The organism is Roseateles sp. GW821-FHT02E12, assembly GCF_059421665.1.
The window spans coordinates 109,426-166,381 of sequence record NZ_JBWKVK010000001.1 but is presented as its reverse complement, the minus strand read 5'-3'; the positions used below and the strand labels follow the sequence as shown (position 1 = coordinate 166,381).

Below are 56,956 nucleotides of genomic sequence, written 5' to 3'. Positions count from 1 at the left end.
AGCGCTACATCGAGGTGGAAAGCCGGCTGCGGCGTGTGCTCGCGGTGGTCAAGGTGCGCGACAGCAAGCACTCGGACCAGCTGCGCGAGTACCGCATCGACGACAGCGGCATCGTCATAGGCACGACGCTTGCTGGGCAGGAAGGCCTGCTGGGCGGTCGCCCGGCAACCCGGCGCCGGGCCCTCACTGCCGACGAGGCCTAGCCGCTCCGCCGTTCGGCTCACGTCAAGGCACCAGCAGGAAGCGTATGGAACCCAGGCCCGGACCTCCCCGACCTATGCCGACTTCGCTTGAAGCCGACGTGGCCACGCTGGAGAGCAAGACCGTCACGGCGCGGGCCGAGCTGGCCGGCGTGCTCGCCGACCTCGCCCAGGCGCAGGCGCAGCTCGGCGGCCATCAGATGCACCAGCTGCTGGAAGCGAACGAGCAGCTGATGATCGACGCGATGCGCTCGCGCGGCATGGCCGAGTCGGCCGCGCAGTTGGTGAGCGAGCTGACGCGGTCGACCGAACTCGACGGGCTGACCGGGCTGCCGAACCGGCTGCTGCTGGTCGACCGCTTCACGCAGGCGCTGACGCACGCCAAGCGCCATGACACCCGGCTCGCCCTGCTGTTCCTGGACCTCGACCGGTTCAAGCAGATCAACGACACGCTCGGGCACAAGGTCGGTGACGACGTGTTGCGCGCGGTCGGGCAGTGCCTGAACACAGCGGTCCGGGAGATCGACACGGTATGCCGCCTGGGCGGTGACGAGTTCGTGCTGCTGCTGACCGAGATCACCGGCGCCGCAGACCCCGGCGTGGTGGCCGAGAAGCTGTTGGCCTCGCTGTCCCAGCTCACGCAAGTGGGTGGCGTGGCGGTACGGGTGTCCGCCAGCATCGGCATCAGCGTGTTTCCCGACGACGCGACCGACGTCGAGCATCTGGTCGACTGCGCCGACCAGGCGATGTACCGCAGCAAGCGCGCGGGCGGCGGGTGTTACCACTTCTTCTCGATGCAGGAATCGCCAACCACCGCGTCCGCGTCGAGAACTTCGAAGAACGGGGCCCAGCTGCTGGAAGCCAACCAGAACCTGGTGCTGTCCGCGATGACCGCTTCGGCGGTGGCCGCACAGAAGGAACTGCTGCTGACGGAGTTGCAGCATGCGGCCAGGAACAAGGACGAGTTCCTCAGCGTGCTCGGCCATGAGCTGCGCAACCCGCTGGCACCGCTGGTGACCACGCTGGACGTGATGCGCCTGCGCGGAGGCGGCCACGAGACGATCGAACACGCCACGATGCGCCGCCACCTGGGCCATCTGGTGCGCCTTGTGGATGACCTGCAGGACGTTGCCAAGATCGCGTCCGGCAAGGTCACGCTGCGCCTGGAACGGATCCAGATCGGGGGCGTCGCCGCGGAAGCCATCGCGATGGCCAGGCCCCTTCTCGAGCTGCGCCGCCAGCAGTTCGTGTTCAACGAATCACCGCAGCCCTTGACCTGCCTGGGCGACACGGTGCGCCTGGAGCAATGCATCGCCAACCTGCTGATCAATGCGGCCAAGTACACGCCGCCGGGCGGCACGATTTCGCTGACGACGTGGCAGGACGGCGAGCGGGCCGTCATCACCGTCAAGGACGATGGCCGCGGCATCTCCGCCGAGGCGCTGCCGCATGTGTTCAACCTGTTCTTCCAGGAGCGCGGCGACGGGCAGCTGCGTGACGCCGGGCTTGGCGTCGGGTTGGCCCTGGTGCGCAGCCTGGTGGGTCTGCATTCGGGCAGCGTCAGCGCGCGCAGCGACGGTGTTGGCCAGGGCAGCGAGTTCGTGATCCGGCTGCCCCTGGTGGCGGCCGCCAAGGCCGAGCTGCCGCAGGCCGATCCGGCGGGCACGCCGGGCTCCACACCCACCGTCCACCGCCGCATCCTCATCGTCGACGACAACTACGACGCCGCCGATTCCCTGGGCATGCTGCTGCGCATGTACGGCCACGAGGTGTGGGTGGCCACGCATCCGGTCGCCGCGCTGCAGATGGTGGCGACCGTCGCCCCCGACCTGGCGCTGCTCGACATCGGGCTGCCCGGCATGGACGGCTACGAACTGGCGCGCCGCATCCGCCAGCAGCAGCCCGAGCTGCAGATGGCCATCGTGGCCCTGAGCGGCTATGGCCGCGCGGTGGATCAGGCGAACAGCAGCAGCGCCGGCTTCAACGCCCACCTGACCAAGCCGGTGCATATCGAGGAGCTGGAGCAGGTGCTTCGGTCGGTTCACTTCTCGCCACGCGACGAGATGCCCGTCGCCTGACACGGGACGTAAGCAGGGCGCCGTCCTACAGGCCCGCGTCTCGCACGGTCGCATGGTGGGAGCAGTCGCAACTGCTGGAGTGCGCCATGCCTCGCGGAGACAAGTCGTCCTACACGGACAAGCAGAAACGTCAGGCCGAGCACATCGAGGAAAGCTACGAGAAGCGCGGTGTGCCCAAGGATGAAGCCGAAGCTCGCGCCTGGGCGACGGTGAACAAGGAAAGCGGCGGCGGCAAGCAGTCGGGCTCGGGCCGCAAGCCTGCCGCGAGCCGCACGGCGGCGGAGCGTTCAGCCTCCGCGAAGAAGGGCGCCGAGACGCGCAAGCGCAACGCCGCGGCGCGCGCCCGCACGCAACACTGAGGGTGTGCTGCGTCAGCCGGTGATGATCGGCCGCAGCGTGTCGATCTCGCTGACGATGAAGTCGAAGAACGCGGCGACGCGCGGTGTTTGACGCAGCTCCGCGGTCGTCAGCAGGCGCCAGATGCGCGTCAGCTCCGGCACGGGCTCGATGACCCGCACCAGGTCGGGCTCGGCGTCACCCAGGGCGACGGGCAAGGGCGCCACGCCAACGCCCGCCTTCGCCGAATAGACCAGGCCCAGCACGCTGTTGCTGCGCGCGACGAGCACGGCGTCGGGCGCCACCTGGCGCAACCAGCCCGCGATGCGGTGCTTGGCCATCGTCTCGTCGAAGCCGACGAGTGCATGCCCCGGCAGGTCTTCCACCCGCTGCGGGCGGCCGTGGCGCTCGATGTAGGCGGTGCTGGCATACACGGCCCAGACCGAATCGCCGATCTTGCGGCCGACCAGGGCGCCGTCGCCGCCGTCCCCGGTATCGCCGGAGCGCAGCGCCACGTCGGCCTCGCCTTTGGCCAGGTCGATGTACTTGTCGCTCATGACGAAGTGCACCTGCAGCGCCGGGTAGCGCTCGTTGAACCGTTCCAGCAGCTTCGATTGGGTGATGCGGTAGACGATGGGCTCCGGGCAGGTCACGCGGATGACGCCTGACACCTCGGCGGTGGCGGTGAGCAGTTGCTGCTTTAACTGCGTCACCGCGTCCTCGACACGCTCGGCATGGGGCAGCAGCGCCTGGCCGAACTCAGTCAGCCGGTAGCCGCTGGGCTGGCGCTGCACCAAGGGCAGGCCGAAGCGCTGCTCCAGCAGCGTCAGCCGCCGCTGCACGGTCGACTGGTCTACCCCGAGCGCGCGGCCGGCTGCCAATGTGCTGCCGTGGCGGGCCACGGCCAGCAGGTGCTTCAGGTCGTCCCAGTCGAAGTCCTGGGGGGTATGCGCCATTGCGGCTCCCGTTCTGCATGTTTGGGGCTTACGCCGGAGCGTGTCCGGCCGTAGCCTGAGGGCATGACTGCATCCGGGACCGCTTTCAAGGCCGCTGTGCGCATCCACTGGGACGCCGCTGCCGCAGGCTGGGATCAGCATACGCCGGCCCTCCACGCATGGCTGCGTCAGGCGACCGATGCCATGATCGCCATGGCTGATGTACGGCGCGGCTCGCATGTGCTGGACGTGGCCGCGGGCGCGGGCGGCCAGACGCTCGGCCTCGCCGAGCGCGTCGGCCCGGCGGGAGCGGTCATGGCGGTCGATCTGTCGCCCGCCCTCGTGGCCTTGGGCGAGCAGCGGGCGCAGCGCGCCGGCTTCGAGCAGGTCCGCTGGCTGGTCGGTGACGGCGAAGGCCTGCCTGTCGAGCCGGCATCCTTCGACGCGGTGGTGTGCCGCCTGGGGTTGATGCTCTTTCCCGAGCCCTTGCAGGGCCTGCGCGAAATGCACCGCGCGCTGCGCCCCGGCGGGCGCGTGTGCACCGTCGTGTTCTCGGGGCCGCAGCGCAACCCGTGCGTGGCTGCGCTGATGACGACGGCGCTTCGACATGCCGGCTTGCCGGCCCGTGATCCTGGCACGCCCGGCAACCTGTTCAGCCTGTCTCGCCCCGGCCACCTCGACACGCTGTTTCATGAGGCCGGGTTTCGCGACGTCGCCACGACGGCGATGGATGCCGTCTTCCACATGCCGACGGTGGACGACTACCTGGCCTTCATCCGAAGTTCTGCCAGTCCGGTGCTGCAGATCCTCGACGGCCTTGGCGAGGCCGCCGCACAGGCCGCGTGGGACGACATCCGCCTGCAGTTGCAGGCATTCAGCACGTCGACCGGCTGGGCGGGCCCGAACGAGCTGCTGCTGACGGCAGCACGCAAGCCCGAAGCGGCCTCCTGACCGCCTCCGCCGACGCAACCACGTTCGCCTCTTCAACGCTTCTCAAGGAAATCTCATGCAAAAGCTCAAGTCCCTGCTTCCCTTGTTGGGTGCCGCGCTGTTCGCCGCTGCGCTGGTACCGGGCGCCGCGCGCGCGGCGCCCGGGCTTGACACTTACGTGCTCACGGCGGGCGGCAACTCGGCTTTCGGTGCCGGTGCCGGCCCCTTCAGCTGCTCCACCTTCGCCCCTGACAGCCGAGCGGCGATCTTCGGCAGAACACTGGAATCGGGGCTGCCGACCGATGGCTCCATCTGCGGCGTGGGCAGCCAGGCGCGTACCGCCACCGCCACAAGCGGCACGGTGAGCGTGGCGGCTCCGCTGGCCGTGAGCTTCGGCGCGCCGGGCGATCCGCGCACCTTCACCGGCAATGCCCAGGCACGCGCCGGTTATGGCGACCTGGGTGTGCGGGCGACGTCGAGCTACACCGGCACCTCTGACAGCGGCACCGTCGCGGGATCACAAGCGGGTGCCCGGCAGATCGAGACCTTGACGATCAACGGTGGCAGCGGCAATGGCACCTACCGGCCCACCTTCACCTTCGACGGCTCGCTGTTCAATGTCGGCCGTACGGAGAGTGAGGTCGAGTTCGGCTACTCGATCGGCTCCGGCCCAACGTTTCTGGCCTTTCGCATCATGAATGCGAGCAGCGGCCTGACGCTTTACGCCAATGGCGGTTACCAGGCGGCATTGCCCGGCATGGCGGTCACCGGCGACGCGACCAACGGTTTCACCGTGGCCGGAGTGACGACGTTCGCGTTCAACATCCCCATCGTCTTCGGCGTCGCGCAGGACGTCACCTTCAGCCTTTGGGCGGCGACCATCCCCCGCTCCAACGCCGGCCTGCTGACGGCCAGCGGCAGCGACGTGAGCTTCTTCACGAGCGCCAAGTTGACGGGGATCGAGGTGTTCGACAGCGGCGGGCAGGCGGTGCCCGGCTTCACGATCACGTCGGGCTCCGGCACCTTGTACGGCCCCGGTGGCGTGACAGCCGTGCCTGAACCGAGCGCGGCGCTGCTGCTGTGCGCAGGCTTGCTGTGGCTGGGCAGCCGGCGCCGCCGCTAGATCGGGCTCAGCGCCCCAGGCAGCGCAGGCTGGCGTCCACGACCGCCTGCGCCGTCAGGCCGAAGTGCGCCGCCAGCGCCGCTGCAGGCGCCGACTCACCGAAGCTGTCGATGCCGACGACAGCACCCTCCAGCCCGACGTATTGCCGCCACCCTGCCGTCACGCCCGCCTCGACCGCCACGCGCGGCACGCTCGGCGGCAGCACCTCGCGCTTCCATGCGGCCGGCTGCTGCTCGAAGACAAAGCAGGACGGCATGGACACCACGCGCGCATTGATGCCACGCGCGGCCAAGGTCTTTTGCGCCTCCACGGCCAGCGCCAGCTCCGAGCCGGTGCCGATCAGCACGAGCTGCAGCGGCGCGTCTGCCGCCTCGCGCACCAGCACATAGCCGCCCAGTTCGATGGCGGCCAGCGTGTCGGCGTCGCGCGGCTGGTGGGCCAGGTTCTGACGCGACAGGATCAGGCAGGTAGGGGTGTGCAGATGACGCACGGCGGTCTGCCAGGCCACCATCGTCTCGACCGCATCGCCCGGCCGCCAGACGTCGAGGTTGGGCACGAGGCGCAGTGTGGCGATCTGCTCGACCGGCTGGTGGGTCGGGCCGTCCTCGCCCAGGCCGATGGAGTCGTGCGTGAAGACGTAGATCGGGTTGGTGCGCATCAGCGCGGCCATGCGGATGGCGTTGCGGGCGTACTCCGAGAACATCAGGAAGGTGCCGGCAAACGGCCGCAAGCCACCGTGCAGCGTGATGCCGGTCTGGATGGACACCATCGCAAACTCACGCACACCGTAGTGCAGGTAGTTGCCGCCGTCGGTGGCCTTCTTCACCGCGCGGCAGCCGGGCCATTGCGTCAGGTTGGACGGTGCCAGGTCGGCCGAGCCGCCGAGCAGTTCGGGCAGCAGGCCGGCCAGCGCCGTCAGGCTGTTCTGCGAGGCCTTGCGCGAGGCCAGCGTGTCGCCGCGCTGGGCCGTGGCGGCCACCAGTGCGTCGCAGCGGTTGTCGAAGCCGACGGGCAGTTCACCGCGCAGCCGGCGTTCCAGCTCGGTGGCGCGCGCAGGGTCGGCGGCTCGGTAGGTGTCGAGCTGGGACTGCCAGCGTGATTGCAGGGCGGCGCCGCGCTCGCGGGCGTCCAGCGCCCGGCGTGCGCCCTCGGGCACGACGAAGGGCGCATGCGGCCAGTCCAGCGCGACGCGCACGGCCTGCACCTCGGCGGCACCGAGCGGCGCCCCGTGCACGTCGTGGCCGCCGGCCTTGTTGGGCGAGCCGCGGCCGATCTGCGTGCGGGCGCAGATCAGCGTCGGCTTGTCGGTGCTGACTTGGGCCGCAGCCAAGGCTGCGTCGATGGCGGCGGGATCGTGGCCGTCCACGCCGCGAATCACGTTCCAGCCATACGCCTCGAAGCGCTGGGGCGTGTCGTCGTTGAACCAGCCTGCCACGTCGCCGTCGATGGAGATGCCGTTGTCGTCGTAGATGACGACGAGCTTGCCCAGGCCCCAGGTGCCGGCCAGCGAGCAGGCCTCGTGCGAGATGCCTTCCATCAGGCAGCCATCGCCACAGAAAACCCAGGTGCGGTGATCGATCAGCGCGTGCTCGGGTGTATTGAACTCGGCCGCCAGCAGTTGCTCGGCCAGCGCCATGCCGACGGCATTGGCGATGCCCTGGCCGAGCGGACCAGTCGTCGTCTCGACGCCCGGCGTGAGCCCCACCTCGGGGTGGCCGGGCGTCTTGCTGTGCAGCTGGCGGAAGTTGCGTAGCTCCTCGATGGGCAGGTCATAGCCGCTGAGGTGCAGCAGCCCGTAGAGCAGCATGGAGCCGTGGCCGTTGGACAGCACGAAGCGGTCGCGGTTGGGCCACTGCGGGTCGGCCGGGTTGTGGCGCAGGTGGCGGCTCCACAGCGTGGCGGCGATGTCCGCCATGCCCATGGGCATGCCGGGGTGGCCGGAGTTGGCCTGCTGCACGGCGTCGACGGCGAGCATGCGCAGGGCATTGGCGGCGAGGGTGAGGTCGAGGGTCATGCTTGGGTCACGCCTGGTGGGTGCGGATGAGTTGTTCGAGCGTCTCGGTGTCGGCAATGAACTGCGCGATGCCTTCGGCCAGCTTGTCGCGGGCCATGGCGTCGGCCGCCAGGGCGGCGTGGAACTCGGCTTCGGTCAGCGGTGCCGGCGCGGCGTCAACGCGCCCCTCGGGCGAGAGGCGACGTTCAACGGGCGTCGTCGCCTGGGCCAGCTCGGCCAGCAGCGCCGGGCTGATGGTCATCAGGTCGCAGCCGGCCAGCGCCACGATCTGGCCGCTGTTGCGAAAGCTCGCGGCCATCACTTCGGTGCGGATGCCGTGGCGCTTGTAGTAGCGGTAGATCTCTTCCACCGAACGCACGCCTGGGTCGTTGGGGCCGGCCATGGCGGCCTCATCCCAACTGCCGCCGGCGGTCTTCTTGAACCAGTCGTAGATGCGGCCGACGAAGGGCGAGATCAGCTGCACGCCGGCGTCGGCACAGGCCTGGGCCTGTGCCAGGCAAAACAGCAGCGTGAGATTGGTGTGAATGCCTTGCGCCTCCAGCTGGCGCGCCGCCTGGATGCCTTCCCATGTCGAGGCCAGCTTGATCAGCACACGGGCGCGCGGCACGCCGGCGGCGGCATAGAGCGCGATGAGGCGCTGGGCTGTGGCGATGGACGCCGCGGTGTCATGCGAAAGGCGTGGGTCGATCTCGGTGGAGACGCGGCCGGGCACGAGCTTGAGGATCTCGACGCCGAAGGCGACGAGCAGATGCTCGGTCACGGCCGATGCCGAGGCGCCGGGGTGGGCAGCCACGGCCTGCTCCAGCAGCGGCCGGTAGCGCGGCGACTGCACGGCCTTCAGCACGAGGGAAGGGTTGGTCGTCGCGTCCTGCGGGCGGAAGGCGCCCAGCTGGTCGAAGTCACCGGTGTCGGCGACGACAGTGGTGTGTTGGCGGAGCTGGTCGAGGCTGTTCATGATGGGCAAAGCGCGGCCCTGCCGCGGTCAAGCAGCACAGGCCAGGTGGGTGGAGGAAAGGGTTAGCTGAACTCGCTGCGCAGCGCGTCGTAGAGGCGCATGAAGCGTTCATGGCGCGGCCGCAGTTCGGCGGCCAGCGCGGCGTCGGGTTCGGCAACGCGGGCGATTTCGGGCGTGCGGCAGACTTCGTCGATGTTGCCGCCGCAGGCCAGCCAGGCCAGCCGGGCAGCGCCCAAGGCGCCGCCGGCCTCGGCGCCGACGCCATTGACGAGGCGGATGTTCAACAGCGACGCGAGCAGCTTGGCCCACCACTCGCTACGCGCACCGCCGCCTACCAGCCACAGCGATTCGGCTTTGCCGCCACCGGCTTGCAGCGCCTGCCAGCCATCCAGCAGGCCGAAGCCAACGCCTTCGAGCACGGCATAGCCGAGGGCCGCAGCGTCATGCTCGTGCGTGAGGCCGAAGAACACGCCTTGCGCATTGGCGTTGTTGTGCGGCGTGCGTTCGCCGCTCAGGTAGGGCAGGAAGATCGGCGCCTGGGCGCGCTGGGTCGGCGTGAGCTGGGCCACCTTGTCGATCAGTTCGGCCTCGCCCGGCTCGCCCAGCAGCTGTGTGACCCAGCGCAGCGCACTCGCCGCGCTGAGCATGACGCTCATCTGGTGCCAGGTGTCGGGCAGTGCATGGCAGAAGGCATGCACGGCCCGCGCCGGGTTGGGGCTGAAGGCCGGGTTGCACAGGAAGATGACGCCCGAGGTGCCGAGCGACAGAAAGCCCTGGCCCGGCTTGACGACACCCATGCCGACGGCGCTGGCCGCGTTGTCGCCACCACCTCCCGCGATGGGGATCCCGGCCTTCAGGCCCCAGCGTTCGGCCAGCTCATGCTTCAGGCCGGCACTCGGGTCGCTGCCTTCGACCAGTCGCGGCATGTGGCTTTCGTTCAGCCCCGTCAGCGCCAGCGCCTCGGGCGACCAGCGGCGCTTGGCCACGTCCAGCCACAGCGTGCCGGCGGCGTCGCTCATCTCGCCGACGTAGGAGCCGCTCAAGCCCAGGCGCAGCCAGTCCTTGGGCAGCAACACCTTGGCCACGCGGGCAAACAGCTCGGGCTCGTGCTGGCGCATCCAGGCCAGCTTGGGCGCCGTGAAGCCCGGCATCGCCAGGTTGCCGGTGATGGCCGGCAGCTCGGGGCAGGCGGCCATCATCTCGGCGCACTGGGCAGCGCTGCGACCGTCGTTCCACAGGATGGCCGGCCGCAAGACGCGGTCGGCTTCATCCAGCGTGACGGCGCCATGCATCTGGCCAGACAGGCCGATGCCGCGCACGCGGGCCAAGGCCGCGGCGTGGCTCTGGCCGAGCTTGGCCATGCCGTCATCGAGCGCGGCCCACCAGGCGGCGGGGTCTTGCTCACTCCACAGCGGCTGAGGCCGCTGCACGGTCAGCGCCACGCCGGTGGTCGCGACGATGTGGTGCTGCTCGTCGAGCACCAGCAGCTTCAGCTCGGAGGTGCCGAGGTCGATGCCGAGGAACATGGATCAGACGAAGTTGTTGACGACGTTTTCCAGGCGCTCCTGGCGGCCCGAGCGGGCTTGCGGCGAGATGCCTTGTGCGTGCACGACGGCCGCCAGATCGTCGAGGCTGGCGCCCGCATGGATCTTCTGGCCCAGCTCGCCGTTCCAGCCGGCATAGCGCTCGCTGACGGCCTTTTCCAGCTGACCGCTCTGGTAGAGCTTGGCTGCGCTCAGGAAGGCGCGGGCCATGGTGTCCATGCCACCGATGTGGCCCTCGAGCTGGTCGGTCGGGTCGATGGACTGGCGGCGCACCTTGGCGTCGAAGTTGGTGCCGCCGGTCGTGAAGCCGCCCGCGCGGATGATCTCCAGCATGGCCGGCACCAGGGCCGCGTGGTTGTTGGGGAACTGGTCGGTGTCCCAGCCCAGTTGCTCGTCGCCGCGGTTGGCGTCGATGGAGCCGAAGATGCCCAGCGCACAGGCGGTGGCGACTTCATGCTCGAAGCTGTGGCCGGCCAGCGTGGCGTGGTTCACCTCGAGGTTGACCTTGACCTCGTTCTCCAGGCCATAGGTCTTCAGGAAGCCGTAGACCGTGGCGCTGTCGTAGTCGTACTGGTGCTTGGTGGGCTCCTGCGGCTTGGGCTCGATGAGGATGGCGCCCTTGAAGCCGATCTTGTGCTTGTGCTCGACCACCGCCGACAGGAAGCGGCCGTACTGGGCCAGCTCGCGCTTGAGGTCGGTGTTCAGCAGGGTTTCATAGCCTTCACGGCCGCCCCACAGCACGTAGTTCTGGCCGCCCAGGCGATTCGTCCACTCCAGCACGTGCTTCACTTGAGCTGCGGCGTAGGCGAAGACTTCCGGGTCGGGGTTGGTGGCCGCTCCACTCATGAAGCGCGGGTTGGAGAACAGGTTGGCCGTGCCCCAGAGCAGGCCGATCTTGTTGTCCTGCATCTTCTTGGCGGCCGCTTCGAGCAGGCCGTCGAGGATGCGATTGGACTCGGCGAGGCTGGCGCCTTCCGGGGCCACGTCGCGGTCATGGAAGCACCAGTAGGGCAGGCCGAGCTTGCTGAACAGATCAAAGGCGGCGTCCAGCTTCAGCTGCGCGGCCTTGACGGGGTCGGCTTCGCTGAACCAGTTCCGCTGGTGGGCGGTGGCGCCCAGGCCGAAGATGTCCTCGCCCTTCCAGCAGAAGTTGTGCCAGTAGCAGACGGCCGGGCGCAGGTGCTCGGCCAGGGTCTTGCCCATCACGACGCGCTTGGCGTCGTACCAGCGGTAGGCCAGCGGGTTGGTGGAGGTGGGGCCTTCGTATTGAACGACGGGGAGATCGGAATAGGCGGTGCTCATGGCGGGGTCCTTACTGCGGGATCAAGGGAAGGGGTGGTGAAAGAGGTCAGGCGGTGGCCGGTACGGCGCTCGTCGAGGCGCTGTCGCCTTCGCGGCCGGCGCTCGCCTTGCTGCGGCGCTGGGCGAGTTCGTCGGACATGCGCAGCGTGGTCTGCTTGTCCAGCTTGTTGCCCAGCAGGCACAGCGTGCAGGCGGCGAACAGCCCGCCGACGACGAAGCTGGAGGCGACGCGGTAGCCCTCGATGGCATTGGCCGCCGCGGGCAGTTGGGTGTCGTAGCCGAAGAAGCCGGCCAGCAGCCACAGGAAGCTGGCCGAGCCCAAGGCCAGGCCGGCCTTCAGCGAGAAGCCGATGGTGGCGAACACCATGCCGGTGAAGCGGCGGCCGGTCTGCCATTCGGAGTAGTCGGCTGCGTCGGCATACATGGACCACATGACGGCGACGGTGGGCGCGTAGACCACGGCGCTGAACATGTGCAGGCCCAGCATGCCCCAGACGGCGTCAGGCGGCAGCAGGTACATGGCGCAGGCCGTCAGCGTGCACAGGCCGAAGCAGACGACGCCGATGGCGCGGCGGCCGTAGCGAGCCGACAGGCCCATGGACGCCATGATGAAGACGATGGTTGTCGCCGTGCCGGCCATGTTGATGATGCTGTTGAACACATCGGCCACGTTGGAGTGGGCGAGTTGGTCGCGCGTGCCGTGCACGATGTAGCCCAGGCTGTCGGCCAGGCTGCCGGTGCCGGCCGCGTCGGCCGTCGTCAGGCCCAGGGCCGCGAGGAAGTCGAACATCGCGGCCTTGTCGGCGAAGTGGTGGTAGTAGTTGTAGTGGGCACCACCGCGCAGGGACAGCATGCCGAACTGGAAGACGGTGTAGGCCACCAGCGAGATCCAGGGGCCGTTCTTCAGCAGGTCGGCGAAGTCCTGCTTGGGCGAGGAATGGGTCTCGACGATGGGCTTGATGCGCTCCTGGGTCGTGAAGAAGGTGATCAGGAACAGCACCAGGCAGCAGGCGGCCCAGATCGTCATCGTGACCTGCCAGCCGTGGGCGCGGTCGGCGCCTTGGGCGAACTTGGCCACCAGCGGTAGCGTGAGGCCGCCCACCGCGAACTGCGCGACGTTGACCGACACGAAGCGGAAGGAGTTGAGCTTGGTGCGCTCGTGCAGGTCGCCGGTCATGACGCCGCTCATGGCCGAGTAGGGCATGTTGTTCATGCTGTACAGCGTCATCAGCAACGTGTTGGTGATGCCGGCATACGCGATGACCATGCCGGTGCTCCAGCCCCAGGCGGGGTCCGGCGACGTGTAGGCCAGCACCATGACGACGGCCCAGGGCACCGACGTCCACAGCACCCACGGGCGGAACTTGCCCCAGCGGGTGTTGGTGCGGTCGGCCAGCACGCCCATGATGGGGTCGAAGATGGCGTCCCACAGCCGCGGCCACAGCAGGATGGCGGCCGCCGTGCTGGCGCTCAGGCCGAACACGTCCGTGTAGAAGTTCAGCTGGAACAGGATCATGGACATGAAGACCAGGTTCGCAGCGGCGTCGCCGCAGCTGTACCCAGCTTTCTCCATGAATGACAGGGGCTGATGGGTGATGGCCATGTGTTGTCTCGTGTCGTTTTGGTGTGAGCGCGATCTCAGGGCCGCGCTTCGTAGCTGAAGTAGTCGAAGTCCGCGGCAAGCCGCTGGCCCGACAAGTCCTGGCAGGCGATGCCGATGAAGTTGCCGGTGAAGCCGAAGCTGCGCGCAAAGCCGTTGACGAACTGGGTCGCGAACTCGTCGCTGAGCATGGCGGCATCCAGCGCCGGGCCGAAGTCTTGCCAGGCACCACCCGCTTGCGTGAACTGGAACTGGTAGCGGTCGTGGCGGAACTCGACGGCCAGGTCCACAGCGCCATCCTTCAGTTCAACGGCGGTGGCCGGCTCGCTCAAGGCTGCGTCGCGGTTGACGGTCAGGCGCAGCACGCGCTTGTTGGAGTCCACGTCGCGGCTGACGTGCAGATAGGCGTGGTTGCTGGTGTTGTAGTACGCCACCAGGCCAGCCATCTGCTGGAACAACTCGGGCGCGAACTCCAGGCGCGTTTCGACGCGGCAGTTGAAGTGCTGCTGACGGCGCGCGACGAGGCTTTGCTCGAACAAGCTCATCAGCGACTCGCGGCCCTTCAGTCGCAGGAAGCCGGGGCGCTCGGCCAGCGAGATCCAGCTTTCATCGAAGGGCACGCGCAGCGAATTCAGATGCGGGTTCAGCGTCGTGGTGTCGAAGTCGTCGCGCGCCGGCTCGGTCGGGAAGACATGCTCGGGCAGGCCCGGCTCGGGGGTCTGCAGGCGCGGCGCATTGCCGCCGCCTTCGATCTCGGGCCAGCCGTCGTCGCGCCAATGGATGCGCTGGATGCCGGTCTCGCGGCCCAGTGGGCAGTGCAGGTTTTCGTAGACGCCGTTCTGTTTTTCCGCGTTCGGACCGCTCCACTCCAGCGGCCGGCCGCAAAGATGGGCCAGGTACCAATCGCCCTGGGCCGTCTGCACGAGGCTGGCGTGGCCGCTGCGCTGCAGGCCGTCGGTGGGCTGCTGCCAGGCGGTCAGCAGCGGGTTGCCGGGCAGGGTCTCGTAGGGGCCGTCGAGTTGGCGCGAGCGGGCCAGCGTGACGGCATGCTCGTAGAAGGTGCCGCCCTCGGCGGTCAGCAGGTAGTACCAGCCATTGCGGCGGTAGATGTGCGGGCCTTCGACGACCTGCAGCTCGGTGCCGGCGTAGATGTTCTTCACCGAGCCGACGAGGCGCTTCGCCTCGTGGTCGTACTCCTGCAGCAGGATGCCGTTGAAGTGGTGCTTGCCCGGCTGGTGGATCCACTGCTGGTTCACCAGCCAGTGGCGGCCATCCTCGTCGTGGAAGAGGCTCGGGTCGAAGCCCGAGCTGTTCAGGTAGATGGGCTCGCTCCAGGGGCCATCGATACTGGGCGCGGTGACGAGGTAGTTGTGCGTGTCCTTGAACGCGCCGATGGTGGAGCGCACGTCGGTGTAGATCAGCCAGAACTGGCCACCGGCGTAGCTCAGGCAGGGCGCCCAGACGCCGGCGGAGTCCGGGTGGCCGATCAGGTCGAGCTGGCTCTTGCGTGTGACGGCATAGCTGTGGTGGCGCCAGTGCTTCAGGTCGCGCGAATGGTGGATACGCACGCCGGGCCACCACTCGAAGGTGGAGGTGGCGATGTAGTAGTCGTCTCCCACGCGGCAGATCGAGGGGTCGGCATGGAAGCCCGGCAGGATGGGATTGGTGATCATGGGTCGGAGCAGGAGGTCAGGCGGCCGCGGCCAGGCGATTGGCGGCGATCAGGGGGCGGGTGAGTCGGTAACGGGCCAGCGCGGCGGCGCCCACGGCCACCGCGTCGGTGCCGAAGCGCGAGACGGTGACCGTCGGTGGCGCCAGGCCGGCGTCACCGGACTGGCTTTCGAGGGTGCGGAAGGCGTGTTCCAGCAAGGGCGCGCCGAGTTCGATGGCCGCGCCACCGAGCACGATGCGACCGGGGTCGTAGGCGCTGCTGAGATTGCCCAGCAGCATGCCGAGATAGCGGCCGGCACTGGCGACGGCGTCCAGCGTCTCGGGCTGGCGCGCGCGCAGCCGGCGCTGGATCTCGGCCACGCCGCCGGCTTCGCCCGCGGGCAGCATGGCGCGAAAGCCGATCAAGGCCTCGGCGCAGCCGCGGCGGCCGCAGCTGCAGCGCGGGCCGTCCAGTTCCAGTGTCATGTGGCCCACCTCGCCGGCCAGGCCGTGGGCGCCAGTCAGCAGCCGGTCCTCGACGATGACGCCGGCGCCCACGCCCAGGCCCAGGCTCAGGTAGATCAGCGGGTCGGGCCGGTTGTCGGTGCCGAACTCCAGCTCGCCCAAGGCGGCCACGTCGGCGTCGTTCTGCACGAAGAGCGGCGTGCCTTGCAGCGGCGTGCCGCGCAGGTGCTCGGCCATCAACCGGCCGGCGGGCAGGTTGCGCCAGCCGAGGTTGTGGGCGAAGTGCAGGTGGCCGCTGTGCTCGTCCACGCCACCGGGCAGGCCGATGCCGATGCCGATGACCTTCTGTGCCGGCACGTCCAGCCGTGCATGGACCTGCAGCAACAGCTTGGCCGCGCGCACCAGAGCCAGATGGGGGTCGCGGCCGGCGTCCAACGGCGAGCGGGCGCGGGCCAGCACGTCGCCGCTCAGCGAGGTGGCCACGGCATGCACGCCGTCCACGCCGATCTCCGCGCCCAGCAGCACCAGGCGGCCGGGGTCGAGGAAGAGGGGCGTGGGCCGGCGGCCCAGCTCGCCGGTGGCGACGACCTCGCGCTCCAGCAGCCAGCCCTCAGAAAGCAGTTCCTTCACCAGCGCGCTGACGGTGGACTTGGTCAGCTGCAGCGACTCGGCCAGGCCCGCGCGCGACTGCCCCGGCCAGGCGCTCAAGTGCCGCACGATGGCCATGCGGTTGAGATCCTTGAGCAGGTGCTGGTCGGCGGTGATTTGCATGGTCAGGCCGTCACGAGCACGGCACCGGCGCGAGGGCGGCCAGCGTGAAGGAGGGCCAGGCCGATCAGCGCAAGGCCAATGGCGGCGGTGAGTGCCTGCGCCGCGCCGGAGAACTTGGCGGCAGCCACGCAGGCCTCCCAGTTGGAGGCGATGACCCATGCCAGCAGCGCGCCGACGGCTGTCAGCACGCCACCGGCGACGAGCAACGCGCGGTGCGGCTGGGTCATGTCCATGCCGGCGTCCACATCGACACGCTCGAAGCGACCGCGGAACCACAGCCAGAACAGGCCCAGGCTGGTCAGGTGCATCAGCCCAGCAAACACGAACACCCATTGCTGCGTGCCCGTCCACTGCACGGCCAACGCCGCCAGCAGTGCGATGAACATGCCGCCGATGCCACCGGCCGTGGCGCCCAGGCCGATGACGGCGCCGGACACCTTGGTGGGGAAGAGGTCGGTCGCCGACGTCAGCAGGTTGGCCGACCAAGCCTGGTGGCAGGCCGTGGCGAGTGTGATGAGCGCGACGCAGAGCGCAAAGCTGTCGCTGTAGTAGGCCAGGATGGCGCCCGGCATGAAGGCAGCCGCCAGGCCCATGGCCGTCATGCGGGCGCGGCCGATGGGCCAGCCGCGCTTGACCAGCGTGCTCGACAGCCAGCCGCCGAAGATGGAGCCGACGCTGGAGCCCAGGTAGATCAGCGCGACGAGGCCGGCGCTCTTCAGCGGGTTCTGGCCGCGCTCGCGCTCCAGGTAGGACGGCAGCCAGAACAGGAAGAACCACCACACCGGGTCGGTCAGCAGCTTGCCGATCAGGAAGGGCCAGATCGCGCGAAAGCGCAGCAGCGCCGTCCACGGCAGCTTGACCGCCTGCTCCTGCGGGGCCTGGCCGGAACGGATATGGGCCAGCTCGGCGGCGGACACGCGCGGATGGCGCTCCGGCGCGTGAAAGCCGCGCTCCCAGAACACCAGCCAGGCCAGCCCGGCCGCGCCGATGGCGACGAAGGCGAACTGCCAGCCGAAGGTGACGGCCAGCCACACGGTGATGGGCGACGCGATGATGCCCAGCGCCGTGCCCGAGTTGAAGATGCCGGTTGCCAGTGCCCGCTCCTGCTGCGGGAACCACATGGCCACGGTCTTGATCGCCGCCGGGAAGTGCGCCGCCTCCGCCAGGCCCAGCATGAAGCGCACGAACACCAGGCCCAGCACCGAGGCCACCAGCCCGTGCGCGGCAGCCGCGGTGGACCACAGCAGCAGGGCCGCGGCCAGGCTGCGCTTGACACCGAAGCGGTCGATGGCGATGCCGATCAGCGGCGGGAAGGCCGCGTAGGCGGCCGTGAAGGCGAAGGTGATCCAGCCGTAGTCGGCATCGGTCAGCGCCAGGCCGCCGGCCTCGAAGGGCTGCTGCAGGCTGGTCTTGAGCACCGACAGCGCGTTGCGGTCGATGTAGTTGATGGTGGTCGCCACGAAGAGCAGCGCACAGATGACCCAGCGCTGGCGGCCCAGCGGCATGGCGGCGGCGCCAGCCATCACACCACCCAGAACACAACCGCCCCGGGCGCGTTTGCGCGGGCGGAGGTCGCGGGAGCCGGGATGGCGAGGTCAGGGTTCAACGGGCTGTCTCCAGGGGCGCGGCGCTCGATGGCGCCTCTTTTCAGGCTTGCTATGGACTCAAATGTAGCGCTACCATTTTGCTTTGTGCAAGCGAGAAATCTCTAACATTCCCGCGATTCCGGGGTTCCGGCACCCCGGTAGGCCCATATCAGGAGACCAAATGAAGACATGGGCCCAAGCCCTGGCCGGCGCGCTGCTGGCTGCCTTGCTGCAGCCTGCCTGCAGCGCGCCGGTGGAGGATGGATACGACCTTTGGCTGCGCTACCGCGCATTGCCGGCCGCCGCCCAAGGGCCCGTGCTGGCGCGGGCGCGCAGCATCGTCCATGCCGAGCCGGCGTCGCCGACGCTGCAGGCTGCGGTTGCCGAACTCAAGCGCGGCGTGGCCGGGTTGACGGGCCTAGAGCCGGCCGTGTCGGCCAAACCGGCGGACGGCACCCTTGTGCTGGCGACACCGGCCAGCGCGCCGGCCGGCCTGGCGCTGCCGTGGGCCGAACTGGGGCCCGAGGGCTATCTGCTGCGCAGCACCCGGCTGCAGGGGCGGGCGGTGACGGTGATCGCGGCCAACTCCGACATCGGCCTGCTCTATGGCAGCTACGCCTGGCTGCGCGTGGCGCAGACGGGTGGCAACCTGGCCAAACTGGACCAACGCTCTTCGCCCCGGTTGAGCCTGCGCCTGCTCAACCACTGGGACAACCTGGACCGCACGGTGGAGCGCGGCTATGCCGGCGCGTCGATCTGGGACTGGTGGAAGCTGCCCGACATCCGCGATGTGCGCTACGTGGACTACGCGCGGGCGAACGCGTCGCTCGGCATCAACGGCACGGTGCTGAACAACGTCAACGCCAAGGCCGAGTCGCTGACCGCGCCGTTCCTCGCCAAGGCCGCCGCACTGGCCGATGTGCTGCGGCCTTATGGCATCAAGGTCTACCTGTCCGCGCGCTTCTCGGCGCCGGTGGACCTGGGTCGCCTGAAGACGGCCGACCCGCTGGACCCGGCCGTGCGCGCCTGGTGGAAGGCCAAGGCCGACGAGGTCTACCAAGCCATCCCCGATTTCGGCGGCTTTCTCGTCAAGGCCAATTCCGAGGGCCAGCCCGGCCCGCAGGACTACGGCCGCAATCATGCCGACGGCGCCAACATGCTGGCCGAGGCCCTGGCGCCGCACGGCGGCGTCGTGCTGTGGCGGGCTTTTGTCTACGCGCCCGATGCCAGCGACCGCGCCAAGCAGGCCTATTCGGAGTTCAAGCCGCTGGACGGCAAGTTCGCCGCCAACGTCATCGTGCAGGTCAAGAACGGCGCCATCGACTTCCAGCCGCGCGAGCCCCTCCATCCGCTGTTCGGCGCCATGCCGCGCACGCCGCTGGCGCTGGAGCTGCAGATCACCAAGGAATACCTCGGCTTCTCGACCCACCTCGTCTACCTCGGCCCGCTGTTCGAGGAGGTGCTGCGTGCCGACACACGCGTGAAGCCGCACGGCGCGACCGTGGCCCGCCAGATCACGGCCATTGCCGGCGTTGCGAACATCGGCAGCGACCGCAACTGGAGCGGCTCGCACTTCGACCAGGCCAACTGGTACGCCTTCGGCCGCATGGCCTGGGACACCGACCTGGGCGCGGCCGATGTGGCCCGCGAGTGGGTGCAGCAGACCTTCACGGCCGCGCCGCGCGCGGTCGACACCATCGCCGCCATGATGCTGGCCTCGCGCGAGGCCGTTGTCGACTACATGACGCCTCTCGGCCTGCACCACCTGATGGGCACCGGCCACCACCACGGCCCGGCGCCCTGGGTGGACAACCTGGAGCGCGCCGACTGGAACCCGGTCTACTTCCACCGCGCCGGCCGCGATGGCATCGGCTTCGACCGCTCGCCGCGCGGCAGCGACGCCGTGGCCCAGTACGCGCCCGAGCTGGCGCAGGCGTTGTCCAACCCGGCCACGACGCCGGAGAACCTGTTGCTGTGGTTCCACCATCTGCCCTGGGACCACCGCATGGCCTCAGGCCGCACGCTGTGGGCCGAACTCGTCGCGCGCTACGACCGCGGCGTGGCGAGCGTGGCCGACATGCGCGCTCGCTGGGCTTCACTGCGCGGCACCATCGACCCGCAGCGCCATGCCGACGTCGCGGCCCATCTCGCGGTTCAGGAAGCCGAAGCCCGCTGGTGGCGCGACGCCTGCATCGCCTACTTCCAGTCCGCCTCCGGCCTGCCGCTGCCCGCCGGCGTGCGGCCCCCCGAGCGCTCGCTGGAGGAGTACAAAGCCCTGCGCTTCCACTTCGCGCCCGGACGCGGCGGCTGAGAGGAGCGAAGCCAAATATGATTGCGCAAACAACCCCATCACCATTCGAGGGACCCCTTTGAAGCCAACCGCTCGTTCTGGGCGCAGCCCCAAGGTCGCCACCATCGCCGACGTGGCCAAGCTGGCCGGGGTGTCGCCGATGACGGTGTCGCGGGTCATCAATGGTGAGCAGAACGTGCGCCCCGGCACGCGTGAGAAGGTACAGGCCGCCGTCGCCGAACTGAACTACCTGCCCAACCAGGCCGCGCGCCACCTGGCCGGATCGGAGCCCATCCGCATCGGCATGCTCTACATCGACCCGACGGCCGGCTACCTCAACGAGTTCCTCATCGGCCTGCTGAACAAGGCCACGTTGCGGCACGTGCAGCTCGTCGTGCAGCGCTGCGATGCGGCGCGCGACGGCGAGGAAAAGCCCGTAGCCGAGATGATCGCCAACGGCATCGACGGCCTCATCCTGCCGCCGCCCTTCTGCGATTCCCAGCCGCTGCTCAAGCTCGTCGCCGAGACCGACACGCCGGCCGTCGTCGTGTCCAGCGGCGTGCCGCCGGAAGCCGTCTGCGCCGTCGGCATCGACGACTACCAGGCCGCCTACGAGATGACGAAGCACCTGCTGAACCTGGGCCACCATCGCCTGGGCTTCATCATCGGCGACCCCTACCAGAGCAGCAGCGCGCGCCGCCTGGCGGGCTTCCACGGGGCGATGAACGACGCGGGCCTGAACATCGCCGAGGAAGAGGTCGTCGCCCAGGGCATGTTCACCTACCGCTCGGGGCTGGACGCGGCCGAGTTCCTGCTGTCGCAGGAGCAGCGGCCCACGGCCATCTTCGCCAGCAATGACGACATGGCCGCCGCGACAGTGGCCATCGCCCACCGTATGGGCCTGGACGTGCCCAGCGACCTGACCGTCGTCGGCTTCGACGATGCGCCGCTGGCCACCACGATCTGGCCCGAGCTGACCACCGTGCGCCAGCCCATCATGGAGATGGCCGGCGCCGCGGTGGACCTGCTGGTGCGCCACATCCGCGCTCGCCGCAGCGGCGAGCCGCTGCCCTGCGAGCACGAGCTGATGAACTTCGAGCTCATCCGCCGCCAATCCGATGCCGCGCCGCGCCTGCGCCCGCCGCTGCGGCTCAGCACGACGGCCTGACGCCGTCCAGCCACCCTGATGGCCCGCACCGGGCCGAGGCTTCTCTCCGTATGGAACTCTCCGCCCCGCGCTTCAAGCGCCTGCTGCTGACCGGCGCTGCCGGCAATCTCGGCCGCGTGCTGCGGCCTCGCATGAAGCGCTACTGCGACGTGCTGCGCCTGTCCGACCTCGCCGCCATGGACCCCGCCGTTGAAGGCGAGGAAGTCGTGCAGGCCCCGCTCGAAGAGCTGGCTGCGATGCAGGCCTTGCTCAAGGACGTGGATGCCGTGCTGCACTTCGGTGGCGTGTCCATCGAGAAGCCCTTCGACGTGGTGCTGCCGGCCAATATCGTCGGCGCCTACAACGTCTACGAGGCGGCCCGCCAGCGCGGCGTCAAGCGCATCGTTTTCGCCAGCTCCAACCACGTCACCGGCTTCTACAGCCAGGGCGAGACGCTGACCCCGCAGGCCACGCCGCGGCCGGACAGCTATTACGGCCTGTCCAAGGCCTTTGGCGAGAACCTGGCCCAGTTCTACTTCGACCGCTACGGCCTGGAGACGGTGACCCTGCGCATCGGCTCCAGCTGGCCCGTGCCGACCGACCGCCGCATGCTGTCGAGCTGGCTGAGCTACGACGACCTGGAGCGCCTCATCGTCGCCGCCCTGAGCGCGCCTGTCGTCGGCCACAGCGTCATCTACGGCATGAGCGACAACCGCTCGACCTGGTGGGACAACAGCAAGTCCAATCACATCGGCTTCAAGCCCCAGGACAGCTCTGAGCCCTGGCGCGCCGAGGTCGAGGCTGCCCAGCCTTACGTCGACCCCAGCCGGCCCGAAGTGCGCTGCCAGGGTGGCCAGTTCGTCACCCTCGGCCCTTTCGAGAAGGACCCGGAATGAGGATCGCCTTCACGCCCAACGCGCGCCGGCCCGACCCGGCCATCGAGGTGCTGGACGACGCCTTCCTGCCGCTGCGCCTGTTTGCCGCAGGTGTCGAGCAACTCGCCACGGGCCTGGCCTGGGCCGAAGGGCCGGTGTGGTTTGGCGACGGGCGCTATCTGCTCGTCTCCGACATCCCGAACAACCGCATCCTGCGCTGGGACGAAACGACAGGGGCCGTCAGCGATTTCCGCGCTCCGAGCAACAACGCCAACGGCCATGTGCGCGACCGTCAGGGCCGGCTGGTGAGCTGCGAGCACCTGACGCGCCGCATCACGCGCACCGAGTACGACGGCCGCATCACGGTGCTGGCCGATCGCTTCAACGGCAAGCGGCTGAATTCACCGAACGACATCACCTGCCACGCCGACGGCAGCCTGTGGTTCAGCGACCCGCTGTTCGGCATCGCCAGCGACTTCGAGGGCGAGAAGGCCGAGTCCGAGCTGACGCCGGCGGTCTACCGCATCGACGGCGTGACGGGCGAGTTGACGCTGCAGATCGACGACCTCAAAGGCCCCAACGGCCTGGCCTTCAGCCCCGACGGCAAGACCCTCTACGTCATCGAAAGCCGCGCCCAGCCGCATCGGCTGATCTGGGCCTATGACGTGGACGGCGCGAGCTTGAGCAACAAGCGCCTGCTCATCGACCCGGGCTGCCCGGGCGCCTTCGACGGCATGGCCCTCGACGTGCAGGGAAACCTCTGGTGTGGCTTTGGCAGCGACGGCAGCGCGGCTGCCGATGCGGCCCAGCTCGATGGCGTGCGTGTCTACAGCGCCACTGGCAAACCGTTGGCCCACATCCACCTGCCCGAGCGCTGCGCCAACCTGTGCTTTGGCGGCGCCAAGGGCAACCGCCTCTTCATGGCGAGCACGCACTCGTTGTACGCGCTCTACGTCAATACGCGCGGCGCCGTCGCCTAGCGACGGTGCCGTGACGGCGCCGCGGCGGGTCAGCTGCCGAACTGCTCGTTCCCCGCCACACCCATCTTCTTGACGCTGTGGCGCTGCGCCGATGCCATCACGGCAGCGACGGCGCCGTAGTCCACCAGCTTGTTGGGCTTGATGTGCACTTCGGGCTGGTCGGCTGCGGCCAGCGCGCCCACTTCCTGCATCTTCGCGTCGACTGCGGCCTGATTGGCCAGGAGCTGGTTGTCCCAGTAGACGGCGCCGTCGAAGTCGACGGCAACGGTGTGGACGACCGGCTTGTGCGTCTGCTTGCCACCCAGCCCGATGTCCAGGTTGATGGAGTGCAGCTGGGTCGGGATGGTGATGATGAGCATCACCAGCAGCACCAGCATCACGTCGATCAGCGGCGTCGTGTTGACCTCCATCAGGGCTTCAGGTTCTCCGTGGCCCGACATTGCAACGTTCATTCCCATGGTTACCTCCCAGGATTGCTGCCATGCGCGTGCCAATGAGCGGCGAGCGCTGGCTCCGATGATGCCCAGCACAGGATGCAAAGACAACAGGGACGATCGCCTGCAGCGGGGCGGCCGAGGTTTCAGAAATGCTGCGCTGCAGCGTCAGGCTCGCCCGCCCAGAAATGGCTGAAGCAGCACTATCAAGATCGCCGGATTCGCGATAAAAGCTGACAAAGCGCCCGGTCCGTCAAGCCAGCTTTTGCACCTAACACGGGGGTCCAACGGACAGGTCTCGCCAATCTTGCGAGTCCACCGAACGGATGGAGGCCTTATGAAGCAGCTCGGCTTGGTGATTCCAGCCGTCAGCGTTGCTCTGCTGGCGCCCGCTGCGCTATCGGCGCAGAAGCTTGAGCCCGTGGTCGTCATCGGCACGCGGGCCAGCGTCGAATCCGCTGCCGAGCGCAAGCGCCGCAGCGCCGACATCCTTGATGGCATCCTCGCCGAGGAGATCAACCGCTTGCCCGACCTCAGCGTGGCGGACGCGGTGCAGCGCATCACCGGCGTGCAGATCACGCGCGACCGGGGCGAGGCGTCGGTGGCCACGGTGCGCGGCCTGGTCCAGATCGAGACCACGCTGAACGGCCGCGAGCTGTTCACCGCTGGCTTCGGCCGGGCGCTGGACTACGCTGACCTGCCCAGCGACATGCTGGCCGGCATCGATGTCTACAAGACCTCGGCGGCATCGCGTATCGAGGGCGGCCTCGGCGGTACGGTGGACCTGCGCACGCGCCGCCCGTTCGATTTCCGCGCGCCCATGCTGGCACTGTCGGCGCGCCATCTGCACGGTGATCTCGTCGGCAGGAGCGCCGGCCAGTTCTCGCTGCTCTACGGCGGCGGCACAGCCACCGGCCTGGGCGAGGCTGCGGTGCTGGTGAACCTGGTGCTGCAGGACCGGGCCTACCGCGAGGACCAGAAGAGCACCAGCGCGCCGCTGCTGTGCAGTGCGCGCGCCACCGCGGGCTGCCGGCTGGACCTGGTGCCCGGCGAGGACACTGTCGTTCCCGGCGGCAGCAGCGAGAGCGCCAACGTCGGCCGTCGCCGCCGCAGCGCGGCCAGCGTGATGCTCGGCTGGCGGCCGGACGCGGACCTGGACCTGTACGCCGAAGCCCACTTCGCCGAGTTGAGCACCCGGCAGGACACGCAGCAGCTCAACATCGGCCCGAACTTCGCGGCCGGCAGCAGCTTCGACCCCGCGAGCGTCGCGCTCTTCGCCGGCACGCACGATGTGCAGCGCATCACCTGGACCAACGCGCCGGTCTCCATCCTCGGTTTTGCGCGCGACACCGTCGACCGCACGCGCCAGTTCGCCGCGGGCGGTGCCTGGACGGCTGGGGATCTGCGCCTGAGCGCCGACCTCAGCCACACGCGCAGCCTCAACCGACTGTTCTTCGCCGGCCCCACGCTGGCCGCCACTGCGGCGCGATTCACGCACGACCTGGCAGGCACGGTGCCGGCCACGGCGGTCGCCGGGACGGACCTCGCGAATCCGGCCAACCTGCGTTATGTATCGATGGCCTACCGGGTGCGCCCGCTGCGTGGCAGCCTGCTCGCCGGCCGCGTCGATGCCGAGTGGCAGCTGGAGCGCGGTGTGCTGGAGCGCGTGGCAGTCGGCTGGCGGCATGCGCGCCGCGAGGCCGACAACGCGCCCAACCTGATCTTTGGCGACATCGCGCTGCCCGGCACGCCCGCGGCCACGCAGGCCAGCCGCACTGCCATCTACCCCTACTCGCCCATGCTTGACGCGCGCACGAGCAGCATCGAGGGTTATCTCACTGACACGCTGGCCGACGCCCGCGACCCGCTGGCGGCGCGCGGCGCCTTTGGCATCACCACGCCGCTGCCCACCGCCGGTGGCCCGCTGGGCGTGTGGCGCATCCGCGAGGCCACCGACTCGGCCTACGCCGAGGCCGGCTGGAAGCTGCCCGCCCTGGCGCTGGATGGCCAGACGGGCCTGCGCCTGGTGCGCACCCGCTCGACGCTGTCCGGCAACCAGAGCGTGCCCTCCAGCGCCACCGTCGAACCGCTGGTCATCGCCACGACGACGACCGACTGGCTGCCCAACGCCAGCCTGCGCTGGCGGGCCGGCGGGCCCTGGCAGCTGCGCGCCGCCGCCTCGCGCACCATCACCCGGCCCGACTTCAACCTGCTGTCACCGTCCATCACGCTGACGCCCAACAGCATCAACCCACAGCTCAACCAGGGCACGGCCGGCAACCCGGCGCTGCGGCCACTGCGGGCCACGAACGCCGACCTGGCCGCCGAAGGCGACTTCGGTGCCGGCCACGCCGCTGCGCTGACGCTGTTCTGGAAGCGCGTGGACGGCTTTCTGGCCACGCTCAGCCAGGCGGAGACGCACGACGGCCAGCTCTACCAGGTCAACCGGCCGTACAACGCCGACGCCGGCCGCATACGCGGCGCCGAGCTGTCCTACCAGCGCTTCCTCGACTTCCTGCCCGGCGCCTGGCGCGGCCTGGGCCTGCAGGCCAACGCCACCTTCGTCGACAGCAGCACCTACGACCGCGCGCTGCGCGCCAACGTGGCGATGCAGAACCTGTCGCGCCGCAGCGCCAACCTCGTCGGCCTGTACGAGCAGGGTGCGTGGTCCGCGCGGCTGGCGTGGAACTGGCGCAGCAGCTTCCCCAGCGGCACGGTCAGCGTCGTGGGCCTGGGCGCCCTGCAGACCACCACACGCGGCTACGGCTGGCTGGACGCCTCGCTGCGCTGGCGCATCACCGAGCAGCTGACCTGGTCGCTCGATGGCGGCAACCTGCTGGGCACGCTGCGCCGCTCCTACTTCGGCGTCGAGACGCGGCCGCAGAACGCCTGGGTCAATGATCGGCAGATCGGTACCAGCCTGAGTTTGCGGATATGAGGGCTGATGCCATTCGTTGGGGAGTCGCACTGGGTATTTGGCTGGTGCTGCTGGGCGCCAACGCCGCGCCCATCGACGACTGGCGCCAGCGCGCCATCGCCGTGCGCAAGCTGGCCGACAACGACGCCCCGGCCGCCTACGCGCAGGCACAGCGCCTGCAGGCCGATTTGCCGCCTGACGCGCCGGCCGACGACCGCACGCGCGCGCTGAACCTGCTGGCGCGCATCGAGGTCCACCTCGGCCGTTCGACCGAAACCATCGCGCGTGCCGAGCACGCAATGCGCGAGGCCACCGCTGCCAACGACCGCGCCGGCCAGGGTGAGGCCGACATGAACCTGTCGCTCGGCGCGGTCAATCTCAACCATGTGGAGCGACTCGTCGAGGTCACGTCGCACAGCATCGCCGTGCTGGAAGGTGTACCTCGGCCCGACCTGCTGGCCGAGGCGCTGTTCCGTGGTGCCCTGGTGCTGCGCCGCGTCGGCCGGTTCGAGGAGTCGGCCACCATGGCGCTGCAGTCCATGGATGCCGCCCAACGATCGGGCGATCCGCTGGCACAGGCCTATGCCCACCACGGGTTGGCGGTGTCCTATATGCAGAGCGAGCGTTTCGTCGAGGCGGGGGAGCAGCTGGAGCAGATGCGCCGCCAGGCCCAGGCCGCGGGCTCCAGGTTGCAGGAAGGGTTCGCGCTGCTGGGCCTGTCCAACGAAGCCCACCGGCGCCAGGACCATGGCGAGGGCGAGCGGCTCGTCGGCGAGGCCATCGCCATCTTCACCGCGGTGGCGACACCGGTGAACCTCGCGAATGCCGTGCACAACCACGCCGAGCAACTGCTGTCCCAGGGGCGGCTGCAGGAAGCGCTGGCCGAGAGCGAACGCGCGCGCGCCATCCTCGGCACGACGCAGCTGCGCGCCGGCCGCTTCCACGGGGCCCAGCAGCGCAGCCGCATCCATGAGGCGCTGGGGCACTCGGCGGCGGCGCTGGCCGAAGCCGAGGATGCCTATGCCGAGTCGCTCGCCCTCGGGCAGCCGCTCTACGTCGCCAGCGCCGCGCGCCGGCTCGCCCAGCTCCAGGCGGCCGCGGGCGACCTCAGGCGGGCCTACCGGCTGGCCATCGACGCCGCGGACATGCAGGCGCGCGCCAGCACCGAGCGCAGCGCCGAGCGCTTGCTGGAAGCCGCGCAACGCCGCCGTGACGAGGCGCGCCGGCGCGAGCTGGCCGAGCTGCAGCGCCGCGGTGATCAGCAGGCCACCGAGCTGCGGGCCCGCGGGCTGCAGGAGCGCTGGCTCTGGACTGTGCTGGCCGGCAGCCTGCTGGCGCTGGGCGGCACCGTGTTCTTCCTGATGCGGCTGCGTCGCTCGCGCGCCGAGGTGCGCAGGCTGGCCGACACGCTGGAGCAGCGTGTGCACGAGCGCACCGACCAACTGGAGCGTGCCCAGCATGCCGCCGAGGCGGCCACCCAAGCCAAGAGCGAATTCCTGGCCAACATGAGCCACGAGATCCGCACGCCGATGAACGCCATCCTCGGCATGTCTTACCTGGCGCTGCAAAGCGGGCTGGACGCCAAGCAGCGCAACTACGTCGAGAAGGTGCACCGGGCGGCCGAGTCGCTGCTCGGCATCATCAATGACATCCTCGACTTCTCGAAGATCGAGGCCGGCAAGCTGGAGATCGAAACCATTCCTTTCCAGCTCGGCGACGTGTTCGACCAGTTGGCCAACCTGGTGGGTATGCCGGCCGAGGAAAAGGGGCTGGAGCTGCTGTTCGTCCTGCCGCCCGAGCTGCCCACCGCGCTGGTGGGCGACCCCTCGCGGCTGAGCCAGATCCTGTTGAACCTGGTCAACAACGCGATCAAGTTCACCGAGCGCGGCGAGGTGACCGTCGCTGTCTCGCTGGCGGAGCGCACCGCGGAGCGGGCGATGCTGCGTGTTGAGGTACGCGACACCGGCATCGGCCTGAGCGCCGAGGCGCGCGAGCGGCTGTTCCAACCCTTCACGCAGGCCGACGCGTCGACCAGCCGGCGCTTTGGTGGCACGGGCCTGGGGCTGGCGATCTGTCGTCACCTCGTCGAGCGCATGGGCGGCAAGATCGGGGTGAACAGCGAGCCCCACCGCGGCAGTCGTTTCCACTTCACGCTGCCATTCGGCGTGCAGCGCGGCGCGCAGCCAGCGCCGGAGGTCGGCGAATTGCGCGGCACGCGGCTGCTCATCGTCGACGACCATCCGGCGGCACGGGAGCTGCTGTCGGTCCTGGTGGCGTCACTGGGCTTGCAGGCCGAGGTGGCGGTTGATGGCGAGTCGGCGCTGGTCGCGGTGGCCGCGGCCGATGCCGCCGATCGCCCCTTCAAGTTGGTGCTGCTGGACTGGCGCATGCCCGGCATGGATGGCGTCGAGTGCCTGGCGCGGCTGACGAGCATTGCCGGCCGCCATGCGCCGCCAACGGTGCTGATGGTCACCGCCTTCAGCCGCGACCAGGCCGAACGCCAGCTGCAGGCGCGGGGGTTGCAGGTGGCAGCCCTGCTGCCCAAGCCTGTCACCCCTTCGGCGCTGCTGGATGCCTGTGTCACGGCGCTCGGGCTTCAGGCGGCGGGCCCGCGCCGCAGCGAGCAGAAGATGGAACGGCTGCAGGCGCGCCAGGCCAGCCTGGCCGGCGCGCGGATCCTGCTTGTCGAGGACAACGCCATCAACCAGGAGCTGGCTTGTGGGCTGCTTGAGCGTGCGGGCATCGTCGTCACCATCGCCGCAGACGGCCGCGAGGCCCTCGCCGCGCTGGACGCCGACAGCTTCGATGCCGTGTTGATGGATTGCCAGATGCCGGTGATGGACGGGTACGAGGCGACGCGTGCGCTGCGCCTGCGCCCAGCACTCAAGGGCCTGCCGGTGATCGCGATGACCGCCAACGCGATGGCCGGCGACCGCGAGAAGGTGCTGGCGGCGGGCATGAACGACCACGTCGCCAAGCCCTTCCGCGTGGACGACCTGTTCGCGACCTTGGCCAACTGGGTGCGTCCGGCGTCGGTACAAGCCGTCGGCCAGACCTTGCCCACCGCAGCGGGCTTGGACGTCAGCGCCGGCCTGGCGGCGGTCGACGGCAACGAGGCGCTGTACCGGCGGTTGCTGGGCATGTTCCGTCAGCGGGAGGTTGACTTCGAGACGCGTGTGCGTGATGCCTGCGCGCGCGGTGACGCTGCGGCCGCGCTGCGCAGCGCACACGACCTGAAGAGCGTCGCCGGCACGCTGGGCATGCCGGCCCTGCAGCAGGCGGCAGCAGCGTTGGAGGCGGCTTGCGGGCAGGGCGTCGACGCCGCGGTGATCGAGCCACTGCTGGCGGATGTCATGCGGCTGCTGGAGCCGCTGCTGCGTGCGTTGCCGGAGTCGATGGACGTGTGACTTCTTTGAGTCTGGGGCTCCAGGTGCTTTCGTGGAGAAGGCCGGCGCCAGGCTCAAGTCGGCGAGCCGTACCAGCGGGCCTTGTCCTCGAGAAAGTAGTCCTCGCCAGGCGCCTCGATGGCCTCGCCTTCAAAGAGCCCGGCCGTAAACCCATAGACCTTTGGCAGCCGCAGGTCCGCGGTGAAGACATGCGATCCGCATCGCTTGCAGAACGAGCGTTGCAGATTCGCTGTCGGACTGAACACGGTCAGTCCTTCGGGGTTGTCCACGACGACCTGATCGCGTGGCGCGGTGATCCAGGTCGTGAAGGCCGCGCCGCTGAGGCGGCGGCACTCGCCGCAATGGCAATTGCCCGGGCGGCGCAGTGGTGATGGGACCGTGACGGAGACGGCACCGCAATAGCAGGAACCGCGGGCGACAAGGGGCTGGGTCATGGACGTTCAGATGTCGAGCTGGGGTCAATAGCCGCGGCCGCGGTCCACGTGAGCGGGAATCATCCCGTCCCGTCGGTAGGCGGCCAGGTTGGCCGCCACGATGCCTGACGCCGTCTGCCGGTCGGTGGGTGCGGAGATGTGCGGCAGCACCGTCACCGCCGGGTGGGCCCAGTGCCAGCTGTCGGCCGGCAGGGGTTCGGTGGCGAACACATCGAGTACCGCGTGGCGGAGGTCGCCGCGGTCGAGCGTGCGCCGGAGCGCGTCATCGTCGACGAGGGCACCCCGGGAGAAGTTGATCAGCGAGGCCTGGTGACGCAGCCGGCCCAAGGTCGAGTCGCTCAGCAGCCCTCGGGTCTCGGCGGTCAGCGGCAGCAGGCAGACGAGGATGTCGGTGCTCGCGAGCATCTCTGCCAGCCCGCCGTCGCCGGCATGGCACTTCACGCCGGGCACGTCGCGCAGGGTCCGGCTCCAGCCTTGCACCTTGAAGCCCGCAGCGACCAGGCGGCGTGCTGCCGCTTCGCCCAGCGCGCCCAGGCCGAGCAGCCCCACCGTCTTGTCCTGCGGCCGCACGTAGTCCTGAGGCTGCCACTTGCGCTCCCGCTGCTGGCTTGCATAACGCGGCATGTCGCGGTGCAGGTAGAGCGTCCAGGCGAGCACCGCTTCGGCCATAGTGTCGGCCAGCTGTGGGTCGACCAGCCGCACGATCTTCAGGTCGCCATGGCCGAGGTGGCCGAGGTGGCCGAGATCGGCCAGCATGCGCTCCACGCCGGCCCAGACGCTGTGCACCCATCTCAGCTTGGGCAGGCGGCGCAGGTCTTGCGGGCGCGGGTTCGCCACGACCGCGACCGTGCAGGCTTGCCGCGCGGCATCGTTCAGCGCGGCGAACGGCACGACTCGCTCGTCGGGCATGGCCGCCTGCAGCGCGGCGACCCACTCGGCCTCTTGGGAGAAGTCAGGCGGCGCGACGAAGGGCAGGACGCCGGTCACGTCGCGTACACCTTGCCGAGGTCGGCGAAGCCCTTGATCTCGATGGGATTGCCGCTGGGGTCGAGAAAGAACATCGTGGCCTGCTCGCCGGGTTCGCCCACGAAACGCAGGCTGGGTGCGATGACGAAGCTCAGCCCTCGAGACGTGAGGCGATCGGCCAGCGCCCGCCAGTCCGGCATGGCCATCACCAGGCCGAGATGCGGCATCGGCACCATGTGCTCGCCCACGCGGCCTGTGTTCGCAACCGGGAACGGTTCGCCGAGATGCAGCGAGATCTGGTGGCCGAAGAAGTCGAAGTCGACCCAGGTGTCGGTGCTGCGGCCTTCGAGGCAGCCGAGCAGCTCGCCATAAAAAGCGCGCGACGCATCCAGGTCACGCACGTGATAAGCGAGGTGGAAGGCAGTCCTCATGGCGAACTCAGGTGAATCGCCGCGCATCGCGCAGGCCATATTGCGTGATGTGGGCGATCGGTACGCCGACGTAGAAGATGTGCGCCAGCAGGCCGCTGACGATGTTCCAGCCCTCCGGCAGCTTCCAGCCGGTGACGCCAGACAGCGGCACGACGACGTAGACCATCGCCACCCAGGTCAGCACGCCGTAGACGCTGCCCCAAAGCCAGGGGCGGGCGGTCAGCGATCCAAGCCGCAGCGCCGCAAAGAGGTAGATGGCCGCCATCGCCGTGGTGAGGGCAAAGTGGCACAGCAACCCCAGCGCCACCATCTCCATGCCGCCCTTCATGGCCGCCGCACCGAGCAGCCCGCTGGCGATGTATTTCAGGATGCCTTCGACCGTAGCGCCGTGCGACACATAGCTCGCAAAGGCGGCCAGGATGTCCAGCGCGCCGGACACCAGTCCGGCCAGGACGATCGTTGAGATGCGGCGCATGAAGTTTCCCGGCGATCGGACATGGAAGCGAAGAATCTTAGAAAGTCGCCACGGCCCCCACACGAGGGGATGCCCTCAAGCGGATCCATCGAGCGGACGGCCAGGTCGGGCTTGGCATACTCGCCTCCCCATGCAGACGCTGAGCTTTCACGCCATCGCCAAGTCCTTCGGCAGCGTAGCCGTCCTGCACGATGTGAGCTTCGAGCTGGCGGCCGGGCGTGCCGTCGGCCTGCTGGGCGAGAACGGCGCGGGCAAGAGCACGTTGATGAAGATCCTGGCGGGCTACGAGGCGCCGAGTGGCGGCGAGCTGCGCCTGGATGGCGCGGCAGTGCGCTTCAGCGGCCCGCGTGCGGCCGAGGCGCTGGGCATCGCGATGATCCACCAGGAGTTCGCGCTGGCCGAGGCGCTGACGGTCGCGCAGAACATCTTCCTCGGCCACGAGCTCAAGCGTGGCTGGTGGCTGGACGATCGCGCCATGCGCGCGAGCACCGCGCAGTTGCTCGCGCAGGTGGGCCTGGACTGCTCGCCTGACACGCCGGTGCGCGCCCTGAGCCTGGCGCAGAAGCAGCGCGTGGAGATCGCCAAGGCCCTGCAGCGCCGCGCCCGCGTGCTGGTGATGGATGAGCCCACCGCCACGCTGACGCGCACGGAAGCAGAGCAGCTGTTCGGGCTGGTGGACCGGCTGAAGGCCGACGGCGTGACGCTGGTCTACATCTCGCACAAGCTCGAGGAGATCGAGCGCCTGACGGACGAAGTGATCGTCATGCGCGACGGCCGCTTCGTGACCCGCGCACCCACCGCCAGCCTCAGCCGCGCACAGATGGCCAGCCTGATGGTGGGCCGCGAGCTGAGCGACCTGTTCCCGCCCAAGTCTGTTCGACCCGATGCCGAACCACTGCTGAAAGTGCGGGGGTTGAGCGTGCCAGGCTGGGCGCATGACATGAGCTTCGAGGTCGCGCCAGGCGAGATCCTCGGCTTTGCCGGCCTCGTCGGCGCAGGCCGCACCGAGTTGTTCGAGGGGTTGATCGGCCTGCGACCGGGCACGACCGGGCATGTCGAGATTGCCAGCCGCACGGTGCGCATCGCCAGCCCGCGCGAGGCTGCCGATCTGGGCCTCACCTATCTCAGCGAAGACCGCAAGGGCAAGGGCCTGCACCTGGACTTCGGCCTGCGCCAGAACCTCACGCTGATGGCGCTGTCGCGCTACGCCCGGCTCTGGCTGCGTCCGGCCGACGAGGCCATGGCGCTCAAGCGCGCCGTCGACGAGTTCGGCATTCGAGCCGGCTCGCTGGACGTGCCCGCGCGGTCGCTGTCGGGCGGCAACCAGCAGAAGCTGGCGCTGGCCAAGGTGCTGCACGCCGGGCCGCGCATCGTCGTGCTGGACGAGCCCACGCGCGGCGTGGACGTGGGCGCCAAGCGCGAGCTCTACGGCCTCATCCAGCGCCTGGCGGCTTCAGGCCTGGCGGTGATCGTGGTGTCGTCGGAGTTGATGGAACTCATCGGCCTGTGCCACCGCATCGCCGTCATGCGCGCCGGCCGCCTGCAAACCGTCCTCGATGCTGCCGAGGCCACTGAAGACCTGCTGATTGCCCATGCCACTGGAACTCACTGAATCTCGTCCCAGCATCGCCTCGCGCCTGCACGGCTTCGGGCCCCTCGCCGGGCTGGTCGCGTTGTGCGTGATCGCGTCGATGCTCAACCCCGAGTTCGCCACGCTGGACAACGCGCTGAATGTGCTGACCCGCACCACCTTCACCGGCATCATCGCGGTGGGCATGTGCTTCGTCATCGTGGGCGGGGGCATCGACCTCTCGGTAGGGTCGATGGCAGCGCTGATCGCCGGCTGCGTCATCCTGCTGATGAACTCGCTCGGCGCCCACGGCGTGGCGCCGGGGCTTGCGGTGGTGGTGGGCGCCAGCGGCGCGGTGCTGCTGGGCAGCCTGCTGGGCCTGACGCATGGCTGGCTGATCACGCGTGGCCGCATCGAGCCCTTCATCGTCACGCTGGGCACGCTGGGCATCTTCCGCGCCGTGCTGACCTGGCTCGCCGATGGCGGCGCCATCACGCTGGACAACGAACTGGCCGATGCCTACGCGCCGGTCTATTACGGCGCGCTGCTGGGCGTGCCAGTGCCTGTCTGGGTGTTCGCCGCCGCGGCCCTGGCGGCGGCGGCGGTGCTGCAGCGCACCGCCTACGGCCGCTACGTGCAGGCCATCGGCTCCAACGAGCAGGTGGCGCGTTATGCGGCCGTCAAGGTCGATGCGGTCAAGCTGGGCAGCTACGTGGTGCTGGGCGCGATGGTGGGCGTCGCCACGCTGCTCTATGTGCCGCGCCTGGGCTCTGCCTCGCCCACCACGGGTTTGCTATGGGAGCTGGAGGCCATTGCCGCCGTCATCATCGGCGGCACGGCCCTCAAGGGCGGCTCGGGCAGCATCGCCGGCACGGTGGTGGGCGCGCTGCTGCTGTCGGTGATCGGCAATGTGCTCAACCTCACCAGCTTCATCAGCATCCACCTCAACGCCGCGGTGCAGGGCACCGTCATCATCGCCGTCGCCTTCATGCAGCGGCGGCAACGATAAGGAGACATTCGCATGATGTTCACTCGCAGACTCGTCACCGCACTGGCACTCACCGGCGCCTTTGCTGCCCAGGCTCAAACCCCTGTGCACCTGGGCGTGGCCATCCCCTCGGCCGACCACGGCTTCACGGCCGGCATCGTCTGGTGGGCCAACCAGGCCAAGAAGGAGCTGGAGGCGGCCAACCCCGGCCTGAAGATCACCGTCAAGGCCGCGGCCTCTGCGGGTGAGCAGGCCAACCAGCTGCAGGACCTGCTGACGACCAACAAGATCAACGCCTTGGTCATCCTGCCGCAGGAGTCCGCCGCGCTGACCAAGCCCGTGCAGCAGCTGCACAACAAGGGCGTCTACGTGACCGTGGTGGACCGCGGCCTCACCGACGCCTCCGCGCAGGACGCCTACGTGGCCGGCGACAACACCGCCTTCGGCGCCGTGCCGGCCGAGTTCATCGCCAAGCAGCTGGGTGGCAAGGGCGAGATCGTCGCGCTGCGCGGCATCCCCACCACGATCGACAACGAGCGCATGGACGCCTTCAAGGCCGTGCTGGCCAAGAGCCCTGACATCAAGCTGCTGGATGCCAAGCATGGCAACTGGAACCGCGACGACGCCTTCAAGGTGATGCAGGATTTCCTGACCCGCTTCAAGAAGATCGATGCCGTCTGGGCCGCCGACGACGACATGGCCTTCGGCGTGCTGCGCGCCATCGACCAGGCCAAGCGCACGGACATCAAGCTGGTGTTCGGCGGCGCCGGCGCCAAGGGCATGGTCAAGGTGCTGAAGGACGGCAGCGACCCGCGCATCCAGGCCAACGTGTCGTACTCGCCCAAGTTCATCTACGACGCCATCAAGCTCACCGCCGAGGCGCGCCTCAAGGGCCAGAAACTGCCGGCCAAGACCATCGTGCCTTCGGTGCTGATCACGAAGGACAACGCCAAGGACTTCTATTTCCCCGACAGTCCCTTCTGACCATGAGACCTCTGACCCTCTTCACCGGCCAATGGACCGACCTGCCGCTGGCCGAGCTGGCGCCGCTTGCCAAGCGCATGGGCTACGACGGCCTGGAGCTGGCCTGCGGTGGCGATCATTTCAATGTGCAGCGCGCGTTGAAGGAGCCTGGCTATGCAGCGGGCCAGCGCGCCCTGCTCGCGGAACACGGCCTGCAGGTCTTCGCTATCGGCAATCACCTGATCGGCCAGGCGGTGTGCGACCTCATCGACGAGCGCCACAAGGCCATCCTGCCGGCGCATGTGTGGGGTGACGGCGAGCCGGAGGGCGTGCGCCAGCGCGCCGCCGCCGAACTGGCCGACACGGCGCGCGCCGCGAAGCTGCTCGGTGTGCAGCGCGTGACCGGCTTCACCGGCTCGTCCATCTGGCATGCGGCCTACGCCTTCCCGCCCACCTCGCAGGCCTACTGGGATGCCGGCTTTGCCGACTTCGCGCGCCGCTTCACGCCCATCCTCGATGTGTTCGCCGAGCAGGGCGTCAACTTCGCGCTGGAGGTGCATCCCACCGAAATCGCCTTCGACATCGCCACGTCCGAGCGTGCGCTCGAAGCGCTGAACCAGCACCCGCGCTTCGGCTTCAACTTCGACCCCAGCCACCTGGCCTACCAGGGTGTGGACTATGTGCGCTTCATCCGCCAGTTCGGCCCGCGCATCTTCCACGTGCACATGAAGGACGTCTGGTGGGGGCGCGGCGACGGCACGGTGGGCACCTTCGGCGGCAACACCAGCTTCGGCGACCCGCGACGCGGCTGGGACTTCCGCAGCGTCGGCCGCGGCATGATCGATTTCGAATCCATCATCGTGGCGCTCAACGACGTGGGCTATGCCGGGCCGCTGTCCGTCGAATGGGAAGACAGCCGAATGGACCGCGTGCATGGGGCGACAGAAAGCGCGGCCTACTGCCGCCGGCTGGACTTCCCACCCGCGCATGACGCCTTCGACGCGGCCTTCTCGAAAGGCATGGCGTGAGGAAGCTGCGCGTTGCGATGGTGGGCGGCGGGCGCGACGCCTTCATCGGCGCCGTGCACCGCCACGCGATGGCGCTGGATGGCCGTTACGAGCTGGTGGCCGGCGCGCTGTCATCCACGCCGGAGAAATCCCTCGCCTCCGGCCGCGACCTGGGCTTGGCCGAGGACCGCATCCACGCCGACTGGCGCGCCCTGCTCGCCGACGAGCTGCGCCGCCCCCCCGAGCAGCGCGTGGACCTCGTCGCCATCGTCACGCCCAATCACCTGCACTTCGACGTGGCGCGCGCCTTTGTCGACGCGGGCTTCCACATCGCCTGCGACAAGCCGCTGGTGCACAGCAGCGCGCAGGCCGAGGAGCTGGTGGCGCTCGTCAACGCACGCGGTACCGCCTTCGCGGTGACCTACAACTACACCGGCTACCCGATGGTGCGCGAGGCCCGCGAACTGGTGCGAGCCGGCGCCATTGGTCGGGTCCGCAAGGTCATCGTCGAGTATCACCAGGGCTGGTTGGCCGGTGCGCTGGAAAGCGCCAGCAACAAGCAATCCAGCTGGCGCATGGACCCCGCGCAGAGCGGCCCCGGCGGGGCACTGGGCGATATCGGCACCCACGCCGAGAACCTGCTGCACACGGTCACGGGCATGGGTATCGAACAGCTCTGCGCCGAACTCAGCAGCTTCGGCCCTGGCCGCCAGCTCGACGATGACGCCAGCGTGCTGCTGCGCCTCACCGGCGGCGCACGCGGCGTGCTGCTGGCCTCGCAGATGGCGGTGGGCCACGAGAACGACCTGCGCCTGCGCGTGTTCGGCGAGCGCGGCAGCCTGGACTGGCGGCAGGAGGACCCGAACGTGCTGATCCATTCACCGCTGACCGAGCCGCCGCGCCGGCTCACGCGCGGGTCGGCCAATCTCAGCGAAGCCGCACGCCGCGCCTGCCGCCTGCCGCCTGGCCACCCCGAGGGCTTCATCGAGGCCTTCGCCAACCTCTACACCGAGCTTGCGGCCGACCTGCACGCGGGCACGCGCAGTGGCGACTATCCGCGCGTCGAGGACGGTGCGCGTGGCGTGCGTTTCGTCGAACGCGCGGTGGCGTCGAAGGGGCAGTGGATAGGCTTTCAGTCCGGCTGACTTGCGCCGCGTGGCCTTGGCAGGCTCAAGCCGCGAGTGCAGCTTGCTGCGCAAGCGCCTCATCCAGACGCTGATGCGCCGCGCCTTCCCAGGCGATGGGCAACTGGTTCTTCGCCTGAAGGTAGTGATGCGTGAAGACGCCCAGGTACGCCTGAAGGGTCTGCCCGGCGGCCTCGTCGCCCGCAAGATTCAGGCAATGCGCGGCAACCTCGCTGGTGCAGAAATGGTCGTCGCAACGTGACCGGCGCAGCCTGTATTGCGAGGCCTCGGCGGGCTCGAGGCTGAGCACCGGCATGTGGTTCAGGTAAGGGCTTCGGCTGAACATCTTTCGCGCCTCTGACCACGTGCCGTCCAGCAGGATGAACAGCGGACGCTTGGCCGTGCCGTCCTGGCCCAGCGCTCGCGGCTGAACGGCCTGCACCACACGTTCCGGCGCGGCGTACTGGCCTGGGAATACGACGTAGCAATCCCAGGTCGGATCACTGAGCAGGGCGATGAGCGCGGGATCGGACTCGGTTCGCGACCAACCAAAAGCGAAGGTGTCTGCGACCGTATCCGCGATCAGCCAACCGGTGTTGGTCGGCTTCAGCGGCTCGATGTCGGCCATCAGCAGGCACACCGCGGCGCGCGTGTTCACCGAAGGGCGCAGGGCGCACATGCAGTGGGTTGGCACCAGCCGGCAGCCCTCGCAGCGCTCGCGCTTGAAGCCACCGCGAGCCGAGAAGGGCTTGGTGGCGCTTGCCAGACGCGCGGCGCGCAGAAGAGACACAGCATGAGACATGCGCCGATTGTCGGAGCAGGGGTCAGAGCAGGTCGGGCTGCCGAGCGGCGCTCGGATTGCGCCCTACGCGTGAACCGTCTTGAACTGGCCGATCACGTCCAGCAGTCCGCTGGCCTGCTGCTGCAGGCTTTCGGCCGCTGCGGCACTTTGCTCCACCAGCGCTGCGTTCTGCTGCGTGCCCTGGTCGATGGAGGCGACCGCCTGGTTGACCTGCCCGATGCCACTGCTCTGCTCGGTGGCCGAGGCGTTGATCTCCGCCATCAAGTCCGTCATGCGGCGCACCTGGCCGACGATGTCGCTCATCGTCGTGCCGGCCTCGCCGACGAGCAGGCTGCCGGCTTCGACCTTCGCGACGCTGGCGCCGATCAAGCCCTTGATCTCGCGCGCTGCCTGGGCGCTGCGCTGGGCCAGGGCCCGCACCTCGCCCGCCACAACGGCAAAGCCGCGACCCTGTTCGCCGGCCCGCGCAGCTTCCACCGCGGCGTTCAGCGCCAGGATGTTGGTCTGGAAGGCGATGCCGTCGATGGTGCCGATGATGTCGGCGATCTTGCGGCTGGAGTCACTGATCTCACCCATCGTCGTGACCACGCGCTGCACGACGTCGCCGCCGCGGCCGGCCACTTCGGTCGCGGCGCTGGCCAACTGGCTGGCCTGGCGCGAGCTCTCGGCCGTCTGCTGCACGGTAGACGTCATCTGCTGCATGGACGCTGCCGTCTGCTGCAGAGCGCTGGCCTGCTGCTCGGTGCGGCTGGACAGGTCGTGGTTGCCGCTGGCGATCTCCTGCGAGGCGGTGGCGATGCTGTCGGCCGACTCGCGCACGCGGCCCACCATGTCAACCAGGCCGTCGTTCATGCGCTTGAGCGCCGTCAGCAGTTGGCCCGTCTCATCGGCGCTGTCGATGACGATGTCGGAGCTCAGGTCGCCCGAGGCCACGGCTTCGGCCAGACGCACGGCGCGGGCCAGCGGCCGTGTGACGGCATTGCTCAAGGTCCAGCCCAGCAGCACCGCGGCCGCCACGGCTGCGGCGCTGGTCAGCAGCATCACCAGGCGGTCGCGGCCGTAGGCGCTTTCGGCCTGCTGCACACGGGCGGCGGCTTGCTGCTCCTCGTAGTCGATGTACTCGTCGCTGGCCTTCAGCAAGGCCGCAAGCAGCGGCCGGCATTCGGCATTCATCTTGGTGACGGCCTCGTCGCGCTTGCCGTCCAGGGCCATGCCGACGATGGCCAGCGCCACCGGCCCGTACTGGGCTTCGATGCGCTCCATCTCGCCCACCAGGGCGTTGTCGCGATCGCCCAGGTCGCCCGCCTTGCCCAGCGCCTGCTTCAGCTTGGCCAACGCCTGCTGCATCTCTTCATGCGCCTTGGTGACGGCCACCTTCTCGACGTCGCGGTCGGCCTGTGTCGTCACCAGCACCAGGTTGCGTGCCGCGATGGCACGCTGGGCCGCGGCGTCGCGGACATCGTTGGCCATGCGCTCGCGCTGGCCAACACCCTCCAGGTAGTCAGTGAAGCGCCCGTTCGAGCGGCTCAGCGAATTCAAGGCCAGGCCCGACACCAGCAGCACGACGGCGGCCAGGGACGCAAACCCAAGCATCAGCTTGGCTCTCAGGCGCATTTGGTTCAGCATCATTGACTCCAGTTGGCGAACACGCGGCGAAACAGCCAGGCGTTAGGGAGAAGCGCCTCGTGTCGTTCACCGGACTCTAGGGAGCGCTCTGGATGCGGGATGTGGGGAGTTCTGGATAGCCGTTGTGGGGGCGCACGGACGACACCCACCCGGCCCGCAGCGATGGCCGCTGCGCGTGACTTGCGACCGCTATCTCACTCAACTAATGGTTATGCCGCGGGGGCGTGTCCACCACGCCGCGATAGGCCACGGCCAGCTCGAGGCAGGCACCGGTGGACAGCTGCCCCACCGTCGAGCGATAGATCTGCTGCCACGGTGTCTGGCTGGCCGGCACTGCTTGAACGCCCTCGGAGCGGCGCTGAGACAGCGCCTCGTCGCTGAGCAGCACATCGCATCGCCCCGCGTCGAGGTCGATGCGGATGACATCTCCCGTGCGCAGCCAGGCCAGGCCGCCGCCAACGGCACTCTCCGGCGAGGCATGCACGATGGACGGGCTGTCGGACGTGCCCGACTGGCGGCCGTCGCCCAGCGTCGGCAGGCTCACGACACCGCGGCGGATCAGTGCGTCCGGCGGCTGCATGTTGACGACCTCGGCCGAGCCCGGCCAGCCCACCGGGCCGGCGCCGCGCATGACGAGGATGCAGCCTTCGTCGATATCGAGTGCGGGGTCGTTGATGCGCGCGTGATAGTCGTCGGCACCGTCGAACACGATGGCCCGGGCCTCGAAGGCGCCGTCCTTCAGGTAGCGCGCGCGGAAGGCGGGCGAGATGACGCTGGCCTTCAGGATGGCGAAGTCGAAAAGGTTGCCGCTGAGCACGACAAAGCCGGCGTCTTCCTTCAGCGGCGCGCTGACCGGGAAGATGACTTCGCGGTCCTGCGTCTCGCGGCCTTCGAGGTTGGCGGCCATCGTGCGGCCCGTCACCGTCGGCCGCGCGGTGCGGAGCAGGCCGGCCTGCTGCAACTCCCACATGATGGCCGGCACACCGCCAGCGCGGTGGAAGCGCTCGCCTAAGTATTGGCCGGCGGGCTGCATGTTCAGCAGCAGCGGCACGCGCTGGCCCACCTCGGTCCAGTCCGCGGCCGTCAGTTCGATGCCGGCATGGCGGGCCATGGCGGTCAGGTGAGGCTGGGCGTTCGTCGAGCCGCCGATGGCCGCGTTGACGACGATGGCGTCCAGGAACGCGTCGCGGCTGAGGATGTGTGAAGGCCGCACGTCCTCGCGCGCCATGTCGACGATGCGCTTGCCCGTTTCGTAGGCCATCTGCCCGCGCTCGCGGTATGGGGCGGGGATGGCCGAGCAGCCGGTGAGCGACAGGCCCAGGGCCTCAGCCAGCGCATTCATCGTCGAGGCCGTGCCCATGGTGTTGCAGTGGCCGGCCGAGGGCGCGGAGGCGGCGGCGATCTCGATGAAGGTCTCCTCGTCGATCTCGCCGGCCGCCAGGCGCCGGCGCCCGGCCCAGATGGCGGCGCCGGAACCGACGAGCTGACCTTCGAACCAGCCGTCCAGCATTGGCCCGCCCGACAGCACGATGGCCGGGATGTCGACGGTGCTGGCGGCCATGACCTGGGCTGGCGTCGTCTTGTCGCAGCCTGTGGTCAGCACCACGGCGTCCAGCGGGTAGCCGTGCAGGATCTCGACGAGGCCCAGGTACGCCAGGTTGCGGTCCAGCGCCGCGGTGGGGCGGCGGCAGTTCTCGAAGATGGGGTGCAGCGGGAACTCCATCGCGATGCCGCCCGCATCGCGGATGCCGTCGCGCACGCGCCGGGCCAGCTCCAGGTGGATGCGGTTGCAGGGGCTTAAATCGCTGCCGCTTTGCGCGATGCCGATGATGGGCCGGCCCGAGCGCAACTCCTGCGCCGTGAGGCCGTAGTTCATGAAGCGCTCCAGGTAGAGCGCCGTCATGTCGACGTGGTCGGGGTTGTCGAACCAGTCCTGGGAGCGCAGCCGGCGGCTCATCGCGCGCGGCTCCGCAGGTGCTTCATCAAGGCACCAACGCCGTAGGTCCAGGGCGGCAGCGCGTCGCTGCGCTGCACGGTGTTGACCAGCGCCCCGAGAGCCGGGCTCGCGATCGTCACGCGGTCGCCGAGGCGGTGCGTGAAGCCGGCACCCGGTGCGCCGCGGTCCTGGATGGGCGAGAACATGGTGCCGAGGAAGAGCATGAAGCCGTCCGGATATTGGTGGTGCGGGCCGCAGGCGTGGCCCACCAGTTCCAGCGGGTCGCGGCTGATCTCCTGCATGCGGCTCAGGCCTTCGAGCGAGAACCCATCGTCCGCGCCCTCGATGGCCAGGCTCACCTCGGCGGCGCGCACGGTGTCCAGCGTGAAGTGTTCGTCGAACAGCCGGATGAAGGGACCGATGGCGCAGGAGGCGTTGTTGTCCTTGGCCTTGCCCAGCAGCAGCGCGCTGCGGCCCTCGATGTCGCGCAGGTTGACGTCGTTGCCCAGCGTCGCGCCGACCACCTCGGCGCGGCCATTGACGGCCAGCACGACCTCGGGCTCGGGGTTGTTCCACTGCGAGTCCGGGTGCAGGCCCACGGCTGCGCCGAAGCCGACGGCTGACATCGGCTGGGCCTTGGTGAAGACCTCGGCGTCCGGCCCCAGGCCCACCTCCAGATAGGGCGACCAGGCGCCGCGCGCGACGAACTCGGCCTTCAGGCGCTGGGCCGCGGCTGACCCGGGGCGGATGCTGGACAGATCGCCGCCCAGCGTCTCGTTCAACTGCGCACGCAACGCGTGGGCGCGTGCCGCATCGCCGCCGACCTGGGCCTCGATGACACGTTCCAGCAGGCTGACGGCGAAGGTCACGCCGCAGGCCTTGATGGCTTGCAGGTCGCAGGGTGCGAGCGGGCGGGGCAGGGCGGCGTCGGGCTCGGCGGCCAGCGTGTTGTCCAGCATGGCCTGGGCGGGGCCCAGGGCCATGCCGGGCGCACGGCGGGCGATGTGCAGCAGTTCGGGGTGGTCCAGCAGCTCGGCCATCGTCGCGGCATGGGCCGAGAGGTCGACGAGCTCGCCGCGGCGCACGGCCACCAGGGCCGGGCCGCCGGTGTCGGTGCGCCAGACGCGGCCAAGCAGAAGGGCGCGCTCGGCGTCGGCGGGGAGGAGGGTGTGGTGGGTCTGGGTCATGCGGCTCGGTGGCGCGGGGCAGGAGGGGCTCTCGACCCAAATTGTGAGCGCTACCTACAAGGCTGCCAAGCCGAGCTGTCCCGGGCCCTCCTGGCTCAGGAAAGAATGAAGTAATCCGGGTAGCGCTGCTGAATCTCGTCCACCGAGGCCAGGGTGCCGGACAAATGGTCTCGAACGGCATGCTGCGCGGCGTCGACGTCTCTCGACTCAATCGCCTCCAGGATGACCTGGTGGGCGCCCAGGATGGACTCGGTCTTGCCGCTGGTTGGGATGTGGAGCAGCCGCAGGCGGTCGACGTGACCGGACATGCGCACCACCACCGACCACAGGCGCGGCAGGCCGGCCGCCACGTACATCAGCCGGTGGAATTCCTTGTCGGCCGCGATGAAGCCGAGGAAGTCTTTCTTGTCTGCCAGCTCTACCTGGCGTGCCAGCTGCGTGCGCAGGTCGTCGATGACCGCCTGGTCGTGCGAGAGGGCCAGCAGGCGCGCGATCTCGAGTTCGATGGAGCGGCGCAGGAAATGCGCCTCGCGTGCGGCCGGCACGTCGATGCGGGTGACCTGCGTCGTGTACTGCGCCCGGATCAGCACCAGGCCTTCCTCGCTGAGCCGGATGAGCGCGTCGCGCACCGGCGTCTGGCTGACGCCGAAGCGTTGCGCCAGCACAGCGCGGTCCAGCGCGCTGCCGGGTGCCAACTCCAGCGAAATGATGGCGGCTCTGAGCGCTTCGACGACTTGAGGCGCGGCGTGGCGAGTGGGGTCTAGCGTGAAGTTCATCTGGGTCTGAAGGCCAAATCTGCCGCTGGCGCGCGCATGCGGCGCCATTGTCATCGCGGGCTCGGTGCCCCCGGGCAGGGGGCTGTCTTGCTCGGCTCGGTCGGGCCGGCCGACGGCCGCCGCTGGCCGCTGACGCACGGGCTTGAGAGCGCTATCCACTTTTCGGTCAAGTTGCTGTTTCGAGCCGAATTTCAGGCTTCCGGGTCACTAATACATTAGTACACACCCTCGTTGACGCTGAATTCCTGTGGACGTAAATTGAAAATGTGCGCGCTACCATTTGATGGTGGAAGCGTCATCGAACCAATCAGGAGACAAGATGAGCAAGACAAATTTGCGGCCGAACCACCGCACCCACCTGAACCGACGGCTGGCCCTGGGCACCACGCTGCTGGCCGGCTTGATCTCGCAGGCCTATGCGCAGACCGCGCCGGCGCAGCAGGCGCAGGACAACAAGCTCGACACCGTCGTCGTCACCGGCATCCGCGCCTCGCTGGAGAGCTCGGCCAATGCCAAGAAGAACGCGATCGGCTTCATCGACTCGATCAGCTCCGAGGACATGGGCAAGTTCCCGGACAGCAACATCGCCGAATCCATCTCGCGCATTCCCGGCGTCACGCTGACCCGCGAAATCACCGGTGAAGGCCTGCAGATCCAGATCCGCGGCCTGGGCACCAACTTCACCCGCGTGCTGCTGAACGGCGCACCGGTCGCTTCGGCCTCCACGGGCCGGGTCGACTCGGGCAGTGCCAACCGCGAAGTCGACATGGACTTCCTGCCGGGCGAACTCTTCAGCCGCGTGACGGTCGTCAAGAGCCCGACCGCCTCCATGCTCGAAGGCGGCGCGGCCGGCATCGTCGACATGCGCAGCGCCCGCCCCTTCGACCGCAAGGGCTTGCGCACCGCGTTCACGCTGACGGGCACCAAGAACCAGCAGGCCGAAAAATGGGGCAACCGCGGCTCAGCCCTGGTCAGCAACACCTGGGGCGACACCTTCGGCGTGCTGGCCGGCGTGGCCTGGTCGACCAACAAGGTCAAGACCACCGGCTTCGAATCCATCGGCTGGACGAACGCCAACCTGTTGGCCAGCCAAAGCAGCAGCGCCACGCGCAACAGCACCGGCGGCGGCAACTGGACCATCCCCGGCACGGTGCCGGCCAACGCCGGCAACGGGCTGACCACCGGCGCCACCATCGACCAGGCCTTCCTGCTGGCCAAGAACCCCGGCCTGACGATCGACCAGATCGACAACGCCATCATTCCGCGCCTGGGTCGGGCGATGGTGGCCGAGGGCAGCCGTGACCGCCAGAACGGCATCCTGTCGCTCGAAGCCCGCCCGAACAGCTCGGTGAAGCTCTTCGTCGACGCCATCTACGGCCACAAGAAGAACGAGTTCGAACGCAGCGACATGAACTGGGTCGGCCGCAACGGCTCGTCCATTCCCATCAACATGACGGTGGACCGCACCGACTGCGCCAGCGGCTGCGTCGTCACCAAGGGCACCTTCGCGAACTCGCAGTACTTCCTGGAGTACCGGCCCTACACCGAAGACACCAAGTTCCACAGCATCAACCCGGGCATCAACCTGAAGATCACCGACGCGATCAGCGTGGACGTGCAGGCCAACATGACCCGCAGCGACTTCCATCGCCAGTCGCCCACGGTGCTGTTCCAGACGGTGCTTGGCTCGGGTATCACGACCGAGTACGACAACACCAGCGGCACCCCCGTGCTGAAGGCGACCAACACCCTGACCGGCGGCACCGACATCCTCAACACGCCCGCCGCCTTCGGCTGGAACGGCGGCCGCGTGAACGTGCAGGAAGAGAAGCGCCAGGTTCGCACCTCGGGCCTGCGCGGTGCCATCGACATCGACGCCGATGTGGTGGACATCAAGGTCGGTGGCGCCTACGACAACGTGTCGCGCCGCATCAGCTCGCTGAACAACGACGCCTACTGGTCCAACATCGTCTGCGGCCGCAACCTCAACGTCTTCCTGCCGGGCCCCAACACCACCAACAAGAACGGCTGCAACGGCACGGGCGCTGCCGGCTCGGCCGCGGCTGACTACCCTGGCTACGGCACCGGCTACACCGCCGGCGCGACGACGCCGCTGCAGTACCTGGGCTCGGCCATCCCGAATGCATCCATCCCGGGCTATCTGTCGGCCAACTCGCGCGGCTTCGTCGCGCTGGACTGGAACAAGTTCGCCAAGGATGCCAACTACGCCGCCGCGCACGAGACCGCGGTGCCCGGCACCGGTGGCACCAACACGGGCGTCAACCCCGGCTACATCCTGGAGAGCGTGACCTCGATCTTCACCGAGGCCAACGGCGAGACGGCACTGCTGGGCAACAACCTGCGCTACAACGCCGGCGTGCGCTACGTGACGACGCAGCAGACCTTCGCGTCGCTCAGTTCGCCCGCCGACCCGCGCAACGCGGCGCTGGCCGACGGTGGCCGCTTCCCGACGCCGATCGTCGAAGCCCTCACCACGACGACCTACAGCAACTTCCTGCCGTCGGGCAGCCTGGCCTACAACATCCGCCCCGACCTGCTGGCCCGGGCCTCGATGTCCAAGACCATCACGCGTGCCGACCCCACGTCGCTGCGCGCGCTGACCGCCAGCTTCACCGATCCGTCGGCGCAGAACGGCACGCTGACCAACCCCGACCTCAAGCCCTACGAGTCCAAGAACACCGACCTGGGCCTGGAGTGGTACACGGGGCGTGAAGGTTATGTGGCGCTGGCCTGGTTCAAGAAGGGCATCAAGGGGTTCACGGCCACGCGCAATTTCAACGTGCCGTTCAGCAGCCTGAACCAGTACAACATCAACTGGACCAACGGCCTCAGCCGCGACCAGCGCCGCGCGCTCTACATCCGTGCCGGCTATGCCAACCCGCCCCAGGATCTGGACGCACTGCCCACCGGCCAGGCGCTGACCGACATCAACAACCTGCCGGTCACGCTGTCGCAGACGCAGAACACGTCCGACAAGCTCTTCATCAAGGGCATCGAGCTGACGGTGCAGCAGCCGCTGGATCTCATCTCCGCTTACCTCAAGGGCTTCGGCGTCAGCGCCAACTACACGAAGGTCAAGCAGTCGGGTGCCAACGTGGCCATCGGCGTTCCGCCCTACACCTACAACCTCGCGGCCTACTACGAGGGTCGATTCGGCGGCTTCCGCGTGACGAAGAACTTCACCAAGGGTTCTCAGTCCAGCGGCACCGGCCAGAACGGCATCACGGCCGCTGCGTTCTACGGGCTGGACTACGCCCAGGTGGACTTCACGTCCCGCGTGAACATCGGCGAAGTCATCGGCTGGAAGAAGGACCTGCAGGCCACGTTCGACGTCTTCAACGTGACGCGTGCCTCGCAGCGCACCAACTTCCAGTTCGCCAACGCGCCGTACGCGATCTACGAGCCGGGCCGCACCTACCAGATCGGTCTGCGCGCCAGCTTCTGACGAAAGGCTGTGTCCCCGCCAGCGATCCGGGTGTGGTTCGCTGGCGGTTCGATGAGGGTCCTCGCCGGCCGATGGCGAGCGCCCTCATCTTTTTATTTGTGCCTGCCGGAGCTCGGTGACGGTGCGGCCGGCAACGCCCCAGTTGTCGGTGTCGATCTCGTCGATGACGACAAAGGTGGCCGCCGGGTCCTTGTTCAGCACGCGGACCATCATTTCCGTCGCCTCGGCAATCAGCTGCCTCTTCTGGTCCAGCGTCACGCCTTCGCGGGTGACCTCGATGCGGATGTAGGGCATGGTCAGTTCTCCAGATGGGTGTAGAGCTTGGCGACGATGGCCCAGCGGCCATCGTGCTTGAGCAGGCTGAGCTGGTCCAGGTAGTTGAAGCCCAGCATCTCGCAGCGCGCCGTGGCCAGCGCTACCGAGCCGTCGATGCGCAGGGCCTGCAACTGCATGCGCTGGGCCTCGCCGCGGCTTTGCGGGCTGGCCCGTGTGGCCACCACCTGCAGATAGGGCTCGACGTCGCGCAGCAGCACCTGGCCGCTGACCTCGCCGTAAAGCCGCGCCTGCGGGTGGAAGACCTGCGCGAGCAGATCCACGTCGCCGCGGTAGAGGCCATCGAAATAACGCTGCAGCAGCACCAGCAGTTCTTCGCGGTCGGTCATGGCATCACCACTTGCCGGCGCTCATGCCGCCGTCCACGGGCAGCACCACGCCCGTCGTGAAGGCCGCGCCGGCCAGATAGAGCACGGCATCCGCAATCTCCTGCACCGTCGCGATGCGGCCGGCCGGCTGCAGCGTGTTCAGGAAGCCATGCATCTCGGTCGTGTACATCGGCGTGTCGACGATGCCTGGGGCAACAGCGGCGACCTGTACGTTGTGCGGTGCCAGCTCCAGCGCCAGCGCCCGGGTGGCCTGGTTGATGCCGCCCTTGATCAGCACCGGCAGCACGGCCGGCACGCCCTGGATGGGTTGGGATGCGATGGCGGCCGTGATGTTGATGATGTGGCCGGCCTTACGCTCCACCATGTGGCGGGCCGCGGCCTGTGACGGGTAGACGAAGCCCTTGAGGTTGGTGTCGACCAGCGCATCCAGCTCGGCCGGCGTGTAGTCGACAAAAGGCTTGGCGTTGAAGATGCCAGCGTTGTTGACCAGCACGTCGACGCGGCCGAAACGTTCGATGGCGCTTTGCACGAGCGCCGTGCCCACGGCGGGGTCGGCCACGTCGCCGGCCACGGTGAGCAGGTTGTCGGGCTTGCCGAGTTGGGCGGCCGCCTGCTGCAGGCGCTCGACGCTGCGGCCGTTGGCGACGACGTTGTCGCCCTGCTTCAGGAAGGCGGCGGCAATGGCCAGGCCGATGCCGCTGGAAGCGCCGGTGACGATGACGGTACGGGGAGAGTGGTTCATGGATGACTCCATTGGGGTTGCGATGGACTCAAATCTATTGGCGACGTTGACATCAATAAATAAGATCCAAGCCACTTCAGTCTTTACGTCATGTAACCCATGAATCGGCAGTTCGACGACTTGATGCTGGGCAGCCTGGAGCTCTTCTGCACGGCGGCGGAGCTGGGTGGCTTCACGGCTGCGGCCACCGCAGCGGGCGTGACGCCGGCAGCCGTCAGCCGCACGGTGGCGCGCTTGGAGGAGAGGCTGGGGGTGCGGTTGTTCGTGCGCACGACGCGGCAGATCCGCCTCACCGACGTGGGCCCGGCCTACTACGAGCAATGCCGCCAGGTGCTGAACCAGCTGATGGAGGCCGAGCGCGACGTCAGCGGCCGGCAGGTGGCGCCCAGCGGCCTGCTGCGCATCAGCGTGCCGACGACCTATGGCCACCACCGCCTGCTGCCGCGCCTGCCGGCCTTCCGCGAGCGCTTTCCCGACATCCGCGTGGACGTGCACGTCAGCAACCGCAACATCGACTTCGCGGCCGAGGGCTACGACCTCGCTGTGCGCGTGCGTGCGCCGGCCGACTCGACGCTGATCGCTCGCCACCTGGAGGACGCCGAGCTGGTGCTCGTGGCCGCGCCCGACTATCTGCGCCGGCGCGGTGAGCCGCAGTCACTCGGCGAGCTGGCCCGGCACGACTGCATCCAGTTCGAGCTGCCCAGCAGCGGCCGCACCATCCCCTGGGCTGTTCCGTGAAGGCGGCCAGGACGTCGAGCGCCAGACCGCAGGCGGCACCAGTTGCTCCGACGACGTGCTGGCCGGCGTGACGCTGGCGCGCCATGGCGCCGGCATCTTCCAGGCCTACCGCTTCACGGTGGAAGAAGAGCTGCGCCAGGGCCGCCTCGTCGAGCTGCTCAAGCCCTTCGGCGGCCGCTCGCGGCCCTTCAACCTGCTCTACCCGCACCAGCGGCATGTGCCGCTGCGGGTGAGGTGCTTCGTCGATTTCTTGCTCGGCGCTTAGAGGATCTCGAAGCGTACGTCGATGTTCCCGCGCGTCGCATGCGAGTAGGGGCAGAGCTGGTGGGCGCCGTCGACGAGCTGCTTCTTCTGCTCGGCATCCAGCCCGGGCAGGTTGATGGTCAGCTTGACCGCCAGCGCAAAGCCCTGGTCGGCCGTCGTGCCGAGGGACACATCGGCGTCCACGCTGACCTCGTCCGGCACGCGGATGCCCAGCGGCGCGCCCGCGCGGCGCATCGCGCCCATGAAGCAGGCCGAGTAGCCGATGCCGAAGAGTTGCTCGGGGTTGGTGCCCGGCTTGCTGGAGCCGGGCGGGCTCAGCTTGACGTCGAGTTGCCCGTCGCTGGACTTGCCCGAGCCCTCGCGGCCCCCGGCGGTGTGGGTGTGGGCGGTGTAGACGACTTTTTCGATGGTGCGCATGGTGTGGGCTCCTTGGGGTGGATCAGGCCTCGGCCTGGAAATGGCGCAGGGCCACCAGGGCCAGGCGCACGACGTTGCGGGTCTCGGTGACGGGGGCGCCGGCCTTGGCGCTCAGGCGCAGGCCGCGCATGACGGTCAGCACGAAGTCGGCGGCGGCGATTTCGTCGAGGGTGGGCGGCAGTTCGTACTGCTGCTTGGCCTGGGCCAGCGCGGCGGTGATGTCGGCCTTGGAGCGCTTGGCGCCCTCGCGCAGGATGGCGGCAACTTCTTCATCGCTGGTGCCGATCTCGGCGGCCGTGTTGACCGACATGCAGCCCCGCGTGCGAGCCACCCCGGTTGACGTGGCGATGGAGGTCAGCAGCGTCTCGATGCCGGCCAGCGGCGTGGCCGCCGAGCCCAGCACCTTCTGCAGCGACTTGGAGCGCTCGCTCTGGTACAGGCGCAGCGCCTCCAGGAAGAGGCCGCGCTTGCTTTCGAAGGCGTTGTAGAGACTTTGACGGCCGATGCCCATCGCCTCGACGAGGTGGGGCATGCCCGTCGCCTCGAAGCCCTGGCACCAGAACACCTCCATCGCGCGGTGGAGGACTTCGTCCCTGTCGAATTCAGAAGGTCTTGCCATGAAGCGAATTGGACTTGTTTTTGAACGATCAGTCAAGAATAATGAGATCCAACGATTTCGCAACCCGCAGTCCCGCGCCATGAACCTCGACCGTCGTTCCTTCCTCGCCGCCACCGCAGTCGCCGGTGCGTCCTCCCTGTTGAGCCGCCCCGCCTTCGCCGCTGCCTCGCGTGGCTTTGGCGAGCTGCGCCAGATCGACGCCGGTGTCCTCAACATCGGCTATGCCGACCTCGGCCCGCGCAACGGCCCGCCCGTGTTGCTGCTGCACGGCTGGCCCTATGACATCCACACCTATGAAGAGGTCGCGCCTTTGCTCGCGGCCCAGGGCTATCGCGTCGTCGTGCCTTATCTGCGCGGCTATGGCACGACGCGCTTCCTGTCCGACGCAACGCCGCGCAACGCCCAGCAGACGGCCATCGCCGCCGACGCCATCGCGCTGCTCGACGCACTGGGCATCCAGCAGGCCGTTGTGGCCGGCTGCGACTGGGGCGCCCGCACCGCCTGCGTGATGGCAGCGCTGTGGCCGCAGCGCGTGAAGGCGCTGGTGTCGGTCAGCGGCTATCTGGTCACCAACGTCAAGGCCGGCCCTCAGCCGCTGGCCCCGGCGGACGAGCTGGCCTGGTGGTACCAGTTCTACCTGGCCACCGACCGCGGCCGCGCCGGCTACGAGAAGAACCACCGCGACTTCGCCCGCCTGATCTGGCGCCAGGCCTCACCCGAATGGCGTTTCGACGACGCGACCTTCGAGCGCTCGGCCCCGGCATTCGACAACCCGGATCACGTCGCCATCACGGTCCACAACTACCGTTGGCGCCTGGGCCTGGCTGAAGGTGAAGCGCGCTTTGATGCGCTGGAAGCCAGGCTCGCCGCGGTGCAGAGCGTCGCCATGCCAGCCATCACGCTGGAAGGCGACGCGAATGGCGCACCGCACCCGCCGGCCGCCGCCTACGCCAAGCGCTTCACCGGCAAATACGAGCATCGTGAGTTGAAGAGCGGCATCGGCCACAACCTGCCACAGGAGGCGCCTGCCGCCTTCGCTCAGGCCGTCATCGACGTCAGCCTGGCCTGATCGGACCTTCGTCCGATGTCCGCGAAGGCGGGAACCCACTCTGGAAACACCATGAACTTCGCGACATGAAACATCTCATTGCCACCCTGCTGACCTGCTTCATGACCGCCACCACGCCCGCGGCCTTGCCCATCGAATCCATCCAGCCAAGACTGGACGGCGCCGGCGAATGGATCAACTCCCCGCCGCTGACCCTGGCCGCCCTGCGCGGCAAGGTCGTGCTGGTGGACTTCTGGACCTACTCCTGCATCAACTGCCAGCGCACGCTGCCGTACCTGCGGGCCTGGGCACAGAAGTACGGCCCGCAGGGCCTGGTCGTCATCGGCGTGCATGCGCCGGAGTTCGGCTTCGAGCGCGATGCGCGCCGCGTACGCCAGGCGGCGATGGACGGCCGGCTCGACTACCCCATCGTGCTCGACAACGACTTCACGATCTGGCGCGCCTTCCGCAACCAGGCCTGGCCGGCGCTGTACTTCGTCGACGCCCAGGGCCGCGTGCGCCACCACCAGTTCGGCGAGGGCGACTACGAGCGCGCCGAGCAGGTCATCCGCGAGCTGCTGCGCGAAGCCGGCAAGCCCGCCGAGGCAGGCATGGCGCAGGTCGCGCTCAGCGGCATCGGCCTGGCGCCCGACCTCGCCAACGTGCGCTCACCCGAGACCTATCTCGGCCATGCGCACGGCGCGCCCCGAGGCATCCTGCCCGACCGCCTGAAGCGCTATGCCGGCGGCAGCCCGCGCGTCAATGAATGGCTGCTGGCGGGCGACTGGACCGTGCGGTCCGAATATGCCGAGCTGTCGGGCGACAGCGGCAGTGTGGCGCTGCGCTTCCATGCGCGCGACCTGCATCTTGTGCTCGGCCCCGCGGCCGATGGCAAGCCGCTGCCGTTTCGCATCACGCTGGACGGCCAGCCGCCCGGCGCCGACGCGGGCCTGGACGTCGACGCCGATGGCCGCGGCATGGCCAGCGGCGAACGCCTCTACCAACTGGTGCGCCAGCGCGGCCCGGTGCGCGAGCGGATCTTCGAGATCCGCTTCGACGCGCCCGGTGCGCGGGCCTATGCCTTTACCTTTGGTTGACCGCCATGGACATCCCCAATACCGCTGCAGAGACACCTCGCACCGCGCCCACGACGCCGCACCGAGCGATGAGCTTCGGCCGCATGCTGGTGCTCGCCCAGCGTCGTTTCCGCGCCCAGCAGCCACGCGAGCACACCACTCCCGCACCAGCCTGACCCGTTGCCTGGGAGGTGTTCCCTATCGGCGTGGATTGCGCTCAAATTGCCGAGACCAATCCGCAACCCGGGGGGATCGTGAACGCAGCAGCCAACCTGAAGATCGGTACCCGCCTGATGGCGGGGTTCGCGGGAGTCATCGCGCTCCTGATCGTGCTGGCCGTCATCGGCGTGACCAAGATCAACGCCGTCTATGCCGACACCGAGGTCATCCTGCATGACCGTTTCGTCAAGGTGGCACTGGCTCAGTCCATCGAGAACGAGGTCAACAAGCAGCTGCGTGCCATGCGCACGGCCCTGATCGTGACGGATCAGGCCCTGGCCGAGGCTGAGCTGGCCAAGATCGAGGCTTCACTGCCCGTCGTCGCCCGGGCCATCGACCAGCTGACGGCCACCGTGCACAGCGAGCGCGGCAAGGCGGCGCTGAAGGCCCTCATCGACAGCCGTGCCAAGTTCAAGGAGAGCGAGGTCCAGCTGCTTCAGCTCATCAAGGCCGGCAAGGTCGACGAAGGTCGGGCCTTGCTCGTCGGGGCCATCCTGCCGCTGCAGAACGCCTACCTGCACGCCGTCGAGGCCTTCGGGAAATCGCAGGCCGACAGCATGGAGGCGTTTGGCGCCGAGGCCGGCGACATGGCCCGCGGGGCGCGCATGTTGATGCTGCTGCTGTCGGCCGCCGCCGTGGTGATGGCCGCCGTCATCGCCGTGCTGCTGACGCGCTCCATCACCCAGCCGATCGACAAGGCGGTGCGCGTGGCCGAGACCGTCGCCGCCGGCGACCTGACATCGGCGATCGAGATTCGCAGCCGGGATGAGACCGGCCAGTTGCTGGCAGCGCTGAAGTCCATGAACGAGAGCCTGGTGGGCATCGTCGATCAGGTGCGGCTCAGCAGCGATTCCATCGCAACTGGGTCGCAACAGATCGCCACGGGCAGTGCCGACCTGTCCCAACGCACCGAGGAGCAGGCCTCCAGCCTTGAGCAGACGGCCGCCTCCATGGAAGAGCTGACGGCCACCGTGCAGCGCAGCGCCGAGTCGGCGCGCGCCGCCACGGCTTTGGCGGCTTCGGCCAGCGCCGTGGCCACCAAGGGCGGGCAGGTCGTTGCCGAGGTTGTCGCGACCATGGGCGACATCAGCGCCAGCTCGCGCAAGATCGCCGACATCACCGGCGTCATCGACGGCATCGCCTTCCAGACGAACATCCTCGCGTTGAATGCGGCGGTGGAGGCCGCCCGTGCCGGCGAGCAGGGCCGGGGCTTCGCCGTCGTGGCGGGCGAGGTGCGGACGCTGGCCCAGCGGGCGGCAACCGCAGCCAAGGAGATCAAGGCACTGATCGGCGAGAGCGTGGGCCGCGTCGAGGCGGGAGCCCGCCTCGTCGAAGGCGCTGGCGGCACCATGGAGGACATCGTGCGCCATGTGCGGCAGGTCGCCGAGCTGATCACCGAGATCGGGAGCGCGGCTGATCAGCAGAGCCTGGGGCTGGGCCAGATCAGCGTCGCGGTGAACCAGCTCGACCAGGTCACGCAGCAGAACGCCGCCCTCGTCGAACAATCGGCCGCCGCAGCCGACAGCCTCAGCCAGCAGGCCCGGCGCCTGACCGAGGTCGTCGGCGCCTTCAAGCTCGACCGCTGAGCGACGTCGGCCGGCTCAACGCCGCGCCCGCGTCGCGGCCAGCGCGCTTTCCAGCGCCTCCAGCAGCCGCCGGGGCTCCAGCGGTTTGGTCAGGTAACGGAAGTAGCCCGCGGCCAGGCTGGCCAGCGCGGCGTCGGGCATGGCGTTGGCGGTCAGCGCAATGATGGGGATATGCGCCGTGCGCGGGTCTAGCTTCAGGATGGCCTGGGCCTCGCGGCCGGTCATGCGCGGCATGTTGTTGTCCATCAGGATGACGTCAGGCCGATGCTGGCGCGCCATCTCGACGCCCAGCTGGCCGTCATGCGCCGTCAGCAGGCGGATGTCGCCGCGCGCGGCGAGCAACTCCTCGACGAGCTGGCGGCTGGCGGGGTTGTCTTCCACATAGAGCACGGTGGCCGGCGCCTCGCCGGTGCGCGGCTCAGCCACCAGGCTGGCCAGGTCGCCCCAGTCGGTCTCGGCGTGCGGCATGACGGGCAGTTCGCTGGCCCGCAGGTCCACCCAGAACACGCTGCCTTCGCCGGGCACGCTGTGCACGCCGATCTGCCCACCCATCAGTTCGACGAGGCGCTGGGTCACGACCAGGCCGATGCCGGTGCCCTGCTCGGGGCCGCCCTCCTGGCCCAGCCGGTTGAAAGGCTGGAACAGTGCATCGATCTGTTCGGGCTTGAGGCCGGCGCCGGTGTCCTTCACCGAGATGCGCACCTGCTGGGTACCGAGGCTGTCGCAGTCCACGCGCACGGAGCCACCGGGGCGGTTGTACTTGATGGCGTTGCTGACGAGGTTGAGCACCACCTGCTTGAGCCTCATGCGGTCGGCCAGCGCGACGCAGCCGCTGCTGCTGGCGAACTGCGTCGCGATGCCGCGCTGGCTGGCCATGGGGTCGATCATCTTGCGGCACTCGGCCAACACGTCGTCCAGCGGCACCGGCTCGACCGACAACTCGACGTGGCCGCTCTCGATGCGCGCGAGGTTGAGGATCTCGTTGATCAGCGTCAGCAGGTGCTTGCCCGCGCCGACGATGTGGTCCACGAACTCCTGCCGCCGTTCGGGCCTGGCCTCGGCGATGTTGGTGCCCAGCAGCTGGCCGAAGCCGATGATGGCGTTCAGCGGCGTGCGCAGCTCGTGGCTCATGCTGGACAGGAACTCCGACTTCGCGCGGTTGGCCTTCTCCGCCACGGCGGTGGCCAGCCGCAAGTCCTCGTTCGAGGTTTCGAGCTGGATCGTGCGCTCGCGCACGCGGGCTTCCAGCTGCTCGTTGAGCCGCATGACCTCCTGCGCATGCCTCTCGATCTCGCCCAGCATGCCGTTGAAGGAGTCGGCCAGCACGCCGACCTCGTCGTCGGTCATCTTGGTCGCACGCTGCGAATAGTCCTGGCGCTGCATGACGTCGCGGGCCACGTCGCTGATGGCGAGGATGGGCTGCACGACGGCGCGCTGCAGCCGCATGGACAGCAAGAAGGCGACGCCCAGCGCGGCCAGCGCCACGACGGCGGCGATGCCGAGATAGGTCAGGACGCGGTCGTACAGCGCGTACTCGGCGCGCAGGTAGACGCTGCCGATGGTGCGCCCGTCCTGCACGATGGGCAGGGCAACAGCGATGTCGCGGTCGACGCGGTGCACGCCGCGCGCCTCGGCACGGGCCGGCAGCGCGGCGTCGACGCCCGCCGCCGCGTACGACGCGAAGCGCTCGCCCTCCGGGCCGTAGATGGCCGCGGCCCGCACGCGCGGCTGCAGGCGCAGCAGCGCGAGGTTTTCGCTCGCGACCTTGACGTCATCGAACTCCAGCGCCGGCGCCGTCGAATGGCCCAGCAGGTCAGCCTGGGCCTGGAGATCGGCCACCCACCCTTCGTGATAGGCCTTCAGGTCATAAACCACCATCGCGCCTAGCGCGATCAGCAAGGCGACGAGGGACGTCAGCATCGTGACGCCGAGCAGCCTTCGTTGGAGTGAGAGCCTGAACATGCTTAGTCGGCGCCCTTCGCGCGGCGCGCTTGCTTGGTCGACGGCCGGGCGGGGCTCATAACCTTCCCTCCACACGGCGCGCGACGCCGAGCAGGCGCGCACTGATCTTGAGGCCACTTTGCATCGCAGGTGGCAACAGGATGTCAAAACGCACCTTGTCGTCCACGATGACGAAATTGATCATGCCCGTCGCGACGCTGGGGTCCAGCTCGGTGACCGTCAGCACCGGGCGACCCTGCATGGCCGTGAGCAGGCCGGGGGCATGCGAGGCCATGCCGCGCGACACGAAGAGGGCGTGAACGCCCTCGGGCACCTCGCCGCGCACCAGCCGGC

Annotated in this window: 47 protein-coding genes and 1 pseudogene (2 of these 48 running past the window's edge); 22 read left to right on the top strand and 26 right to left on the bottom strand. The window is 68.8% G+C overall.

The window, feature by feature from the left end:
• The 3 genes from AC07V5_RS00775 to AC07V5_RS00765 form a co-directional block, all read left to right on the top strand.
• On the top strand, positions 1–203 hold the 3' end of the coding sequence (locus tag AC07V5_RS00775) for an ATPase domain-containing protein (protein WP_495113565.1). It extends 1,264 nt beyond the left edge of the window; 203 of the gene's 1,467 nt are visible here — the last part of the coding sequence; its start codon lies beyond the left edge, outside the window; the stop codon is at positions 201–203.
• Positions 204–277: 74 nt separating this feature from the next.
• A complete protein-coding gene (locus tag AC07V5_RS00770; RefSeq protein ID WP_495113564.1) occupies positions 278–2,278 on the top strand; it encodes a hybrid sensor histidine kinase/response regulator in 2,001 nt (666 codons plus the stop codon).
• 86 nt (positions 2,279–2,364) lie between these two features.
• Positions 2,365–2,637 carry a plasmid stabilization protein gene (locus AC07V5_RS00765; RefSeq protein ID WP_495113563.1) on the top strand — a complete coding sequence of 91 codons (273 nt, stop codon included), beginning with the start codon at positions 2,365–2,367 and terminating at the stop codon, positions 2,635–2,637.
• A gap of 12 nt (positions 2,638–2,649) precedes the next feature.
• Here AC07V5_RS00765 and AC07V5_RS00760 read toward each other — a convergent pair whose 3' ends face one another.
• Positions 2,650–3,570, bottom strand: a complete 921-nt coding sequence (locus AC07V5_RS00760; protein WP_495113562.1) for a LysR family transcriptional regulator — start codon at positions 3,568–3,570, stop codon at positions 2,650–2,652.
• Between the two features lie 96 nt (positions 3,571–3,666).
• On the opposite strand from AC07V5_RS00760, the gene AC07V5_RS00755 reads away from it, so the two are divergent.
• Together AC07V5_RS00755 and AC07V5_RS00750 are read left to right on the top strand one after the other, a co-directional pair.
• Positions 3,667–4,500: a class I SAM-dependent methyltransferase gene (locus AC07V5_RS00755; RefSeq protein WP_495113561.1), complete on the top strand. Its 834-nt coding sequence runs from the start codon at positions 3,667–3,669 to the stop codon at positions 4,498–4,500.
• Between the two features lie 55 nt (positions 4,501–4,555).
• Entirely contained in the window at positions 4,556–5,602 is a 1,047-nt protein-coding gene (locus AC07V5_RS00750; protein WP_495113560.1) for a PEP-CTERM sorting domain-containing protein, read from the top strand.
• A gap of 7 nt (positions 5,603–5,609) precedes the next feature.
• On the opposite strand, the gene tkt is transcribed toward AC07V5_RS00750, so the two are convergent.
• The 8 genes from tkt to AC07V5_RS00710 all read right to left on the bottom strand — a co-directional run bounded on the left by tkt (position 5,610) and on the right by AC07V5_RS00710 (position 17,426).
• The gene (gene tkt, locus AC07V5_RS00745; protein WP_495113559.1) at positions 5,610–7,673 is read right to left on the bottom strand and encodes a transketolase; all 2,064 of its coding nucleotides are present in this window, start codon (positions 7,671–7,673) and stop codon (positions 5,610–5,612) included.
• Positions 7,624–8,571 carry a transaldolase gene (gene tal, locus AC07V5_RS00740; protein ID WP_495113558.1) on the bottom strand — a complete coding sequence of 316 codons (948 nt, stop codon included), beginning with the start codon at positions 8,569–8,571 and terminating at the stop codon, positions 7,624–7,626. Before tal ends, tkt begins: the two co-directional genes overlap by 50 nt.
• A 62-nt stretch (positions 8,572–8,633) precedes the next feature.
• Entirely contained in the window at positions 8,634–10,097 is a 1,464-nt protein-coding gene (gene xylB, locus AC07V5_RS00735) for a xylulokinase (RefSeq protein WP_495113557.1), read from the bottom strand.
• A 3-nt stretch (positions 10,098–10,100) separates the two neighbouring features.
• A complete protein-coding gene (xylA, locus tag AC07V5_RS00730) occupies positions 10,101–11,417 on the bottom strand; it encodes a xylose isomerase (protein ID WP_495113556.1) in 1,317 nt (438 codons plus the stop codon).
• A 46-nt stretch (positions 11,418–11,463) separates the two neighbouring features.
• A complete protein-coding gene (locus AC07V5_RS00725) occupies positions 11,464–13,020 on the bottom strand; it encodes an MFS transporter (RefSeq protein WP_495113555.1) in 1,557 nt (518 codons plus the stop codon).
• A 35-nt stretch (positions 13,021–13,055) separates the two neighbouring features.
• Entirely contained in the window at positions 13,056–14,690 is a 1,635-nt protein-coding gene (locus AC07V5_RS00720) for a glycoside hydrolase family 43 protein (RefSeq protein WP_495113554.1), read from the bottom strand.
• A gap of 16 nt (positions 14,691–14,706) precedes the next feature.
• Entirely contained in the window at positions 14,707–15,903 is a 1,197-nt protein-coding gene (locus AC07V5_RS00715; RefSeq protein ID WP_495113553.1) for an ROK family protein, read from the bottom strand.
• 2 nt (positions 15,904–15,905) lie between these two features.
• A complete protein-coding gene (locus AC07V5_RS00710; protein WP_495113552.1) occupies positions 15,906–17,426 on the bottom strand; it encodes an MFS transporter in 1,521 nt (506 codons plus the stop codon).
• 244 nt (positions 17,427–17,670) lie between these two features.
• On the opposite strand from AC07V5_RS00710, the gene AC07V5_RS00705 reads away from it, so the two are divergent.
• Genes AC07V5_RS00705 through AC07V5_RS00690 form a run of 4 tightly spaced genes read left to right on the top strand, consistent with a single transcriptional unit; the run spans position 17,671 to position 22,781 of the window.
• On the top strand, positions 17,671–19,800 hold the full coding sequence (locus tag AC07V5_RS00705) for an alpha-glucuronidase family glycosyl hydrolase (protein ID WP_495113551.1): 2,130 nt from the start codon (positions 17,671–17,673) through the stop codon (positions 19,798–19,800).
• Between the two features lie 58 nt (positions 19,801–19,858).
• Positions 19,859–20,947, top strand: a complete 1,089-nt coding sequence (locus AC07V5_RS00700) for a LacI family DNA-binding transcriptional regulator (protein ID WP_495113550.1) — start codon at positions 19,859–19,861, stop codon at positions 20,945–20,947.
• A gap of 50 nt (positions 20,948–20,997) precedes the next feature.
• Positions 20,998–21,822, top strand: coding sequence for an NAD-dependent epimerase/dehydratase family protein (locus AC07V5_RS00695; protein WP_495113549.1), 825 nt, complete (start codon positions 20,998–21,000; stop codon positions 21,820–21,822).
• Positions 21,819–22,781: an SMP-30/gluconolactonase/LRE family protein gene (locus tag AC07V5_RS00690; protein ID WP_495113548.1), complete on the top strand. Its 963-nt coding sequence runs from the start codon at positions 21,819–21,821 to the stop codon at positions 22,779–22,781. Before AC07V5_RS00695 ends, AC07V5_RS00690 begins: the two co-directional genes overlap by 4 nt.
• Positions 22,782–22,810: 29 nt before the next feature.
• Here AC07V5_RS00690 and AC07V5_RS00685 read toward each other — a convergent pair whose 3' ends face one another.
• Positions 22,811–23,239 (bottom strand): ExbD/TolR family protein, encoded by a 429-nt coding sequence (locus AC07V5_RS00685; RefSeq protein ID WP_495113547.1) that lies wholly within the window; start codon positions 23,237–23,239, stop codon positions 22,811–22,813.
• 313 nt (positions 23,240–23,552) lie between these two features.
• On the opposite strand from AC07V5_RS00685, the gene AC07V5_RS00680 reads away from it, so the two are divergent.
• Positions 23,553–26,153 carry a TonB-dependent receptor gene (locus tag AC07V5_RS00680; RefSeq protein ID WP_495113546.1) on the top strand — a complete coding sequence of 867 codons (2,601 nt, stop codon included), beginning with the start codon at positions 23,553–23,555 and terminating at the stop codon, positions 26,151–26,153.
• On the top strand, positions 26,150–29,539 hold the full coding sequence (locus AC07V5_RS00675) for a hybrid sensor histidine kinase/response regulator (RefSeq protein WP_495113545.1): 3,390 nt from the start codon (positions 26,150–26,152) through the stop codon (positions 29,537–29,539). The genes AC07V5_RS00680 and AC07V5_RS00675 overlap by 4 nt, the downstream gene beginning before the upstream one ends.
• 53 nt (positions 29,540–29,592) lie before the next feature.
• Here AC07V5_RS00675 and AC07V5_RS00670 read toward each other — a convergent pair whose 3' ends face one another.
• From AC07V5_RS00670 to AC07V5_RS00655, 4 genes are read right to left on the bottom strand one after another with little or no spacing between them, the layout of a single operon-like run.
• The gene (locus tag AC07V5_RS00670; protein WP_495113544.1) at positions 29,593–29,973 is read right to left on the bottom strand and encodes a GFA family protein; all 381 of its coding nucleotides are present in this window, start codon (positions 29,971–29,973) and stop codon (positions 29,593–29,595) included.
• A gap of 24 nt (positions 29,974–29,997) precedes the next feature.
• On the bottom strand, positions 29,998–30,960 hold the full coding sequence (locus tag AC07V5_RS00665) for a 2-hydroxyacid dehydrogenase (RefSeq protein ID WP_495113543.1): 963 nt from the start codon (positions 30,958–30,960) through the stop codon (positions 29,998–30,000).
• Positions 30,957–31,370, bottom strand: coding sequence for a VOC family protein (locus tag AC07V5_RS00660; RefSeq protein ID WP_495113542.1), 414 nt, complete (start codon positions 31,368–31,370; stop codon positions 30,957–30,959). The genes AC07V5_RS00665 and AC07V5_RS00660 overlap by 4 nt, the downstream gene beginning before the upstream one ends.
• Positions 31,371–31,377: 7 nt before the next feature.
• Positions 31,378–31,845 (bottom strand): hypothetical protein, encoded by a 468-nt coding sequence (locus tag AC07V5_RS00655; RefSeq protein WP_495113541.1) that lies wholly within the window; start codon positions 31,843–31,845, stop codon positions 31,378–31,380.
• Between the two features lie 130 nt (positions 31,846–31,975).
• Between AC07V5_RS00655 and AC07V5_RS00650 the strand changes: the two genes are divergently transcribed.
• The 5 genes from AC07V5_RS00650 to AC07V5_RS00630 are packed head-to-tail and all read left to right on the top strand — an operon-like array spanning position 31,976 to position 37,518.
• Entirely contained in the window at positions 31,976–33,457 is a 1,482-nt protein-coding gene (locus AC07V5_RS00650; RefSeq protein ID WP_495113540.1) for a sugar ABC transporter ATP-binding protein, read from the top strand.
• Positions 33,438–34,424 (top strand): ABC transporter permease, encoded by a 987-nt coding sequence (locus AC07V5_RS00645; RefSeq protein WP_495113539.1) that lies wholly within the window; start codon positions 33,438–33,440, stop codon positions 34,422–34,424. The genes AC07V5_RS00650 and AC07V5_RS00645 overlap by 20 nt, the downstream gene beginning before the upstream one ends.
• 12 nt (positions 34,425–34,436) lie before the next feature.
• On the top strand, positions 34,437–35,387 hold the full coding sequence (locus AC07V5_RS00640) for a substrate-binding domain-containing protein (RefSeq protein WP_495113538.1): 951 nt from the start codon (positions 34,437–34,439) through the stop codon (positions 35,385–35,387).
• Positions 35,388–35,389: 2 nt separating this feature from the next.
• Positions 35,390–36,394, top strand: a complete 1,005-nt coding sequence (locus AC07V5_RS00635) for a sugar phosphate isomerase/epimerase family protein (protein ID WP_495113537.1) — start codon at positions 35,390–35,392, stop codon at positions 36,392–36,394.
• A gap of 17 nt (positions 36,395–36,411) precedes the next feature.
• Positions 36,412–37,518 carry a Gfo/Idh/MocA family protein gene (locus AC07V5_RS00630; RefSeq protein ID WP_495115645.1) on the top strand — a complete coding sequence of 369 codons (1,107 nt, stop codon included), beginning with the start codon at positions 36,412–36,414 and terminating at the stop codon, positions 37,516–37,518.
• A 25-nt stretch (positions 37,519–37,543) separates the two neighbouring features.
• Here the strand turns inward: AC07V5_RS00630 and AC07V5_RS00625 are convergent, their stop codons facing one another.
• The 5 genes from AC07V5_RS00625 to AC07V5_RS00605 form a co-directional block, all read right to left on the bottom strand.
• Positions 37,544–38,299, bottom strand: a complete 756-nt coding sequence (locus tag AC07V5_RS00625; protein WP_495113536.1) for a tRNA-uridine aminocarboxypropyltransferase — start codon at positions 38,297–38,299, stop codon at positions 37,544–37,546.
• 63 nt (positions 38,300–38,362) lie between these two features.
• Positions 38,363–39,925, bottom strand: a complete 1,563-nt coding sequence (locus AC07V5_RS00620) for a methyl-accepting chemotaxis protein (RefSeq protein WP_495113535.1) — start codon at positions 39,923–39,925, stop codon at positions 38,363–38,365.
• Between the two features lie 202 nt (positions 39,926–40,127).
• Complete coding sequence (locus tag AC07V5_RS00615; protein WP_495113534.1) at positions 40,128–41,882, bottom strand: IlvD/Edd family dehydratase; 1,755 nt, start codon at positions 41,880–41,882, stop codon at positions 40,128–40,130.
• Positions 41,879–43,048, bottom strand: coding sequence for a fumarylacetoacetate hydrolase family protein (locus AC07V5_RS00610; RefSeq protein WP_495113533.1), 1,170 nt, complete (start codon positions 43,046–43,048; stop codon positions 41,879–41,881). Before AC07V5_RS00610 ends, AC07V5_RS00615 begins: the two co-directional genes overlap by 4 nt.
• Positions 43,049–43,143: 95 nt before the next feature.
• On the bottom strand, positions 43,144–43,824 hold the full coding sequence (locus AC07V5_RS00605; RefSeq protein ID WP_495113532.1) for a GntR family transcriptional regulator: 681 nt from the start codon (positions 43,822–43,824) through the stop codon (positions 43,144–43,146).
• Between the two features lie 319 nt (positions 43,825–44,143).
• Between AC07V5_RS00605 and AC07V5_RS00600 the strand changes: the two genes are divergently transcribed.
• On the top strand, positions 44,144–47,290 hold the full coding sequence (locus AC07V5_RS00600; RefSeq protein WP_495113531.1) for a TonB-dependent receptor: 3,147 nt from the start codon (positions 44,144–44,146) through the stop codon (positions 47,288–47,290).
• Positions 47,291–47,374: 84 nt separating this feature from the next.
• Here AC07V5_RS00600 and AC07V5_RS00595 read toward each other — a convergent pair whose 3' ends face one another.
• Genes AC07V5_RS00595 through AC07V5_RS00585 form a run of 3 tightly spaced genes read right to left on the bottom strand, consistent with a single transcriptional unit; the run spans position 47,375 to position 48,694 of the window.
• Positions 47,375–47,584, bottom strand: a complete 210-nt coding sequence (locus AC07V5_RS00595) for a tautomerase family protein (RefSeq protein WP_495113530.1) — start codon at positions 47,582–47,584, stop codon at positions 47,375–47,377.
• Between the two features lie 2 nt (positions 47,585–47,586).
• Positions 47,587–47,952, bottom strand: a complete 366-nt coding sequence (locus AC07V5_RS00590; RefSeq protein WP_495113529.1) for a nuclear transport factor 2 family protein — start codon at positions 47,950–47,952, stop codon at positions 47,587–47,589.
• A 4-nt stretch (positions 47,953–47,956) separates the two neighbouring features.
• A complete protein-coding gene (locus AC07V5_RS00585) occupies positions 47,957–48,694 on the bottom strand; it encodes an SDR family NAD(P)-dependent oxidoreductase (protein ID WP_495113528.1) in 738 nt (245 codons plus the stop codon).
• Positions 48,695–48,793: 99 nt separating this feature from the next.
• On the opposite strand from AC07V5_RS00585, the pseudogene AC07V5_RS00580 reads away from it, so the two are divergent.
• A pseudogene (locus tag AC07V5_RS00580) lies at positions 48,794–49,697 on the top strand (substrate binding domain-containing protein).
• On the opposite strand, the gene AC07V5_RS00575 reads toward AC07V5_RS00580, so the two are convergent.
• Positions 49,694–50,113 (bottom strand): organic hydroperoxide resistance protein, encoded by a 420-nt coding sequence (locus tag AC07V5_RS00575; protein WP_495113527.1) that lies wholly within the window; start codon positions 50,111–50,113, stop codon positions 49,694–49,696. The pseudogene AC07V5_RS00580 and the gene AC07V5_RS00575 sit on opposite strands and share 4 nt — an antisense overlap.
• Before the next feature lie 22 nt (positions 50,114–50,135).
• The gene (locus AC07V5_RS00570; RefSeq protein ID WP_495113526.1) at positions 50,136–50,732 is read right to left on the bottom strand and encodes a TetR/AcrR family transcriptional regulator; all 597 of its coding nucleotides are present in this window, start codon (positions 50,730–50,732) and stop codon (positions 50,136–50,138) included.
• A gap of 79 nt (positions 50,733–50,811) precedes the next feature.
• Between AC07V5_RS00570 and AC07V5_RS00565 the strand changes: the two genes are divergently transcribed.
• From AC07V5_RS00565 to AC07V5_RS00550, 4 genes are all read left to right on the top strand, one after another.
• Positions 50,812–51,801, top strand: a complete 990-nt coding sequence (locus AC07V5_RS00565) for an alpha/beta fold hydrolase (protein ID WP_495113525.1) — start codon at positions 50,812–50,814, stop codon at positions 51,799–51,801.
• 65 nt (positions 51,802–51,866) lie between these two features.
• Positions 51,867–52,877: a thioredoxin family protein gene (locus AC07V5_RS00560; protein WP_495113524.1), complete on the top strand. Its 1,011-nt coding sequence runs from the start codon at positions 51,867–51,869 to the stop codon at positions 52,875–52,877.
• A 5-nt stretch (positions 52,878–52,882) separates the two neighbouring features.
• Positions 52,883–53,032, top strand: a complete 150-nt coding sequence (locus AC07V5_RS00555) for a hypothetical protein (protein ID WP_495113523.1) — start codon at positions 52,883–52,885, stop codon at positions 53,030–53,032.
• 78 nt (positions 53,033–53,110) lie between these two features.
• Positions 53,111–54,661: a methyl-accepting chemotaxis protein gene (locus AC07V5_RS00550; protein ID WP_495113522.1), complete on the top strand. Its 1,551-nt coding sequence runs from the start codon at positions 53,111–53,113 to the stop codon at positions 54,659–54,661.
• A gap of 15 nt (positions 54,662–54,676) precedes the next feature.
• On the opposite strand, the gene AC07V5_RS00545 is transcribed toward AC07V5_RS00550, so the two are convergent.
• Together AC07V5_RS00545 and AC07V5_RS00540 are read right to left on the bottom strand one after the other, a co-directional pair.
• Positions 54,677–56,623 (bottom strand): sensor histidine kinase, YfiR-like protein-associated, encoded by a 1,947-nt coding sequence (locus AC07V5_RS00545; protein ID WP_495113521.1) that lies wholly within the window; start codon positions 56,621–56,623, stop codon positions 54,677–54,679.
• 55 nt (positions 56,624–56,678) lie between these two features.
• Positions 56,679–56,956, bottom strand: the 3' portion of a protein-coding gene (locus AC07V5_RS00540; protein WP_495113520.1) for a TOL_0243 family YfiR-like periplasmic protein. It continues 283 nt past the right edge of the window; 278 of the gene's 561 nt are visible here — the last part of the coding sequence; its start codon lies off the right edge, out of view; the stop codon is at positions 56,679–56,681.

What these genes read in the sequence shown, in the direction of transcription:
- AC07V5_RS00770 (WP_495113564.1), top strand. Translation starts at nt 278, where the DNA reads ATGCCGACTTCGCTTGAAGCCGACGTGGCCACGCTGGAGAGCAAGACC.
- AC07V5_RS00765 (WP_495113563.1), top strand. Translation starts at nt 2,365, where the DNA reads ATGCCTCGCGGAGACAAGTCGTCCTACACGGACAAGCAGAAACGTCAG.
- AC07V5_RS00760 (WP_495113562.1), bottom strand. Translation starts at nt 3,570, where the DNA reads ATGGCGCATACCCCCCAGGACTTCGACTGGGACGACCTGAAGCACCTG.
- AC07V5_RS00750 (WP_495113560.1), top strand. Translation starts at nt 4,556, where the DNA reads ATGCAAAAGCTCAAGTCCCTGCTTCCCTTGTTGGGTGCCGCGCTGTTC.
- tal (WP_495113558.1), bottom strand. Translation starts at nt 8,571, where the DNA reads ATGAACAGCCTCGACCAGCTCCGCCAACACACCACTGTCGTCGCCGAC.
- xylB (WP_495113557.1), bottom strand. Translation starts at nt 10,097, where the DNA reads ATGTTCCTCGGCATCGACCTCGGCACCTCCGAGCTGAAGCTGCTGGTG.
- xylA (WP_495113556.1), bottom strand. Translation starts at nt 11,417, where the DNA reads ATGAGCACCGCCTATTCCGATCTCCCCGTCGTTCAATACGAAGGCCCC.
- AC07V5_RS00725 (WP_495113555.1), bottom strand. Translation starts at nt 13,020, where the DNA reads ATGGCCATCACCCATCAGCCCCTGTCATTCATGGAGAAAGCTGGGTAC.
- AC07V5_RS00720 (WP_495113554.1), bottom strand. Translation starts at nt 14,690, where the DNA reads ATGATCACCAATCCCATCCTGCCGGGCTTCCATGCCGACCCCTCGATC.
- AC07V5_RS00715 (WP_495113553.1), bottom strand. Translation starts at nt 15,903, where the DNA reads ATGCAAATCACCGCCGACCAGCACCTGCTCAAGGATCTCAACCGCATG.
- AC07V5_RS00710 (WP_495113552.1), bottom strand. Translation starts at nt 17,426, where the DNA reads ATGGCTGGCGCCGCCGCCATGCCGCTGGGCCGCCAGCGCTGGGTCATC.
- AC07V5_RS00705 (WP_495113551.1), top strand. Translation starts at nt 17,671, where the DNA reads ATGAAGACATGGGCCCAAGCCCTGGCCGGCGCGCTGCTGGCTGCCTTG.
- AC07V5_RS00695 (WP_495113549.1), top strand. Translation starts at nt 20,998, where the DNA reads ATGGAACTCTCCGCCCCGCGCTTCAAGCGCCTGCTGCTGACCGGCGCT.
- AC07V5_RS00690 (WP_495113548.1), top strand. Translation starts at nt 21,819, where the DNA reads ATGAGGATCGCCTTCACGCCCAACGCGCGCCGGCCCGACCCGGCCATC.
- AC07V5_RS00685 (WP_495113547.1), bottom strand. Translation starts at nt 23,239, where the DNA reads ATGGGAATGAACGTTGCAATGTCGGGCCACGGAGAACCTGAAGCCCTG.
- AC07V5_RS00680 (WP_495113546.1), top strand. Translation starts at nt 23,553, where the DNA reads ATGAAGCAGCTCGGCTTGGTGATTCCAGCCGTCAGCGTTGCTCTGCTG.
- AC07V5_RS00675 (WP_495113545.1), top strand. Translation starts at nt 26,150, where the DNA reads ATGAGGGCTGATGCCATTCGTTGGGGAGTCGCACTGGGTATTTGGCTG.
- AC07V5_RS00670 (WP_495113544.1), bottom strand. Translation starts at nt 29,973, where the DNA reads ATGACCCAGCCCCTTGTCGCCCGCGGTTCCTGCTATTGCGGTGCCGTC.
- AC07V5_RS00660 (WP_495113542.1), bottom strand. Translation starts at nt 31,370, where the DNA reads ATGAGGACTGCCTTCCACCTCGCTTATCACGTGCGTGACCTGGATGCG.
- AC07V5_RS00655 (WP_495113541.1), bottom strand. Translation starts at nt 31,845, where the DNA reads ATGCGCCGCATCTCAACGATCGTCCTGGCCGGACTGGTGTCCGGCGCG.
- AC07V5_RS00650 (WP_495113540.1), top strand. Translation starts at nt 31,976, where the DNA reads ATGCAGACGCTGAGCTTTCACGCCATCGCCAAGTCCTTCGGCAGCGTA.
- AC07V5_RS00645 (WP_495113539.1), top strand. Translation starts at nt 33,438, where the DNA reads ATGCCACTGGAACTCACTGAATCTCGTCCCAGCATCGCCTCGCGCCTG.
- AC07V5_RS00640 (WP_495113538.1), top strand. Translation starts at nt 34,437, where the DNA reads ATGATGTTCACTCGCAGACTCGTCACCGCACTGGCACTCACCGGCGCC.
- AC07V5_RS00635 (WP_495113537.1), top strand. Translation starts at nt 35,390, where the DNA reads ATGAGACCTCTGACCCTCTTCACCGGCCAATGGACCGACCTGCCGCTG.
- AC07V5_RS00630 (WP_495115645.1), top strand. Translation starts at nt 36,412, where the DNA reads ATGGTGGGCGGCGGGCGCGACGCCTTCATCGGCGCCGTGCACCGCCAC.
- AC07V5_RS00625 (WP_495113536.1), bottom strand. Translation starts at nt 38,299, where the DNA reads ATGTCTCATGCTGTGTCTCTTCTGCGCGCCGCGCGTCTGGCAAGCGCC.
- AC07V5_RS00620 (WP_495113535.1), bottom strand. Translation starts at nt 39,925, where the DNA reads ATGCTGAACCAAATGCGCCTGAGAGCCAAGCTGATGCTTGGGTTTGCG.
- AC07V5_RS00615 (WP_495113534.1), bottom strand. Translation starts at nt 41,882, where the DNA reads ATGAGCCGCCGGCTGCGCTCCCAGGACTGGTTCGACAACCCCGACCAC.
- AC07V5_RS00610 (WP_495113533.1), bottom strand. Translation starts at nt 43,048, where the DNA reads ATGACCCAGACCCACCACACCCTCCTCCCCGCCGACGCCGAGCGCGCC.
- AC07V5_RS00605 (WP_495113532.1), bottom strand. Translation starts at nt 43,824, where the DNA reads ATGAACTTCACGCTAGACCCCACTCGCCACGCCGCGCCTCAAGTCGTC.
- AC07V5_RS00600 (WP_495113531.1), top strand. Translation starts at nt 44,144, where the DNA reads ATGAGCAAGACAAATTTGCGGCCGAACCACCGCACCCACCTGAACCGA.
- AC07V5_RS00595 (WP_495113530.1), bottom strand. Translation starts at nt 47,584, where the DNA reads ATGCCCTACATCCGCATCGAGGTCACCCGCGAAGGCGTGACGCTGGAC.
- AC07V5_RS00590 (WP_495113529.1), bottom strand. Translation starts at nt 47,952, where the DNA reads ATGACCGACCGCGAAGAACTGCTGGTGCTGCTGCAGCGTTATTTCGAT.
- AC07V5_RS00585 (WP_495113528.1), bottom strand. Translation starts at nt 48,694, where the DNA reads ATGAACCACTCTCCCCGTACCGTCATCGTCACCGGCGCTTCCAGCGGC.
- AC07V5_RS00575 (WP_495113527.1), bottom strand. Translation starts at nt 50,113, where the DNA reads ATGCGCACCATCGAAAAAGTCGTCTACACCGCCCACACCCACACCGCC.
- AC07V5_RS00570 (WP_495113526.1), bottom strand. Translation starts at nt 50,732, where the DNA reads ATGGCAAGACCTTCTGAATTCGACAGGGACGAAGTCCTCCACCGCGCG.
- AC07V5_RS00565 (WP_495113525.1), top strand. Translation starts at nt 50,812, where the DNA reads ATGAACCTCGACCGTCGTTCCTTCCTCGCCGCCACCGCAGTCGCCGGT.
- AC07V5_RS00560 (WP_495113524.1), top strand. Translation starts at nt 51,867, where the DNA reads ATGAAACATCTCATTGCCACCCTGCTGACCTGCTTCATGACCGCCACC.
- AC07V5_RS00555 (WP_495113523.1), top strand. Translation starts at nt 52,883, where the DNA reads ATGGACATCCCCAATACCGCTGCAGAGACACCTCGCACCGCGCCCACG.
- AC07V5_RS00545 (WP_495113521.1), bottom strand. Translation starts at nt 56,623, where the DNA reads ATGTTCAGGCTCTCACTCCAACGAAGGCTGCTCGGCGTCACGATGCTG.